Consider the following 54501-nt stretch of genomic DNA (forward strand, 5'->3'; position numbering starts at 1 on the left):
CGTACTGGCCGAACTGGGCCTGCTCCAGGACCTTCCCGAGGAAGCGGCCCGCTGGGAGCTCGTCCGCTGGTGGCTCCGGCTCGTCGTGAACGGCAGCCTGGCGCCCGGCGCCGGCGGCGACCTGGTCACGTACGAGGGCTGGTCCGCGCTCGCCCGGCCGCGGGCTCTCAAACCGCTGGTCGACAGGACCGACGCCCTCAACGACTGGGCCGCGATGCCGCGTTGCGATCGGGAGCTGCGGGCGGCTGCTGTCGTCGAGGAGGCGCGAAGGCTGCTCGCCGCCCCTTGGCCTCCCTCGGCCGGGGACTGATACTGCACCCATGGCGGCGGAGAGAACAGCGCGTTGGGTGGTCGCGGTGGCGGCCTCGGTGACCTTGGCCGGGTGCGTCGAGGAGCCCAGGGCGTGCACCCTCATGGGCGCCGACTCCGAGGTGAGTGTCGTCTGGGACCGCGCGCCGTTCCCCGCCGGGGCCCTGTACCGGCTCTGCGCCGACCAGATCTGTCAGGAGGGGAAGGGGCCGGCGGAGCGCGAGCCCCGGTGGACCTTCCGAGTGCCCCTACCCGAGGCCGACGGAGAGCAGCGCATGACCGTGCGCTTCCAGGTCACCGACCCGGTCGACGGCAGTATCTCCTACGACCGCTCCGCTCAGGTCACGCTGCGCAAGTCCCAGCCCAATGGCGAGCACTGCGATCCCACGGTCTGGCAGGCCGCCGTCCGGGCCGACCCGAAGACCGGCCTGGTCCCCGTCCGCTAGGGATGTCCTGTCGATCAGGCCGGGTCCGTCGGGAGGGTGTAGCGGCGCTTCTCCTTGGACGTCGCGCCCAGGCGGTCGTAGAAGCGGATCGCGCCCTCGTTCCAGGCGGGGGTCTGCCACTGGATCTCCGTCAGGCCCAGCGCCCGCGCCTCCGCGCGGACCGCGTCGACCAGGAGCGGGCCGAGGCCGTGGCCGCGGGCCGTGGAGGTGAGGTAGAGGCAGTCCATGTGGAGGTAGGCGACGCCGTCCCACGTGGAGAGTTCGGGCGCGCAGGTGGCGTAGCCCGCGAGGCTGCCGTCCGGGAGCTCGGCGACCAGGCAGCGGAGGCGGGGCGCGACGGTACGCGGGAGGGCGTGCGGCTCGCCGGTGCTCCCCCGGTCGCCGAACAGCAGGCCCGCCAGGCGGTCCGCCAGGCCCGGGGCCGGTGGTGCGGCCTTCTCGTACTCGGCGTGCTCGGCGACGAGTTCGACGAGCCGCCCCAGGTCCTCCACGCGGGCGTGACGCACCATGGCCCGTCCGCCCCCACTGTCACGATCGCTCATACGGCCATCATGCACGGCCCCACCGACAGCCCCGCGGCCGCGGCTTGACGCCGCAGCCACTCGCGGTACGGGGCGGCGCGCAGGGCCGCTTCGCGATAGGCGGCGGACAGCTCCGCGTACAGGGTGTCGAGGGCCGTCCCTGGGCGCGCGTACAGCAGCAGCCGGACCGCCAGCGGGTCGCCGCGCAGGGGCCGGATCGCCATGTCCTCGCGGGGGACGGAGGTCGGCTGGCAGGGCGCGACGGCCTCGCCGAGGACAATAAGGGACGCGGCCGTGTGGTAGTCGCCGTGGAGCAGCGGCGGGTCGATGCCGGCCGCTCCGAGGACCCGCAGGAGTCCGTCCCATTCGCCGTCCACGGTCGGATCGACCATCCAGTGGTCGCCGGCGAGGTCGGCGAGGTCGACGACGGGGCTCGCGGCGGCGGGGTGGTCGCGGGCCATGGAGACGAACTGCGGCTCACGGGCGACCAGGATCCGGTGCTGGAGGCCCTCGGGCACCCGCAGGGGGCAGCCCTCGACCTCGTGGACGAAGGCCACATCGAGCCGGCCCGCGGCGACCGTGCTCAGCAGTGCGTTGGCGGAGACGTCCACGCGGAGGCCGACGTCCGTGCCGGGCAGTCGCTCGCGGATCCGGCGCAGCCAGCCGGGCAGCGCCCGGCTCGCGGTGGAGCCGACGCGCAGTCCGGGGCCCTCGGTGCGGGCGACCGCGGCCCGTGTCTCGGTGACCAGCGCGGCCATGTCCGCGACGAGGGGGCGGGCCCGGCTGAGCACGGAGCGGCCGAGTGGGGTGGGCAGGCAGCCGGTGCGGCCGCGGGAGAAGAGCTCGGCGCCCAGGGAGTTCTCGATGCGACGCAGCTGGGTGGTCAACGAGGGCTGGCTCATGCCCAGTTGTCGTGCCGCCTTGTGCAGGCTGCCCGCGTCCGCGATGGCGCAGAGCGCCCGCAGATGTCTCACCTCCAGCTCCATGCCCTGAGGGTAGGGCGGCGATCTACGTCGCACCAGATAGCCGGTACATGTCAAATACCTTGGTTTGCAAGGCAGTTGGGCGGTCCGGACCGGGCGATGTGGGCGGGCTATCACCAGTTGACATCATCCCCACGCGCCCCGGCTTCCCCGAGACTCGCTCCAACCCCCTACAGGAGGAGCCCCCCATGCGTCACCCCAAGGTCCTCAACTCCGTACTGACCGCCGCCCTCGGACTCGGCCTCGCCGCCTCGCTCGGTACGGCTCCGGCCGCTGCCGTTCCGTCGGCCGCCCCGGCCTCGGCCCCCGCCGCCGGCGCCGCATACGCCGCGTACGCCGGTTCGTCCGAGGAGGCGAAGGCCAACAAGGCGTTCTTCGAGGCCGTCGTGAAGTCGGTGGCGAAGAAGCGGGCCGCCAACCCGGGCGCCGCCGCCGTCACCGTCGTCTACAGCGCCTCCAACGCACCGAGCTTCCGCACGCAGATCGCCCGCTCCACCCAGATATGGAACAGCTCGGTGGTGAACGTCCGGCTCGTCGAGGGCGGCAACCCCGACTTCCGGTACTACGAGGGCAACGACTCGCGCGGCTCGTACGCGAGCACCGACGGCCACGGCAGCGGGTACATCTTCCTCGACTACCGCCAGAACCAGCAGTACAACTCCACCCGCGTGACCGCCCACGAGACCGGGCACGTCCTCGGCCTGCCGGACCACTACAGCGGTCCGTGCAGCGAGCTGATGTCGGGCGGCGGCCCCGGCACGTCCTGCCAGAACGCCACGCCGAACTCCCAGGAGCGCTCCCGCGTCGACCAGCTGTGGCGGAACGGGCTCGCCACCGCGTTCAAGGCCTCCTGAGCCACCCGTCTCCCCGGGAGGCATCCGTACGAAGAGGACGGCGGCGCCCCGTGTGGGGGCGCCGCCGTCCGGCGTGCGGGTGGGGTTCGGAACCCGGGGCGTCAGGCCGTCTGCAGCAGGCGGCGACCGAAGTCGGCACCGGGCGGCAGCTGGCGCCGGACCCGGTCGAGCGCCCCGTCGAAGTCACCTCCGGCGACGCACGATTCGAAGGCGGCGCCACCGTAGTGGAGCGTCAGACTGAGGTCCGAGCGCTCACCGAGCGTCAGCAGACAGCTCAGCGTGGCCTGCTGGGTCACGCCGTCCAGGACGACGGGGAGCGGCAGGTCCCACTCCAGGACGCACCCGCCGAGGGCCTGCCCGCCGCTCTCGGCGGCGCTGAGCGCGGCGAAGGTCGCGCCCGTGTACTCGACCCCCCTGATCCGGGTGGCGACGTGCCGCCCGGTGGCCGTGATGACGATCGCTTCCGCGCCGCTGCGGTCCCGGTACCAGCCGGTCCAGACTTCTGTCGACTCCGATGACATGCGCGGACTGTAGCGGTATGACCGGCTCCGCCGCGCGGCCGGTCACCCGGTGGCCGGACTTCTCCCGATCTCGCCGTTCTTGCCGGTCACCTGCGTGCCAGTGGCTTCCGCACCGGGGGCCGGACCCCCGTCGGCGCGCGCCTCCGCGCCCTCGTACTGCGAGCAGTCCGGGTTGCGGCACGGCTGCACCTCCCACTCCGGCACCCAGGCCCCGAGAACCTTGTGCCGGGTGGCCAGCTTGTCGCGCGGTCGACCGCAGGCCGGGCACTTGGGCTCGGCCAGGGGATCCCGCGTCGTGCGAGGCACCTCGTCACCCATGTTTCCAGGGTAGGACGCCTCGCACGGACCCGCTTCCCCGCCGTCACCGCTTCCTGGTGTACGTACGGACGAACGCGCCGTTGCCGAAGACGCGCAGGTCCTTCAGCTCGAAGTCGCGGGGCTCGAAGCCGGCGCCGAACATGGGCATGCCGGAGCCGTAGACCTGCGGATACGTCTTGATGACCAGCTCGTCGATCTCGTCGATGAGCTCGCCGGCGACGGCCGAGCCGCCGCAGAGCCAGATGTCCAGCGGGCTGTCCTCGGACTTGAGCTCGCGGACGCGACCGACGAGGTCGTCGGCGATCAGCTCGACGTTGGCGTCGGGCGACTCGGCCAGCGAGCGGCTGGCGACGATCTCCCGCAGGTGGCCGTACGGGCTCGTGACGGCGATGTCCAGGGCAAGCTGGTACGAGCCCCTGCCCTGGACGACGGTGTCGAACCGCTTGTTCTCGGCGTCGATCCCGAGCGCCTCCCGACCCTGGGCCGAGATGGTCTCGGGGTACTCGCCGGTCAGGAACTCCAGGAACTCCGCGTCCACGAACGCGTACATGGAGGTGGCATCGCCCTTGGGGTCACCGATGAAGCCGTCGATGGTGCAGGCGATGAAGTACGTGAGCTTGCGCAAACCGGTCCTCTTCCACTTCGGAGCGCGGCTGCGATCGCAACCACGACAGCTATAGTGCTTCACCTGTAGTGGTTACGCAAGGCCTATTTTCGAGAGGCTTCACCAGAGATCCGAAGGAGCACGACATGGCGAGAAACCCGGAGCGCCGCACGGCCCTCCTCGACGCGGCGATCGAGGTGCTGGCCGAGGAGGGCGCCCGCGGGCTGACCTTCCGCGCCGTCGACGCCCGGGCGGGGGTTCCCACGGGCACCTCGTCCAACTACTTCAGCGACCGGGACCAGGTGCTCTCCGAGGTCGCCGACCGGATCTTCGTCCGGCTGACCCCCGAGCCCGGCGCCATCGACGAGGCCCTGCTCCCGGAGCCCAGCCGCGCCCTCGTCGTCGAGCTGATGCGCTGGGTCGCCCGGCGCATGGCCGCCGAGCGCACCTGCTACCTGGGCCTCTTCGAACTGCGGCTGGAGGCCGCGCGCCGCCCCGAGCTCCAGGCCCGCTTCACCCAGGTCCTCCGGGAGGACCTCGACCTGAACATCCGACTGCACGTCGGCTCGGGGATGCCCGGGGACGCGGACACGGTCCGGGTTCTCTACTTCGCCCTCACCGGGCTGCTGCTCGACCACTTCACCGTGCCCGGCCTCCACGGCGAGCGGGACCTGGACGACCTGGTCGAGACCGTGGTCAACCGGATCGTCCCGGCGGAGTGACCACGGGGAGTGACCGGGCCCCCGGAAAGCCTCGGCGGACGCCTCAGCGCGTACGCCGGGTGACGAACTCCGCGAGGGCGAGCAGATCCCCCGCCGCCGCCAGGTCCGGGACGGCCTCGGCCAGGTACTCGACGGCGCGGCCCATGCGCTCGGCCGCCTGGGCCTGCGCCCAGTCCCGGCCGCCGGCCCGCTCGACCGCGTCCGCCGCCGCCCGTACGGCCGCCGCGTCGAGGGCCGGACGGGAGTAGAGCTCGGCCAGTTCGTCGCCTGCCGGGGTCCCCGAGGCGAGCGCCGCCACCACGGGCAGCGACTTCTTGTGGGCGACGAGGTCGGCACCGGCCGGCTTGCCCGTGCGGTCCGGGTCGCCCCAGATCCCGATGAGGTCGTCGATCAGCTGGAACGCGAGTCCGGCCTCCCGGCCGAAGGCGTCCATCGCCGCGACCTGCTCCTCGCCCGCGCCCGCGTAGAGCGCGCCGATGGCGCAGGAGGCGCCGAGCAGGGCCCCGGTCTTGGCGGTGGCCATCGCCAGGCACTCGTCGAGCGAGACGTCACGGGGTCCGCGCTGCTCGAAGGCGCAGTCGGCCTGCTGGCCCGCGCAGAGTTCGATGACGCAGGCGGCGAGGCGCGCGGCAGCGGCGGGCGAGGCGGGATGCGGGTCCTCGGCGAGCAGGCGCAGAGCGAGGGCGTTCATCGCGTCACCGGCGATGAGGGCGTCCGGGATGCCGAAGACGGTCCAGGCGGTGGGCCGGTGCCGCCGGGTCGGGTCCTCGTCCACGATGTCGTCGTGGAGCAGCGTGAAGTTGTGCGCGAGTTCGACGGCCGCCGCCGCCCTCACGGCCTGGGCGGACTCGGCGCCGAGGGCGCGGGCCGCGGCGAGGACCAGCGCGGGCCGGATCGCCTTGCCCGCCTGTCCGGCGGCCGGGGTTCCGTCGGCGTGCTCCCAGCCGAAGTGGTACATCGCCACCCGGCGTATGGAGCCCGGCAGGGACTCGACGGTGGATCGGAGCTGGGGATGGACGGCCGCCCGTGTCTGGTCCAGGAGCATCACGGCCCCCTGACCGTCGGCGACGGCTTCCGCGCTGGTCGTGGTCACGGTCACTTCCTTCATGTCCTTCGCGGCGCGAGCGCTGGGGAAGGCCCGGGGGCGGGAGGTTCGGTCCCCGCCCCCGGGCGTCACCGGCTCAGCGCCAGCGGCTGACCTCGACGTTCTCCAGGACGCCGAGCGCGTCCGGGACGAGGATGGCGGCCGAGTAGTAGGCCGTGACGAGGTAGGAGATGATCGCCTGCTCGTCGATGCCCATGAAGCGGACCGAGAGGCTGGGCTCGATCTCGTCGGGGAGGCCGGTCTGGTGCAGACCGATCACACCCTGGTCGGCCTCGCCCGTACGCATGCAGATGATCGAGGTGGTCCGGGCGTCCGAGACCGGGATCTTGTTGCACGGGAAGATCGGCACACCGCGCCAGGTCGGGATGCGGTTGCCGTTGACCTCGATCGTCTCGGGCACGAGGCCGCGCTTGTTCAGCTCGCGGCCGAAGGCGGCGATGGCGCGCGGGTGGGCCAGGAAGAGCTTCGAGCCCCGGCGGCGGGAGAGCAGTTCGTCCATGTCGTCGGGGCTGGGGGCGCCGTCGTGGGGCTGGAGCCGCTGGCCGTAGTCGCAGTTGGCGAGAAGGCCGAACTGCTTGTTGTTGATGAGCTCGTGCTCCTGGCGCTCGCGGAGCGCCTCGACCGTCAGCCGCAACTGCTGCTCGGTCTGGTTCATCGGCTGGTTGTAGAGGTCTGCGACGCGGCTGTGGACCTTCAGCACGGTCTGGGCGACGCTCAGCTCGTACTCGCGGGGCGCGAGGTCGTAGTCGACGTACGTGTGCGGGATGACCGCCTCGCCGATGTGGCCGGCGGAGAGGTCGATCGCGGCCTCGCCGTAGGTGTTGGTGCGCTGGTCGGGCAGCGCGGCGACGGCCTCCAGGTGGGCGGCGAGCGAGGGCGCCCGGTCCGCGAGGTTCAGCACGTCGGCCCGGGTGAGCTCCAGGACCGTGCAGGCGGTGGCGGCGCGGGCCGTCCAGCCCCAGACGGCGTCGGCGCTGACCAGCGCGGACTCGCCGAGGTAGGCGCCGTCGGCGAGGACGCCGAGGACGGCCTCGTCCCCGTAGGGTCCCTCACCGACCTGCTCGATGCGGCCGTGCGCGAGGAGGTGCACGCGGTCGTTGGCCGAGTCGACGGCCGCGATGATCTCGCCCGCCGCGTACTCCCGCTGCGTACAGCGGGACGCGAGCTCGGCCAGGGCGCCCTCGTCCTCGTAACCACGCAGTGCGGGGAGTTCGCCGAGCTCGGCGGGGATGACCTGGACGTTCTGCCCCGTCTGGACGAAGGTGACGCGGCCGTCGCCCACGGAGTAGCTGAGCCTGCGGTTCACCCGGTACGTACCGCCCTGCACCTGCACCCACGGCATCATCCGCAGCAGCCACCGGGAGGTGATCTCCTGCATCTGCGGCGCGGACTTGGTGGTCGTGGCGAGGTTCCGCGCGGCGGCGGTACCGAGACTCTGCTGCGGTGCCTGGTCCGTACGGACCTCGTCGCCAACCGAACCAACGGACATGGAACTCCCTCTCGTATGCGTGAGTTGCGAGGGAAAGCCTTTCAGCACGGAACGTGTCCGCGCCATTACACATTCGAGTGGGACTGTTCGACGATCTTCGGGGCATGTCACGCGTTTTCCCCCGAACAGCAGCGCAGCGCGGGCCGCCGGCCGCCGTGTCCGGATCGGCTCGCACACCACCCGAACGGATGGCCGCGGAGCGGCGGACTCCGGTACTCCGGAACTTCACCCCGTCCCCCGAAGGGAGTCGGTCATGGCCTCACCCCTGTCCGCGAGCAGGTTCCTCGACGCGCTGCGCGACGAGGGCCTCGTGGTCGTCCAGGTCGGCGACTGGTCCACCCACAACCGCAACCACAAGGGCCCCTGGGGCCCGGTGCACGGCGTGATGATCCATCACACCGTGACCAAGGGCACCGCGAGCACCGTCCGGCTCTGCCGGGACGGCCACGCGTCACTGCCCGGGCCGCTCTGTCACGGCGTGATCGCCAAGGACGGAACGGTCCACCTCGTCGGCTACGGCCGCACCAACCACGCGGGCCTCGGCGACGACGAGGTGCTCAGGGCGGTCGTCGCCGAGAAGCGCCTGCCACCGGATGACGAGGCCACGACGGACGGCAACCGGCACTTCTACGGCTTCGAGTGCGAGAACCTCGGCGACGGCGTGGACCCGTGGCCGAAGGTCCAGCTGGAGGCCATCGCGAAGGCAGCGGCCGCCGTGTGCCGGGCGCACGGCTGGACCCAGCGCTCGGTCATCGGGCACCGGGAGTGGCAGCCGGGGAAGGTGGACCCGCGCGGCTTCACGATGGCCTCGATGCGCGAGCGGGTCGCGGACCTGCTCCGCTGACCGGTCGGGCGACCGTTCGTCCGTACCGGCCGGCCTGGACAATGGCCGGGTGAACGCGTTCGACCTCTCCCCCCTGCGGCCCCGGCTCCCCTCCCCCTTGGAGCCGGTGGAGGACGAGCGCTTCGCCCGGCGCGGTCTCACGCTGATGCTCAAGCGCGACGACCTGATCCACCCCGACCTGCCGGGCAACAAGTGGCGCAAGCTCGCGCTCAACCTGGAGGCGGCGAACGGCCGTCCCGTGCTCACCTTCGGCGGCGCGTACTCGAACCACCTGCGCGCCACGGCCGCCGCCGGCCGGCTCCTCGGCTTCCCCACGATCGGTGTGGTCCGCGGCGACGAGCTGGCCGGACGGCCGCTCAACCCGTCCCTCGCGCGGTGCGCGGCGGACGGGATGCGGCTGGAGTTCGTCGACCGGGCCACGTACCGCGCGAAGGGTGAACCCGCCACGCTCGCCGCGCTCCTGGAGCGGGCCCCGGCGGAGACGTACGTGGTCCCCGAGGGCGGCAGCAACGCGCTCGCCGTGCGCGGGTGCGTGGAGCTCGGCCGCGAGCTCGCGGGGGCCGCGGACGTGGTGGCCGTCGCCTGCGGCACGGGCGGCACCCTCGCGGGCCTCGCGGCCGGGCTGGCCCCCGGGCCGGGGGCGCCTCCCGCCGAAGGTGGGGGACGGGCGCTGGGGATCCCGGTCCTCAAGGGCGGCTTCCTGGGTACGGAGGTCCGCGCCCTCCAGGAGGCGGCGTTCGGCGGGGCGCGCGGCGAGTGGGCCCTCGACGAGCGCTTCCACTGCGGCGGTTACGCCCGAACGGGACCGGTCCTGGAGGCGTTCGCACAGGACTTCGAGGCGCGGCACGGACTCGCCATCGAGCGGCTGTATGTCGCCAAAATGCTCCACGGTCTCGTGACCCTCGCGGAGGAGGGCGCGTTCCCGGCGGGTACCCGGCTCGCGGCGGTGGTGACGGGCGCCCCTGAGCCGACGGACAGGCCCTAGGGGGTGTCGTCACATTCCCGTCGTCGCCCGAAGGGCGGCCCCGCGGCGTCTGGTGCGTGCTCTCGGCGTGCCGGGTGGAAGCCCACGTACTGGACGTACGTGGGCTTTCTCCCGGTGCGGCGAGAGTGCGTGCCAGACGCCGCGGGGCAGACGGGAATGTGACGACACCCCCTAGTCCGCCGCCTCATCGCGGTACGCGGCGGCCTCCTCCAGGTCGAGGCGGCGGAGCAGCGTACGCATCATCTCGTCGTCGATCCGGCGCGCGTCGCGCAGCTGCACGAAGACCTCGCGCTCGGCCTCGATCATCTCGCGCGAGAGCCGCCGGTACGTGTCGTCCGCCGTCTCTCCGGTGGCCTCGTTGACCGCCCCGAGCCGCTCCCACACGGAGTTCCGGCGCCGTTCCAGGACGGTGCGCAGCCGGTCGGCGAGGGGCTGGGGCAGGGCGTTGCGCTCGTCGGCGAGGAGTGCGTCGAGGCGTTCCTCGGCGGCCCGGGAGGCTTCGCTCTGGGCCTGCGCCTCGGCGAGGGTCTCGGCGTACCGGTCGCGGCCGGGGAGCTTCAGGAACCGGATGAGCGGGGGAAGGGTGAGGCCCTGCACCACGAGCGTGCCGATGACGGTGGTGAAGGTGAGGAAGAGGACCAGGTTGCGGGCGGGGAACTCCACGCCGTCCGTGACGACGGGGATGGAGAAGGCGATGGCGAGGGAGACGACCCCGCGCATGCCGGCCCAGCCGACGACGAGCGGGGCTCTCCAGTCCACTCCCGGCTCGCGCTCGCGCACACGCGTGGAGAGCCATCGGGGCAGGAAGGTCGCCGGGTAGACCCAGACGAACCGCACGACGACGACGGCCACGAAGACCCCGACCGCGTACCAGATCGCCTCTCCGATGCCGTACTGGCCGAGGCCCTCGACGACGTACGGCAGCTGGAGGCCGATCAGGGCGAAGACGGCGGACTCCAGGACGAAGGCGACCATCTTCCAGACGGCCTCCTCCTGGAGCCGGGTCGCGAAGTCGACCTGCCAGGCGCGGTGGCCGAGGAAGAGACCGACCACGACGACGGCGAGGACACCGGAGGCGTGGACCTCCTCGGCCGCCGCGTAGGCGACGAAGGGGATGAGGAGGGAGAGGGTGTTCTGGAGGAGGGAGTCGCCGAGGCTCCGGCGCAGCCAGTGGATGGGGACCATGAGGAGCAGGCCGACGCCGATCCCGCCGATGGCCGCGAGCCCGAACTCCCACATCCCGCCGGCCCAGCTGACGCCCTCGCCGACGGCCGCCGCGAGGGCGACCTTGTAGGCGGTGATGGCGGTGGCGTCGTTCACCAGTGACTCGCCCTGGAGGATCGTGGTGATCCGGTGGGGCAGGCCGAGCTTGCGGGCGATGGCCGTGGCGGCGACCGCGTCCGGCGGGGCGATCACCGCGCCGAGCACGAGCGCGGCCGTGAGCGGCAGGTCGGGGACGAGGACGTACGCGAGCCAGCCCACGGCCACGGTGGCGAAGAGGACGTAGCCGACGGAGAGCAGGGCGACGGGGCGGATGTTGGCCCGCAGGTCGAGGTAGGAGGATTCGACGGCCGCGGTGTAGAGGAGCGGGGGCAGGATCAGGGGCAGCACGATGTGCGGGTCGAGCGTGTAGTCCGGGATCCCCGGTACGTACGAGGCGGCGAGGCCGACGGCGACCAGGAGCAGCGGGGCAGGCACCGGGGTCCTGCGCGCGAAACCCGCGATCGCGGCGCTCGCCGCCACCAGCGCCACCAGCTGCAGTGCGTCCATGCCCGTGTGCCCGTCCCTGTCCTGTGCCGCAACGTAACCTGGCCATCATGAGCGAGTGCCCGCACGTTGCCGAAATGCCGCGCCCCGAACCGGCGCCGCTGGCCGACACCTGCCCGGAGTGCCTGGCGGACGGGACGCACCCGGTGCAGCTGAGGATCTGTCTGAGCTGCGGGCACGTCGGCTGCTGCGATTCGTCGGCGGGGCGGCACGCGACGGGGCACTTCTCCTCCACGGGGCACCCTGTGATGCGGACGTTCGAGCCGGGCGAGGCCTGGCGCTGGTGCTTCGTGGACGGTTCGATCGTCTGACGGCCGGTCGCCGCGACGGCGTCCGAGCGTCCGGCGGCCCGGTCGCCCGCGGGAGGTTCGACCGCCTCGCGGTTGGGTACGTCATCCCTCCGCCCGTCGCTCGATTTCGCCCCCCGCACACCTCTACCCACCGTCCGCACCCATGGGCCTACCATGGGTGACGAGCGTGATCGGGGGGCCGGGGGGCTCACGGCGACACGGCGGGACGGATCGCGATAGCGTCACGGCGGACTGCGCAGCCCCCTGCGCACCGCCCGGTCCGGGGCCTCTCCCCCCGGACCCCGAATGAGCTTGTGCCACCTTGGAGGTGAGGGTGTCCCAGATCACAGGCGAGCCCGGGACCCAGGACTTCGTGGAAGTCCGGCTGCCCGCTGCGGGTGCCTATCTGTCCGTGCTGCGGACGGCCACGGCCGGCCTCGCGGCGCGCTTGGACTTCACCCTCGACGAGATCGAGGACTTGCGGATCGCCGTCGACGAGGCCTGCGCGATCCTGCTCCAGCAGGCCGTGCCGGGGTCCGTCCTCAGCTGTGTCTTCCGGCTGGTCGACGACTCGCTGGACGTGACGGTCTCCGCTCCGACGACCGACGGTCGGGCGCCGGAGCGGGACACCTTCGCCTGGACGGTGCTGTCGGCACTGGCCGGGAAGGTGGAGTCGTCGGTGGCCGATGACCGTACGGTCTCGATCAGCCTGTACAAACAGCGCGGCGCGGGGCCAGGCCCGGCGTGAGGAGCGGGGACGCGACGGCCGGCATCCCTGAGCAGCAGGCGCGGCCGCATGAGGTCGCTACGGAGCAGGCGGACCAGATGAGCGAGCACGAGCAGCACCACCAGGTTCCCGAGACACCCGGCCTCCCGAGGGTCGCCGGGGTCTCCGACGGCTCCGAGGCCTCCGGAGCCCCTTCGGGCATGCCGAGCACCGAAGACGACATGAAGACGGCCGAGACGACGGCGGCCGACACGAAGGTGGCCGAGACGACGGCTGCCGATACGAAGGTGGCCGAGACGACGGCGGCCGACGTGAAGGCGGCCGAGGCCGAGCGGGCCGATGGAGCCGCGGAGGCTCCCGAGGCCGGCGAGGCCCCGGAGGAGACTCCCGCCGTCCCCGCCCCGACCGACCGGAGCGGCGCCCGCGCCCTCTTCGTCGAGCTGCGCGGGCTGCCGGAGGGCTCCCCGGAGAAGGCGGAGCTGCGCAACCGCCTGGTCCGGATGCACCTCCCGCTGGTGGAGCACCTGGCCCGGCGCTTCCGCAACCGCGGCGAGCCGCTGGACGACCTGACACAGGTGGCGACGATCGGCCTGATCAAGTCGGTGGACCGGTTCGACCCGGAGCGCGGGGTCGAGTTCTCGACGTACGCGACCCCGACGGTCGTCGGCGAGATCAAGCGCCACTTCCGCGACAAGGGGTGGGCGGTCCGCGTGCCGCGCCGTCTGCAGGAGCTGCGGCTCTCGCTGACCACGGCGACGGCGGAGCTCTCCCAGCAGCACGGCCGCTCTCCGACCGTGCACGAGCTCGCCGAGCGGCTCGGGATCTCGGAGGAGGAGGTCCTGGAGGGGCTGGAGTCGGCGAACGCCTACTCGACACTCTCCCTGGACGTCCCGGACACGGACGACGAGTCGCCGGCCGTGGCGGACACGCTGGGCGCGGAGGACGAGGCCCTGGAGGGGGTCGAGTACCGCGAGTCGCTCAAGCCACTCCTGGAGGACCTGCCGCCCCGGGAGAAGCGGATCCTGCTGCTGCGCTTCTTCGGGAACATGACCCAGTCGCAGATCGCGCAGGAGGTCGGCATCTCTCAGATGCACGTCTCCCGGCTGCTGGCCCGGACCCTGGCGCAGCTGCGGGAGAAGCTCCTCGTGGAGGAGTAGGAGGACCGTTACGGAGTGTCCTGACCGGGGCGCCGGATGCCGAGCGCCTCGGTCGTGGCCGGGTTCACCAGGAGGACGAGCCCGCTGACGGCGAGGACGCCGAGGACGATGCCGGCCGGGATCATCGCGCTGTTCGCCTGGAGCATCTGCCAGGCGACCGGCAGGGCCAGGATCTGGGTGATGACGGCCGGGCCCCGGCTCCAGGAGCGGCGCAGCCACAGGCCGCGGGCGGCGGCGAGCGGGATCAGACCGAGTGCGACGAGCGTCACCGCGCCGGTCACGGCTCCGGTGAGGTCGCCGGTCCCGTCCGTCAGGGCCTTCACCAGCATGTACACGCCGCCGGCGAGGAGCCCGAGGGCCTCGATGCCGGTCACGGCCGCCGCTGCGGCGAGACGGTTGGGGCGGGAGGTCTGCTCCGTACTGCTGCTGCTCATACAGGGCAGGGTAACCGGGCCGCCCGGAAGCCGGCCGGGGTCCCCGTCCGGAGCCCCCGCGGGGTGTCCGACGGGTGGGCCTGGACTGGGCCCGGTACCGCCGGGTAGGTACCCTGGCGCTCATGCGCGCACTTCTCGTGGTCAATCCGGCAGCCACCACCACCAGTGCCCGCACCCGCGATGTGCTCATCCACGCCCTGGCGAGCGAGATGAAGCTGGAGGCGGTCACCACCGAGTACCGCGGGCACGCGCGCGACCTGGGACGGCGGGCCGCCGACTCGGGCAACATCGACCTCGTCGTGGCCCTCGGCGGGGACGGCACGGTCAACGAGGTCGTCAACGGACTGCTGCACGGCGGGCCCGACCCGGACCGGCTTCCGGGCCTCGCGGTCGTCCCCGGCGGCTCGACCAATGTCTTCGCCCGGGCCCTCGGACTGCCGAACGACGCCGTGGAGGCGACCGGCGCCCTGCTCGACGCTTTGCGTGAACGGCGAGCACGCACAGTGAGCCTCGGGCTGGCGGCCGGGACGCCGGGCACCGAGGACGAGGCGGTGCCCTCGCGCTGGTTCACCTTCTGCGCCGGCCTCGGATTCGACGCGAGTGTCATCGGCCGGGTCGAACAGCAGAGGGAACGCGGAAAGCGGTCCACGCACGCCCTCTATCTCCGCCAGGTGTTCCGCCAGTTCCTGGACGAGCCGCACCGGCGGCACGGCACGATCACCCTGGAGCGCCCCGGCGCCGAGCCGGTCGAGGACCTCGTCCTCTCCATAATCTGCAACACCTCCCCCTGGACCTACCTGGGCAATCGCCCGGTGTACGCGTCCCCGGAGGCGTCCTTCGAGACCGCTCTCGACGTGCTCGGACTGAGCCGTCTCTCCACCCCGGCCGTGGCCCGTTACGCCACTCAGCTGCTCACCTCGACCCCCGAGCGGGGCCCGCGGGGCAAGCACGCTGTGACTCTGCACGACCTGACCGACTTCACCTTGCATTCGAAGGTCCCCCTCCCCCTGCAGATGGACGGAGACCACCTGGGACTGCGTACGAGCGTGACGTTCACAGGCGTACGCCGTGCACTGCGTGTGATTGTGTGAGTGGAAGGGCCCAAAGTCCTTTCACTCGAACGTTTAGGCGCGCATCCACCCCTTAGAAGTACGGCTGTGACCTAGCCGACACCGAGGAATCAAAAAAAACTTTCCGGAAGGGGTTGTATCCGTTGCTGGGGTTTGGGAGTCTCTTCTTGGCGATCGGGACGGCCCGCAAGACCGGCCTCCACTGAGAGTCAGAACCCCTCCCCAAGCACACGGACCACACCAGTTCACCTGGCAGTCGGCCCTTCCCTTGCGGGGGGATTCGTGAAAGCGTTCACATTCACAAGCAACTCGCACGTAACACTGAGAGAGGTAGCAGCCATGGACTGGCGTCACAACGCCGTTTGTCGTGAGGAAGACCCGGAGCTTTTCTTCCCCATCGGCAACACCGGTCCTGCGCTGCTGCAGATCGAGGAAGCCAAGGCCGTCTGCCGCCGCTGCCCCGTCATGGAGCAGTGCCTGCAGTGGGCGCTCGAGTCCGGCCAGGACTCCGGCGTCTGGGGTGGCCTCAGCGAGGACGAGCGCCGCGCGATGAAGCGCCGTGCCGCTCGCAACCGGGCGCGTAACGCCAGCGCCTGACGCCCCACCGAAGCCTGAGGCCAGCGGCGCATACATCGCGTATGCAATCACCGCCCTCGAGTCGCAGCGCGCAGCAGTAACCCACAGCATTCGAGCCCCGGACCGTTCTTCTCGGTCCGGGGCTCGCTGCTGTATGTCAGGAGAGCCCCTCGCCCGGAATCACTTCTGCGGCTGTACGGGGATGTCGAGGATCACCTTCGTGCCGCGCTCGGCACCGGGGACCATGTCGAACGTTCCGCCCAACTCCCCCTCCACCAGCGTCCGTACGATCTGGAGACCGAGGTTGCCGGCCCGCTGCGGATCGAAGCCCTCGGGCAGTCCGCGGCCGTCGTCCTGGACCGTGATCAGGAGGCGGGCGTCGACGCGGGGCTCGCCGCGCACGGCGGTGACCTCGACCGTGCCCTGCTCACCCTGCGCGAAGGCGTGTTCCAGGGCGTTCTGGAGGATCTCCGTGAGGACCATGGAGAGCGGGGTCGCGACCTCGGCGTCGAGAATGCCGAAGCGGCCGTTGCGTCGGCAGGTGACCTTGCCCGGGGAGATCTCGGCGACCATCGCGATGACCCGGTCGGCGATCTCGTCGAACTCGACGCGCTCGTCCAGGTTCTGGGACAGCGTCTCATGGACGATCGCGATCGAACCGACGCGCCGCACGGCCTCGTTGAGCGCCTCGCGGCCCTGGTCGGAGTCCATCCGCCGGGCCTGGAGGCGCAACAGGGCGGCCACCGTCTGGAGGTTGTTCTTCACCCGGTGGTGGATCTCCCGGATGGTGGCGTCCTTGGTGATCAACTCGCGCTCGCGGCGGCGCAGTTCGGTGACGTCACGGAGGAGGACGAGCGAACCGATCCGGGTGCCCTTGGGCTTGAGCGGGATCGCCCGCAGCTGGATCACTCCGCCGTTGCCCTCGACCTCGAACTCGCGCGGCGCGTAGCCGGAGGCCAGCTTGACCAGGGCCTCGTCCACCGGGCCGCGGGAGGGGGCGAACTCCGCGGTGATCTGGCCGAGGTGCTGGCCGACGAGGTCGGCGGCGAGCCCGAGCCGGTGGTACGCGGAGAGGGCGTTGGGCGAGGCGTACTGGACGATGCCGTCCGCGTCCAGGCGGACGAGGCCGTCGCCGGCCCGGGGCGAGGAGTCCATGTCGACCTGCTCGCCGGGGAAGGGAAACGATCCGGCGGCGATCATCTGGGCGAGGTCGGAGGCTGACTGGAGGTAGGTGAGCTCCAGCCGGGAGGGCGTGCGGACGGTGAGCAGGTTGGTGTTGCGGGCGATGACGCCGAGGACCCGGCCCTCGCGGCGTACCGGGATGGACTCGACCCGCACCGGGACCTCCTCCCGCCACTCGGGGTCACCCTCGCGGACGATCCGGCCCTCGTCGAGGGCGGCGTCGAGCAGGGGGCGGCGGCCGCGCGGCACCAGGTGGCCGACCATGTCGTCCTGGTAGGAGGTGGGGCCGGTGTTGGGCCGCATCTGCGCGACGGAGACGTATCGCGTGCCGTCGAGGGTCGGAACCCACAGGACGAGGTCGGCGAAGGAGAGGTCGGAGAGCAGCTGCCACTCCGACACCAGCAGGTGGAGCCACTCGAGGTCGGAGTCGCTCAGGGCGGTGTGCTGGCGCACGAGGTCGTTCATGGAGGGCACGGTGCGAGGGTACCTGCGGAATTGCAGGGGCGGTGAACCTGGATCTCCGGGCGTCCGTGTTGGAGGATGGGCCGGGAACAGCCGCGTTCCTGTGGATGGACAGACAAGAATGGTCTAGTCCACAATGAATGCAACAAGCCTCCATCCTCCCCGCACAGGAGGGTGGAACGAGGTACCCGACGCTCTCTGCCCTGACTGCGTCGAGACCTCCCACACGGCCGAGGGACCGCACACCCCCGGCCGAGCAACTCCGGGCTGCGGTGCCGGACGGGTTGAGGGTCCCGTCAGGCGCCGCGGCCCGCGGGTGTTTCCGGGGCCTTTTCCCGGGCCTGCGCGTGGGCTCGCTCCGGAGCCTCCGCCGCGTCCTGCCCCGGGGTCGCCGCCGGCCAGGAGCTCATCGCCCACTCCGCCACCGCCGCGAGATCCTCGCGCGTCGCCCCGTCGCGGGCCTGCTGGGACATGCCCTGGAGCACGGCGCCGCTGAAGCGGGCGAGTGCGCGGGCGTCGGTGCCGGGCGGGAGCTCCCCCGCCTCGATGCCCCGGCGGATCCGGTCCTCGAAGGAGGTGAGGTTGGCCTCCCGGCGCGCCCGCAGGGCCTCCTCGACCTCGGGGGTCGAGCAGTTGACCGCGGCGGAGATCATCAGGCAGCCGCGCGGATGACCCGGCTCCGTGTAGAGCTCCGCCGACTCGCGCAGGAGGCGTCCGATGGCGGCGCGGGCCGTCGGCTCCTCGGTGAAGGCGCGGTTGCCGTACGACCCGTACGAGCCGGCGTACGTCTCGACGACCTCCTCGAAGAGCGTCCGCTTGTCGCCGAAGGCCGAGTAGAGGCTGGGCGCGCTGATGCCCATGACGCGGGTGAGGTCGGCGACGGAGGTCGTCTCGTAGCCGTGCTCCCAGAAGGCCATCGTGGCCTGCTCCAGGGCCGTGAGCCGGTCGAAGGAGCGGGGGCGGCCGCGCTGTCTCGTCACCATGGAGTGAATTCTATAGCGCGCGCTAGCAAAACTGGGGTACGGTCTTTTCGTAACGACCACTACACAAACAGGGGGCGTCGCCATGGGCGTGCTCGCAGGCAAGACGGCACTGGTCACGGGCGGCAGCCGGGGCATCGGACGCGGGGTCGCGGAGCGGCTCGGCCGCGAGGGCGCGCGGGTCGCGGTGCACTACGGGAGCAACGAGACGGCGGCGAAGGAGACGGTCGCGGCGATCGAGTCCGCGGGCGGCGAGGCCTTCGCGATCGGCCAGGAGCTGGGGGTTCCGGGGGACGCGGCCGCCCTGTGGGAGGCGTTCGACGCGGCCGTCGGCGGCGACGGCGGGCTGGACATCCTGGTGAACAACGCGGGGATCACGGCGACGACGCCGTTCGCGACGCTCGGCGAGGAGGAGTACGACCGGATCTTCGGGATCAACGCCAAAGCGCCGTTCTTCCTCGCTCAGCTGGGCGCCGAGCGGATCCGGGACGGCGGCCGGATCATCAACGTCTCGACCGGCCTGACGAAGACGGCGGTCATGCCGGACCTGATCGCGTACTCGATGTCGAAGGCCGCGCTCGACGTGTTCACCCGGGACCTGTCGAAGGTCCTCGGGCCGCGCGGGATCACGGTCAACTCGGTGGCGCCGGGGGTCGTGGACACGGACATCAACGCCGACTGGCTGCGGGGCGACGAGCAGGCCTGGGCGGGGGCGGCCGGGCTGTCGGCGCTCGGCAGGGTCGGCACCCCGGCGGACATAGCCGACGTGGTGGCCTTCCTGGCCTCCGAGGACGGGCGCTGGGTGACGGGCCACTGGATGGACGCCACGGGCGGCTCGCTGACCTGAGCCGGCCCAGGAGGGCGCCAGTGGGGTTCAAGTGGCTGGAGGGACGGGGGCGGCAGACGATGGTGGCGGCGCCGTCCGCACGTCGGAACGGCATGAGGAGACGGCCTTCCCTCTGCTAGATTTGGCTTTGATTGGTCTATACCACATGACCCCTCCCCAGCCCCTCCACCAGATCGGCAGGCACAGCGTGGAAGTTGTCATCGTCAAGGACGCCAAGGCGGGCGGCGAGCTCATCGCGGACGGCATCGCCGGCCTCCTGCGCCGCAAGCCCGACGCGCTGCTCGGCGTGGCCACGGGTTCGACTCCGATCCCCATCTACGACGCCCTGACCGCCCAGGTCGCGGCCGGCTCCGTGGACGCCTCCCGGGCCCGGATCGCCCAGCTCGACGAGTACGTGGGACTGCCGGCCGGGCACCCCGAGTCGTACCGCTCCACCGTGCTCCGCCAGGTCGTCGAGCCGCTCGGGCTCTCCCAGGAGGCCTTCATGGGCCCCGACGGCTCCGCCGAGGACGTCCAGGCGGCGTGCGAGGCGTACGACAAGGCGCTGGCCGAGGCCGGCGGCGTGGACCTGCAGATCCTGGGCATCGGCACCGACGGGCACATCGGCTTCAACGAGCCGTGCTCCTCGCTCGCCTCGCGCACGCGGATCAAGACGCTCACCGAGCAGACCCGCGTGGACAACGCCCGCTTCTTCGACGACGACATCGAGCAGGTGCCGCACCACGTCATCACCCAGGGCATCGGCACCATCCTGGAGGCCCGTCACCTGGTGCTGCTCGCCACCGGCGAGGGCAAGGCCGAGGCCGTGGCGCAGACCGTCGAGGGCCCGGTCGCCGCGCTCGTGCCGGCCTCCGCGCTCCAGCTGCACCCGCACGCCACGATCGTCGTGGACGAGGCCGCGGCCTCCAAGCTGAAGCTCGCGGACTACTTCCGCCACACCTTCGCGAACAAGCCCGCCTGGCAGGGCATCTAGAAGCAGGCATCCAGAAGGGTCCCGATACTCCCAGGGGCACGACGAAGGCCCGGCACCTGGATCAGGTGCCGGGCCCCTTCGCGTACAGACGCGTGCGGGTGGCGCTCAGGCGCCGGTGCCGACCACGGCCTCGGCGGCCGCGCGGCCGCAGACGCGGGCCGCGCCGTGCGTGGCGATGTGCAGGGCCCCGCGGGGCTCCGCCTCGTTGAGGCCCATCTCGACGACGACGGTGTCGGGACGGGCCGCGAGAAGGCCGTCCAGGGCCTCGGTCATCCACGGGTGGCGGTGGGCGTCACGGACGACCGCGACGATCCGGCGCTCCCCCGCGGCACCGAGGATCGCGTCCACGGAGGCCTCGGCGTACGAGCCGGTCTCCGTGCCGGGCAGCAGGCGCTCCAGCTCCGCCGCGATGCCCCAGGGCGTCTCGTCACCGACCGCGAAGTTCGCGACCGGGGTGAAGGAGGCCACGTAGGGAGCGCTGCTCACCGGGGTGTACGGCTGCTCCCCGCGGGTCACCTTCAGGGCCCGACGGGCGGCGACGAGTCCGATGTCGGCGCCGGGCGCGGTCCCCTCCTGCACTGCCGCGCCCGACACCGACTCAGCCCCCCTGGCCCGGTGCGACTGGGTCCAGGCCGCCAGGGCGCGCACGCGCGCCGCGGCGTCGGCCAGCCGTTCCTCGGGCAGTTCACCGGTCCGTACCGCGTCGACCAGCGCGTCGCGCAGTCGCAGTACGGTGTCCTCGTCGCACAGCCCGCCGCCGACACAGATGGCGTCGGCGCCCGCGGCGATCGCGAGGACGGATCCGCGCTCGATGCCGTACGTCGCCGCGACGGCCTGCATCTCCATGCCGTCGGTGACGATCAGCCCCTCGAAGCCCAGCTCCTGACGCAGCAGACCGGTGAGGATCTGCGGGCTCAGGGTGGCCGGACGGTGCGGGTCGAGCGCGGAGAGAAGAATATGCGCGCTCATGACCGCTTTGGTACCCGCGGCGATGGCGGCGCGGAAAGGTACCAGCTCACGGGCGTGCAGTGTGGCGAGGTCCACATCGATCCGGGGCAGCGCGTCGTGCGAGTCGACGTTGGTGTCGCCGTGTCCCGGGAAGTGCTTCGTGCAGGCCGCGACCCCGACGCCCTGGAGGCCGTCGACGTACGCCACGGTGTGCCGGGCGACCAGGTCCGGGTCCGGCCCGAAGGACCGGACGCCGATGACCGGGTTCTCGGCGTTGGAGTTGACGTCCGCCGAGGGCGCCCAGTTGAGGTCGACACCGCACTGGGCGAGGCGGCGGCCGAGCTCGCGGGCGACGGCCCGGGTGAGCTCGACGTCGTCGACGCTGCCCAGGGCGTAGCTGCCGGGGAAGGACGAGCCCTGCTTGACCTCCAGGCGGGTGACGTCCCCGCCCTCCTCGTCGATGGCGACGAGCACGTCGTCCCGCTCGGCGCGCAGCTGCGCGGTGAGCGCGGCGAGCTGTTCGGGGCTGACGATGTTGCGGCCGAAGAGGCCGACCGAGGACAGGCCCTCGCCGATGTGGCGGCGCAGCCAGTCGGGGGCGGTGGTGCCGACGAAGCCGGGCTGGAGCACCGTGAGCGCGTCACGGGTCAGCGTGTCCGAGGCGTGTACGAGAGTGGTCATGGGGAGCCGTTATCCCTTCACCGCGCCGGCGGTCATGCCGCCGACGGCCTTGCGCTGGAGGAAGAGGAACACGATGAGCACGGGGAGGGCGAAGAGCGTGGAGGCGGCCATGGTGGCGCCCCAGTCGCTGCCGAACGCGGTCTGGAACTCGGTGAGCCAGCGCGTCAGGGTCTGGGATTCCCGGTCCTTGTTCAGCATGAGGACCATGGCGAACTCGTTCCAGGCGGTGATGAAGCCGAAGAGCGAGGTCGACATGAGGCCGGGGGCGAGCAGCGGGAAGATCACCTTGCGGAAGGCCTGGCCGCGGGTGCAGCCGTCGATCTGGGCGGCCTCCTCCAGCTCCACCGGGACGGCGGCGATGAAGCCGCGCAGGGTCCAGATGGTGAAGGGGAGGACCATCACGAAGTAGATCAGCGTGAGCATCGGGATGCTGTTCAGCATGTCGTTCTCACGGGAGATCATGTACATCGCGATGACCATGACCTCCCAGGGCGCCATCTGGGCCAGCATCACGACGAGGACGATGCCCTTGCGGCCCTTGAACTTCATGCGGGCGATCGCGAAGCTCGCGGCCAGGGCCACGAGGAGGGCGAGGAGCACGGCGCCGAGGGTGACGAAGAGGCTGTTCTGGACGTACGTCCAGAACAGGTCGACGCCCGTCGCGGTCGTGTAGTTGTCGAACGTCGGCGTGAAGACGAAGACGGGGTCCTTCGTCATGATCTCGTGCTGCGGCTTCAGCGAGGACGAGAACATCCAGTAGACGGGGAAGACGAACACCACGGCGAGGACGAGGGCGGTGAGGTTCTTGGCGATGACGCCGGCCGTCAGCGGCTTCCTGGTGCGCAGCTTCTGCGGAGTCTCAGTGGTGGTGCTCACAGCTCCTCCTCCTGCTTCAGGATCAGGCGGAAGTAGAAGGACATGACCGCGATGAGCATCACGATCGTCAGGACGGAGATGGCGGCGGCGACGCCGTAGTGGAACTGACCGACGCCCTCGATGTAGGCGAAGACGGGGAGCGTCTCGGAGCCTCGGTCGGGACCGCCCTGGTTCATGGCGTAGACCTGGGCGAACGCCTTGAAGATCCAGATGATCTCCAGGAACGTCGTGATCATGAAGAAGGACTTGAGGTTCGGGAAGACCACGGACCAGAAGGTGCGCCAGCCGCTCGCGCCGTCCATCTTGGCGGCCTCGTACAGCTCGGTCCCGACCGTGGTCAGGGCGGCGTACATGTTGAGGGCGACGAAGGGGACGGAGCCCCAGACCAGCAGGATCAGGATGATGACGAGGGTGGAGAAGCCCGTCTCGAACCAGTTGTGCTGCTCGTAGCCCGAGAAGCCGAGCGTGCGCATCAGCCAGTTGACGACACCGAACTGCTCGTCGAAGAGCCAGCGGAAGACGGTGACGGAGGCGATGATCGGCATGGCCCAGGCGAGCATCAGGGACAGCGAGAGGACCAGGCGCATCTTCTTGCCGAGGCGGTTCAGCAGCAGGCCGACGCCCGTGCCGATGGCCATGATCAGGGCGACGTTGACGGCGGTGAAGACGATGCTTCGGACGACGACCGTCCAGAACTGCGAGTCGCTCAGCAGGTCCGTGTAGTTGTCGAAGCCGATCCAGACCGTCTCGCGGGTGATGAATTCCTTCCGGTTGAGCTGCTGGAAGGAGAGCATCACATTGCGGATCAGCGGGTAGAGCAGGAGCACCGCCATGGACAGCAGGGCGGGCGCGACGAGCAGATAGGGCAGCAGCCCGCTCGGCAGCGAGCGTCTGCCGCGCGAGGGCTGAAGGACTTCGTTCGAGCCGGAAGGGGATGGCGGAGTCTGAGACTTCCCTGCCGCCCTCCCGGGCGCGTCCTGAGGAGCGGCGCTGGCCGTCCCCTGGGAGTCCACGGTCATGGTCTTATTCCTCGCGGTTCTGGGGCTCCCGCGCCCACCGGGGCGCGGCCCGGGGGAGCGGGCCGCTGATCACTGCATGCGATGCATCACTGCAAAGCGTCACTGCAAGCGCCGGTGGTGCGGCCGGTGCGACACCGGCCGCACCACCTGGCTACGGATTACTGCTGGTTGATGCGCTCGTTGATGACCTTGTCGGCCGCCTCGCCGGCCGCCTTGGCGTCCTCGCCCTTCAGGACCTTCGTCATGAAGTCCTTGATCGGGTTCGGGGCGGTCTCGACGTTCGCCCAGCCCGGGGTCACCGGGGTGACCTTGCCGGAGACGGAGGAGGCGGCCATGGCCTCGGCGAAGGAGCCGGCGGCCGGCTTGAACTGCGCGCCGTCCTGGTTCGGGAGCAGCCCGCCCTCGGTGGCCTTCGCGTAGGTGGTCATGTGCTCCTTGCCGGCGGCGAGGGCCAGCCACTCCTTCGCGAGCTCCTTGTTCTGGGAGCGCTCGGCGATGGCGAGGTTCGAGCCGCCGAGGAAGACGGAGCCGGGCTTGTCAGCGGTCTTGCCCGGGATCGGGAAGTAGCCGAAGTCGGCGGTCTTGCCGGCCTTCTTCATGGCGTCGATCGCGCCGCCGGCCTCCCAGCCGAGTCCGATCCAGGACGCCACGCCGCCCTTGGGGACGACGTCGGTGGACTGCTGCGGGGTCGCCTCGTCCTTGTCCTTCGGAGCGGTGGAGTAGGACGCCAGCTCCTTGTAGAAGTTCACGGCGGCGACGGCCTCGGGGGAGGACAGGTTGCCCTTCCACTTGTCGCCGTCCTTGACCGCGAGGTCGCTGCCCTCGTCCCAGACGAGGCCGGCGAGGACGTACCAGGACTGACCCGGCAGGTAGATCGCCTGCGACTTCGGGTCGGCGGCCTTGAGCTTCTTCAGGCCCGCGATCCACTCGGCGCGGGTCTTCGGCGGGGTGACGCCGGCCTTCTTGTAGGCGGCCTTGTCGTAGATGACGACGCGGCTCGCGGCGTACCACGGGGCGGAGTAGAGCTTGCCGTCCAGCTCGTTGGAGGCGACCATGCCCTTGTTCCAGGCGTCGTAGCCGAGCTTGGCCTTGTCGTCGGACAGGTCGGCGAGGCCGCCGGTGACCGCGTAACCGGCGGTCTGGGTGTTGCCGAGCTCCAGGACGTCCGGCGGGGTGTCCTCGGAGAGGGCGGTGGTGACCTTCTCCTGGATGCCGTTCCAGACCTGCTTCTCGACCTTGACCTTGACGCCCGGGTGCTTGGCCTCGAACGCCTTGTTCACCTCGGCCATCCACGCGTCCGGAGCGGACCCGTCCATGACCCAGACGGTCAGGCTCTTGTCGCCGCCGGCAGACGGCTTGGCGCCGTCCTTGCCCGTGTCGCTGTCCGAACCACATGCAGCGATAGAGACCATCATGCCCGCGACGCCGATCGCCGCGATGAGCTTGCGCTTCACGCCACCCTCCTCAGGGATGCCTGCAACCCCTGCCCACCGCGCGAAGACATACGTCAGGTAGTGCTCGTGGGGCTGGGACCTGGTCTTTAATGGTTTAGACCAGTACCCGGAGCTTGGCCTAGACCTTTAGGGGTGTCAAGGGTGTATAAGAAGGGCAGTCGCGTCCGTTATCGGACCGACACCTGAGGTAGGGCGACGACCCGTGACCGGTCCGTGCCACCATGTGAGCCGCTACAGACGGAGGAGCCGGTGACGGCAGCAGCACAGGAGTCGGGAAGGCAGGCCATGGCCAGGGACGCGGGCAGCACGGAACCGGAGGGCGGGGTCGCCACCCGCACCGCTCGCGTGCCCAAGTACTACCGACTGAAGCGGCACCTGCTCGACATGACGGAGACCCTGCCGCCCGGCACACCGGTCCCGCCGGAGCGGACACTCGCCGCCGAGTTCGACACCTCGCGCACCACCGTGCGCCAGGCGCTCCAGGAGCTGGTCGTCGAGGGCCGGCTCGAGCGCATCCAGGGCAAGGGCACCTTCGTGGCCAAGCCCAAGGTCTCGCAGGCCCTGCAGCTCACCTCGTACACGGAGGACATGCGCGCCCAGGGCCTGGAGCCCACCTCGCAGCTCCTCGACATCGGGTACGTCACCGCCGACGACACGCTCGCCGGACTGCTCGACATCTCGGCCGGCGGCCGGGTCCTGCGCATCGAGCGACTGCGCCTGGCGAGCGGCGAGCCGATGGCGATCGAGACCACCCACCTTTCGGCCAAGCGCTTCCCCGCGCTGCGCCGTTCGCTGGTGAAGTACACCTCGCTGTACACGGCGCTGGCCGAGGTCTACGACGTCCGTCTCGCCGAGGCCGAGGAGACCATCGAGACCTCCCTCGCCACCCCGCGCGAGGCCGGTCTGCTCGGTACGGACGTGGGCCTGCCGATGCTGATGCTCTCCCGCCACTCCCTGGACGCCCAGGGCGAGCCGGTCGAGTGGGTGCGGTCCGTCTACCGCGGCGACCGCTACAAGTTCGTGGCCCGCCTCAAGCGGCCCACCGACTGACCGGATCCGCACGTCCGACGAGGGGGTCGCCGAAGTCCCGGCGGCCGCCCTCGTTTTCGCGTTCCCGGGGGATTCACATCCGTTATGCGGACAGGGGTTCCGTGGAGCGTGACCGTCCCCTAGATTTCCCCAGCATTACCGAGGTGATCAGCGAGGGGACGGAAATCGCCATGTCAGAGGCGGCAGAAGCACCGGAAACGGCACAAGGGAAACAACAACCCACCATCACCCCGCTGCGGGTGGTGATCGCGCTCTGTCTGTTCGCGCCGTTCGTGGCGATGCTCTGGGTGAGCTCGTACGCGAAGGCCGAACCGCTCTTCGCGGGCATCCCGTTCTTCTACTGGTACCAGATGCTCTGGGTACTGATCTCCACCGCTCTCACCATGGTCGCGTACAAGCTGTGGCACCTGGACCAGCGTGCCCGCAAGGGAGGTGACGCGCGATGAAGGACGGCGTGAACGGCGTGGCGCTCGCCGTGTTCATCTTCTTCTTCCTGGCCGTCACGGTCATGGGCTTCCTGGCCTCGCGCTGGCGCAAGGCCGAGAACGAGAACAGCCTCGACGAATGGGGCCTGGGCGGCCGGTCGTTCGGCACCTGGGTGACCTGGTTCCTGCTCGGCGGCGACCTCTACACGGCCTACACCTTCGTCGCGGTCCCCGCGGCCATCTACGCGGCGGGCGCGGCCGGCTTCTTCGCCGTCCCGTACACGATCCTGGTGTACCCGCTGATCTTCACCTTCCTGCCGCGCCTCTGGTCGGTCTCGCACAAGCACGGATACGTCACCACCTCCGACTTCGTGCGCGGCCGCTTCGGCTCCAAGGGCCTCTCGCTGGCCGTCGCGGTCACCGGCATCCTCGCGACCATGCCGTACATCGCGCTCCAGCTCGTCGGCATCCAGGCCGTCCTGGACGTCATGGGCGTCGGCGGCGGCGAGAACACCCACTGGTTCATCAAGGACCTGCCGCTGCTCATCGCCTTCGGCGTCCTCGCGGCGTACACCTACTCCTCGGGGCTGCGCGCGCCCGCGCTCATCGCCTTCGTCAAGGACACCCTGATCTACATCGTCATCGCCGTGGCGATCATCTACATCCCGATCAAGCTCGGCGGCTTCGACGAGATCTTCGCCAAGGCCGGCGAGGCCTACTCGCAGATCAACCCGGCGACCGACAAGCCGCGCGGCACGCTCGTCCCCGGCGAGGCCGGGCAGTGGACGTACGCGACGCTGGCGCTCGGCTCGGCGCTCGCGCTCTTCATGTACCCGCACTCCATCACGGCGACGCTGTCGTCCCGGAGCCGTGAGGTCATCCGCCGCAACACCACGATCCTGCCGCTGTACTCGCTGATGCTGGGCCTGCTCGCGCTGCTCGGCTTCATGGCGATCGCCGCCGGGATCCAGGTCAAGAACGGCCAGCTCGCCATCCCGCAGCTGTTCGAGACCATGTTCCCGGACTGGTTCGCGGGCGTCGCCTTCGCCGCGATCGGCATCGGCGCGCTCGTCCCGGCCGCGATCATGTCGATCGCCGCGGCCAACCTCTTCACGAGGAACATCTACAAGGACTTCATCAAGAAGGACGCGACCCCGGCGCAGGAGACCAAGGTCTCCAAGATCGTCTCCCTCCTGGTCAAGGTCGGCGCGCTGGCCTTCGTCCTCACCATGGACAAGACGGTCGCGATCAACTTCCAGCTGCTCGGTGGCATCTGGATCCTCCAGACCTTCCCGGCGCTGGTCGGCGGCCTCTTCACCCGCTGGTTCCACCGCTGGGCGCTGCTCGGCGGCTGGGCCGTGGGCATGGTCTACGGCACCGCCGCCGCGTACGGCGTGGCCAGCCCGACGCAGAAACACTTCGGCGGCTCCTCCGCCGAGATCCCGGGCATCGGCGAGATCGGCTACATCGGCCTCACCGCCTTCGTCCTCAACGTCGTCGTCACGGTCGTCCTGACCTTCGTCCTCAAGGCCCTGAAGGCCCCCGACGGCATCGACGAGACGTCCCCGTCGGACTACACGGCCGACGCGGGCGACGCGCCGGTCCGCAAGGCGAAGCCGGACACGGACCCGACGCAGGACGCGAAGGTCGGCGCCGGACTGCACTGACCTCGCGATACGACGCAGGGGCCCGGGATCTCCGCCAGGAAATCCCGGGCCCCTTCGCGTGCCCCCGGGGCAGACTTGCGTCATGGACTTCACGATCAGGGCGGTACGGCCCGAGGAGTACGAGGAGCTCGGGGAACTCACCGGGCAGACCTACCTGGACGACGGACTGCTGCTGTACGGGGCGGACGACTTCTATCTGGACGTGCTGAAGGACACGGCGCGCCGGGCGCGCGAGGCCGAGGTGCTCGTGGCCGTCGACGCGGACGAGCGGATCATCGGCGGGGTCACCTTCGCCCCCGGCTCGACCCCGTGGGCGGACATCGCCGTCACCGGCGAGGCCGAGTTCCGGATGCTCGTGGTCTCCCGCGGGGCCCGCGGCAGGGGGGTCGGCGAGGCCCTCGTACGGGCCTGTGCGGACCGCGCGCGGGCCGTGCCGGAGTGCGCGCGGCTCGTGCTCTCCACGGACGCGAAGATGGTCTCGGCGCACCGGATCTACGAGCGCATGGGCTTCGTCCGCACCCCGGAGCGGGACTGGGAGCCCGTTCCGGGCCACCGGCTGCGGACCTACTCCATGGAGTTCTGAGACCCGGAGACGAGCCAAGGCGACACAACATGTGGGGGGTTCCGCGAGTGGAGCCCCCCACATGTATGCTCATCCTCGCTGTCGACGCAGGGAAATCCGGCGCGAATCCGGAACTGTCCCGCAACGGTGTGCTTCGTACCCATGTGTTCGCACCCAGGTGCACGTACGAGGCGAGTCCGAGGACCTGCCGACAGCCCGCCCGGTCCTTCCGTTCCGGGTGTCACTGACGTCCGGGCCTCGCGGAGTGGGCCGGTGGACGCGGCGCATCCGGCGTACGGATGCCCGCCTGCCCGCCTTCCCCCCGCCGCGGCCCAGAGCCGAGCGAGGGAGAGCCCCACGTGACCATCGCGCCCGCCGATCCGGCCACGGCGATCGAGAGCGACGGACCCGGCACCGTGCTGCTGCGGACCCTGACCGATCTCACCGCCGACCTGCCCGACACGGACCCCGGCAAGGTCGCCGCCGCCGCCCTCCGCGGCCGCAGCGCCACGTCGGACGAGGCGGAACTGCGCGAGCTGGCCACCGAGGCGGCCGCCGGCCTGATCTCCGAGGACCCGGCCTACTCCCGGCTCGCCGCCCGGCTCCTGACGATCACCATCGCCGACGAGGCCGCCTCCCAGGGCTCCGTCTGCTTCTCGGCCTCCGTCGCCGTCGGCCACCGCGAGGGCCTCATCGCCGACCGCACCGCCGACTTCGTCACGCTCCACGCCGAGCGGCTGGACGCCACCATCGACGGCGCCGGCGACGACCGCTTCGGCTACTTCGGTCTGCGCACCCTCTACTCGCGCTACCTGCTGCGCCACCCGATCACCCGCAAGGTCATCGAGACCCCGCAGCACTTCATGCTCCGCGTCGCCTGCGGCCTCGCCGAGGACGAGAGCGTCCGCGCGCTCGACGAGGTCGCCGCGCTGTACGGCCTGATGAGCCGTCTGGACTACCTTCCCTCCTCCCCCACGCTCTTCAACTCGGGTACGCGTCACCCGCAGATGTCCTCCTGCTACCTCCTGGACTCCCCGCAGGACGAGCTGGACTCCATCTACGACCGCTACCACCAGGTCGCCCGCCTCTCGAAGCACGCCGGCGGCATCGGCCTCTCGTACTCCCGCATCCGCGCCCGCGGTTCCCTCATCCGCGGCACGAACGGCCACTCCAACGGCATCGTCCCGTTCCTCAAGACCCTCGACGCCTCCGTCGCCGCCGTGAACCAGGGCGGCCGTCGCAAGGGCGCCGCGGCCGTCTACCTGGAGACGTGGCACGCGGACATCGAGGAGTTCCTGGAGCTCCGCGACAACACGGGCGAGGACCAGCGCCGTACGCACAACCTGAACCTGGCGCACTGGATCCCGGACGAGTTCATGCGCCGGGTCAACGCCGACGCCGAGTGGTCGCTCTTCTCCCCGGCCGACGTGCCCGAGCTCGTCGACCTGTACGGCGAGGAGTTCGACGCCGCCTACCGCGCCGCCGAGGCCAAGGGCCTGGCCCGCAAGTCGATGCCGGCCCGCGACCTGTACGGCCGGATGATGCGGACCCTGGCCCAGACCGGCAACGGCTGGATGACCTTCAAGGACGCCTCGAACCGGACGGCCAACCAGACCGCCGAGCCCGGCACGGTCGTCCACTCCTCGAACCTGTGCACCGAGATCATCGAGGTCACGAACGACGGCGAGACCGCCGTCTGCAACCTCGGCTCGGTCAACCTCGGTTCGTTCGTGGCCGGCGGGGACATCGACTGGGAGCGGCTCGACGAGACCGTCCGCACGGCCGTCACCTTCCTCGACCGGGTCGTCGACATCAACTTCTACCCGACCGAGCAGGCCGGGCGTTCCAACGCCCGCTGGCGGCCGGTCGGCCTGGGCGCCATGGGCCTCCAGGACGTCTTCTTCCAGCTGAAGCTGCCGTTCGACTCGGCGGAGGCGCGCGCCCTGTCGACGAAGATCTCCGAGCGGATCATGCTGGCGGCGTACGAGGCCTCCGCCGACCTCGCCGAGCGCAGCGGCCCGCTCCCGGCCTGGGAGCAGACCCGCACGGCCCGCGGTGTCCTGCACCCCGACCACTACGACGTCGAGCTCAACTGGCCCGAGCGCTGGGCGGCCCTGCGCGAGCGGATCGCCGCGGTCGGCATGCGCAACAGCCTGCTCCTGGCCATCGCGCCGACGGCGACGATCGCCTCGATCGCCGGCGTCTACGAGTGCATCGAGCCGCAGGTCTCCAACCTCTTCAAGCGCGAGACGCTGTCGGGCGAGTTCCTCCAGGTCAACTCGTACCTCGTCGACGAGCTGAAGCGGCTCGGCGTGTGGGACGCCCAGACCCGGGACGCGCTGCGCGACGCCAGCGGCTCGGTCGCGGGCTTCAGCTGGATCCCGGCCGAGGTGCGCGAGCTGTACCGGACGGCCTGGGAGATCCCGCAGCGCGGGCTGATCGACATGGCCGCCGCGCGCACGCCGTTCCTCGACCAGTCGCAGTCCCTGAACCTGTTCATGGAGACGCCGACGATCGGCAAGCTGTCGTCGATGTACGCGTACGCCTGGAAGCAGGGGCTGAAGACGACGTACTACCTGCGCTCGCGCCCGGCGACCCGCATCGCCCGCGCCGCCCAGGCGTCGGCGCCCGCCGCCGTCCCGATCCCCGTCCAGCAGGCGGCCTCCGACGCGGACGCCCTCGCCTGCTCCCTTGAGAACCCCGAGTCCTGCGAGGCCTGCCAGTAATGAGCACCATCGAGAACAAGAACCTCCTGGACCCGGGCTTCGAACTGACCCTGCGTCCGATGCGCTACCCGGACTTCTACGAGCGCTACCGCGACGCGATCAAGAACACGTGGACGGTGGAGGAGGTCGACCTCCACTCGGACGTCGCCGACCTCGCCAAGCTCACCCCCGGTGAGCAGCACATGATCGGCCGCCTGGTCGCGTTCTTCGCGACCGGCGACTCGATCGTGTCGAACAACCTCGTGCTGACGCTGTACAAGCACATCAACTCCCCCGAGGCGCGCCTGTACCTCTCGCGCCAGCTGTTCGAGGAGGCCGTGCACGTCCAGTTCTATCTGACGCTGCTCGACACCTACCTGCCCGACCCGGACGACCGCGCCGCCGCGTTCGACGCGGTCGAGGAGATCCCCTCCATCCGCGAGAAGGCGCAGTTCTGCTTCCGCTGGATGGACTCGGTGGAGAAGATCGAGAAGCTGGAGACGGCCGCCGACCGCCGCCGCTTCCTGCTGAACCTGATCTGCTTCGCGGCGTGCATCGAGGGCCTGTTCTTCTACGGCGCCTTCGCGTACGTGTACTGGTTCCGGTCCCGCGGTCTGCTGCACGGCCTGGCCACCGGCACCAACTGGGTCTTCCGCGACGAGACGATGCACATGAACTTCGCCTTCGAGGTCGTGGACACCGTCCGCAAGGAGGAACCGGAGCTCTTCGACGACGCCCTCCAGCAGCAGGTCACCGACATGCTGCGCGAGGCCGTCGAGGCGGAGCTGCAGTTCGGCCGCGACCTGTGCGGCGACGGCCTGCCCGGCATGAACACCGAGTCCATGCGCGAGTACCTCCAGTGCGTCGCCGACCAGCGCCTGGTCCGCCTCGGCTTCCCCCCGGTCTACGGCTCCGAGAACCCCTTCGCGTTCATGGAGCTCCAGGGCGTCCAGGAACTGACCAACTTCTTCGAGCGCCGCCCGTCCGCCTACCAGGTGGCCGTCGAGGGCTCGGTGGACCTGGACGAGGACTTCTAGCCGGTACGCGCAAGGGCCCCGCACTCGTCGAGTGCGGGGCCCTTCGCCGTACGTGCGGACGCTCAGGCGTTCGGGACGGTCTCGTAGCGCGGGGTGCCCTCTTCCATCTGGCGCAGGGCGTCCTTGCGGTCGCGCTTGGAGAGGCGGTCGATGTACAGGTAGCCGTACAGGTGGTCCGTCTCGTGCTGGAGGCAGCGGGCGAAGTAGCCGGTGCCGCGCACCTTGATCGGGTTGCCCTGGGCGTCCTGGCCGCTGACCACCGCGTAGTCGGGGCGGCCCAGCTCGGCGTAGGCGGTCGGCACGGACAGGCAGCCCTCGTTGGACTCGTCCAGGTGGCGCTGGTCGGCCGGGAGCTCCTCCAGGACCGGGTTGACGACGACGCCGGTGTGCCGGACGCCCTCGTCGTCCGGGCAGTCGTAGACGAAGACCTTGAGGTCGACACCGATCTGGTTCGCGGCCAGGCCCACGCCCTCGGCGGCCTTCTGGCTGGCGAACATGTCGTCGATCAGCGCCGCGAGCTTCTCGTCGAACTCGGTGACGTCCTTGCACTCCTTGTGGAGGACCGGGTTGCCGACGACGGTGATCGGGCGGGCCGTACCGCGCTCGCGGTAGGCGAGCTCGCGCGCCTCGCAGTCCTCGGTGTCCACGACGAAGCCGTCGTTTCCGTCGTTGATCTGCTCGTCAGTGTCCTGCTGCGTCATGACCGGCGCGTGCCTTCCTCGGAACCCGTGTAAAACGATCCCGTACAGCCTACGGGCAGCGTCAGCAGACCTCTTCCAGATCCCGCCACTCACGGCTGTCGGGACTGTCGGCCACCCACCCGTCGAGGAGCCCGCGCACCAGGCCCACCGGGGCCGCGATGCCGCACTCCCGCTCAGGGACCCACAGCTCGCCGGGCGAGCGGTGGCCGAGCGGCCCGGGGTGCCCCGGCTCGCTGTGGTCGTGCGGATCGGAGTGCTCGCCCTCGCCCTCGGCGCTCGGCATCGTCGACTCCGAGCAGGCGCGGCAGAGCAGCCGCACGGAGGACGACCAGTCCTCGGCGGCGAAGCCGGCCTCGGCGGCGAGCTGCTCCAGGGCGTCCCGGTCGGCCTCGGTGGCGGCCTCCAGGAGGACCACCCAGGTGGGCACCGGCGACGGCGCCCACAGCTCGATCTCGTCGAAGACCGGGTAGGACGGTCCCGCGGTGGTGGTGCGCTCGCCGTTCGGCACGCCGTCGTGGAGGACGACCTCGCCCCAGCGGCGCCCCGAGGACGGCAGCGGGATGGAGAGGATCTCCATCCGGGCCGGGTCCAGCCTGCGGCCCCAGACGACCTCGGCCTCGCCCTCGGGCGACAGCCGGACGGCGGCGCTGCCCAGTTCCATGCCGGCGGGCTCGCCGGTGCCCGCGGCGGCGCCGGGCACCTTCAGGCCGTACGCCTGCCAGGCGCGGCGGGCCAGCGGCCAGTCCTGGAGCGCGGTCGCCGCGATGCCGACGTTCCACCAGTCGGGGGCGCCGGTCTCCTTGTCGAGCAGCGCGACCGCGCGCAGCCCGGCGGCCCGGGCCTGCTCCCAGTCGTGCCGGAACTTGTGCAGCAGCGCCAGGTTGAACCAGGACTCCGAGAGCCAGGGCTCCAGATCCGCCGCACGCGTCAGCAGCGCGCCCGCGTCCTCGTACCGGCCGTCGCCGATCAGCGTGAACGCGCGGTCGGTGGCCTGCCGCCACGAGGCGGAGGGCCGATGCCGTACCTTCCCGAAGATCCTCACGATTCCCGCCTGCCGGTCGCTTTCACCCTCTTGTTCGCATCCAACCATGCCCGGTCGGACGCGCGCTCATTACCCATGGGTTACCCAGCGACGGCCGACGTCACCCCAGGCGCTCCACCCCGCGCCAGGACCCTGGCCAGGGACTCCACGACGTCCGGGTGATAGTCCCGCGCGGTGCCCAGCCGGAGCCGCTCCAGGGCTTCGAGGGCGGCGCCCGCGCCGTCGCCCGCGAGGTCGTCGTAGGCGTTCACGGCCCGGACGATCCGGGCGGGCAGCGGCTGCTCGCGGTACGGGTCGGCCTGCCGCTCGACGACCAGGGCGACGGCCGCGGGGACCCCGGTCCTGCGGACGACCTCGCCGCCGAGGAGGGCGATGCGGCGCTGCTCCTCGGCCGGAAGGAGGGCGGTGGCGCCGCCCTCGACCGGGTCGACGAGGGAGAGCTGTCCGATGTCGTGCATGAGGGCCGCGTACTCCAGGACGGTCAGCTCGGTCCCGGAGAGCCCCAGCTCGCGCCCCACGGCCGCGCTGAGGGCGGCGACCCGGTGGGCGTGGCCGTGCGGGGTGCAGCCGGCGATCTCGGTGGCCCGGGCCAGCGAGGCGATGGCCTGCCGGTTGACGGTCCGCACGGCCGCGTACCGCCGGAAGGAGACCTGGGTGAGCAGGAGCGGTACGGCGAGCACGGGCAGTGCCCACAGGCCGGCGGCGGCCACGGCGAGCGCCATGACCGCGCCCGTGGCGCAGACGGCCGAGCCGATGCCGAGGAGGGCGCGCAACTCGTCGCGGAGGACGGGGCCGAACGGGAATCCGGTGCGGGCGCGGAGCAGGACGGCGGCGAGCACGGCGTCGCAGAGGGCGGTCAGGACGAGCAGGAGCAGCAGGAAGAAGGCGTACGGCGGTCCCTGGCCGAGGTGCTCCACGACGGCGCCGGAGTTGTAGAGGGGCTGGAAGCAGAGGGCGGCGAAGGCGGCGGTGAGGACGCGGCGGGCGAGGTGGTCGGCGTCCGGGCCGCCTCCCCTGGCCAGGTGGGGGACGATCCCGGCGAGTCCGCCGGCGACGACGACGGCGACGGTCTGCAGGACGCCGTGGGTGGTGGCGGTGCCGGCGTCGGTTCCGAGCAGGGCGTACGCGAGGGCTCCCGCGGCGGCGAGCGGTGCGGGCTCCCGCTCGCCGGGGGCGGCGCCCCAGCGGGCGAGCTCGCCGAGGGCGATGAGCGTGCCGAAGGCGAGGGCGTTGCCGGGCTGGTCGACGCCGTACCAGAGGGTGGCACCGAATCCGGCGACGCTCAGCAGCAGGGCCGCGCCGTTCACGGTCCCGACGGTGAGGGCGCCGGGCCTCATGCGCGCTCCTTCGGCCGGGTGGTCAGGGGGGTGTCCGGCGCGCGCGGCGGGGACACGTCCTCAGCGACCGGGGAGTCGGCCGTCGGGGAATCACCCGCCGGGGGAGCCGGCGTCGGGGATTCGCCCGGAGAGGAGGCGCCCGGTGAGGAGTCGCCCGGTGAGGAGTCGCCCGCCGGGGGCTCGGTCGGCCGGGGCGTCGGCAGCGGCGGGAGGGTCTGGGGGGTCTCGTCGGCGGTGACGCCGGTCTGCCAGCCGTGCCGGTCGAGGGCCCGGACCAGGGCGGCGACCATCCGGGGGTCGAAGTGGCTGCCCGCGCACCGCTCCAGCTCGGCGACGGCGGTCGGGACCGGGCGGGCCCGGCTGTAGGACCGGGTGGAGGTCATGGCGTCGAAGGCGTCGGCGACGGCGACCACCCGGGCGAATTCGGGGATCTGCTCGCCGTGGAGCCCGTACGGGTATCCGCTGCCGTCCATGCGCTCGTGGTGGTGCAGGATCGCGCCCCGGGCCTCGCCGAGGAAGCCGATGCCGCGGACCATCTCGTGTCCGTACTCCGGGTGCAGCTCGATGACCCGGCGCTCCTCCGGGGTCAGCGGCCCGTCCTTGCGGAGCACGCGCGTGGGCACGCCCAGCTTCCCGACGTCGTGGAGGATCCCGGCGAACCGCACGACGTCGAGCCGGTCCTCCGTCATGCCGAGCTCACGGGCGATCAGGACGGAGGCGTGGCCGACCCGTTCGCTGTGGCCGCGGGTGTACCGGTCCTTGATGTCGACGGCCTGGACGAGGGCGCGGATGGTGGCCTGGTGGGCGGCGCGCTCGCGGTGGTACTGGTCGAAGACCCAGCAGGAGATGTACATCGGCAGCAGGACGAAGAGGGCGGCGGCCGGTCCGTACGAGCTGCGCCAGAGCACGGCCATCATCAGCCCGGCCAGGCCGTGCACGGCGTGCGGGGCGAGGGCCCGCCCCAGGAGTCCGCGCCAGGCGGCGCCGGCCGGGAGCCCGTCGGCGGTGGCCCGGATGCCGCCGTCGAGGGCGGTCAGGACCAGGCAGAAGGTGAGCGCGGCGGCGCCCGCGGGCAGCAGCGCGTACGGGAAGTCGGGGGCGTCCGGGCCGCTTCCGAGAGCGGTGGAGCCGCCCAGGGCGCCGGCGGCGAGGGCGGCGGCCCAGACGGCGAGGGCCGTGGCGGCGGCCCGCCAGGCGCGGCGCGGTCCGGCGGGCGGTTCCTCGACGCGGGCGAGGAGGCTGCCGGGCAGGGCGGTGAGCGCGGCGGCGGCGGGCGGCAGGAGCAGCGCGGCGGCGAGCAGGACGGGGAAGAAGGAGCCGGTGCCCATGGGGACGGAGCCGCCGAGGGCGCGGCCGAGGAGGGGGCAGCGGGCGGGCAGCTCGCAGAGCGCGTACAGGCCTGCGAGGAGCGCGACGGTGCCCCAGGGGGTGGCCGCTCCGGGGCGCACCGCGGGCAGGGCGCAGGCCACGGCGGCGAGCAGGGCGCAGCCGATGTACACGGCGGCTGCCCGCGGAATGACCCTCTCGCCCATCACACCTGTCACGCTAGCGAGTTGGGCGGTCCGAGAGGTCGTGCTGCGGCCGATTCGCACCATCGGGTGATACAAGCTGATATATGCGCGGGGCCGCCGCGATCACTTCACGGCGGCCTCGGTGGCTGGTCGGCCCGTCTACTCCTGCGGTGCGGGAGTGGCCGTGGGTGTGGGTGTGTGCGGAACCGGGGCGACCGCGGTGATGTCCTGCTCGGGCACCAGGTGACCCGAGCGGATCAGGTCGATCCGGCCCATGACCTTGGACCGCAGGTCGGTGGGGACGTCGTCACTGCCGCAGCAGCGCTTGACGAGCTTCTTCACCGCCTGCTCCAGGCCGTACTTCTCCAGGCACGGGGAGCACTCCTCGAAGTGCACCTCGAACTTGGTGCAGTCACTGTCGGGCATCTCTTTGTCGAGGAACTCGTAGAGATGATCCAGGACCTCTGAGCAATCCGTCTCGTGCGGCTCTCCGCAGCTCATGAGCCCGAGCCTTTCAGATCGTTCGACGACTCTCCGGCGCCCGCGGGTACCAGCCCGCGGTCACGGGCGTAGTCCTCGAGCATGCCGCGCAGCTGGCGGCGGCCCCGGTGCAGTCGGGACATCACCGTACCGATGGGTGTCCCCATGATGTCCGCGATCTCCTTGTAGGCAAAGCCCTCGACATCCGCCAGATAGACGGCGATGCGGAACTCCTCGGGGATCGCCTGCAGCGCTTCCTTCACGTCGGAGTCGGGCAGGTGGTCGAGCGCCTGCGACTCGGCGGAGCGCAGACCGGTCGACATGTGCGACTCGGCGCGGGCGAGCTGCCAGTCCTCGATCTCCTCGGCGGCGCTGCGCTGAGGCTCACGCTGCTTCTTGCGGTACGAGTTGATGAAGGTGTTCGTGAGGATCCGGTACAGCCACGCCTTGAGGTTCGTGCCCTCGCGGAACTGGTGGAAGGAGCCGTACGCCTTGGCGTAGGTCTCCTGCACCAGGTCCTCCGCGTCCGCGGGGTTGCGCGTCATGCGCAGCGCGGCGGAGTACATCTGGTCGAGGAATCCGAGAGCGTCCCGCTCGAAGCGCGCGTTGCGCTCGGCGGTCGTCTCCTCGGGGCCGTCGTCGGTCCCTGTTTCGGTCCCAGTGACCGGACCCACCTCCTCCAGCGTGGCGGCGAGCCCGAAGGCGGACCCACTCGTTTCGGAGGATAGACGAGGAACCGCTCCGCCCGCCGCCGGAATAGGGGCGACCTTGGGAGCGGGCAGCACTGTCCAGTCGAGGTCAGCGGCCTGCGCGCGCTCGGGGCAGATGGTCGAACCCATGCGACGGACTCCCTCTTCCTTGCTCTCACACCGACGCTCTCCACAACAGAGGTGTCCGGCCGGACATTCCCGTTACGGGCACGGATGTCAGCGCAGTGTGACGAGCCACTCGGTGACGCCGTCCACGAGCGTGCGGAGGGCCTCGTCCTGGGTGAGCGGCGCGCGCTTGGGGACGGCGAAGCCGTGGTCGCCGTAAGGCACCTCGACGAGGGTGTGCGTGCCCGCCGGGAACTCCTCGGGGTGCCCGAAGGGGTCGTTGCCGCCCTGCACCACAAGGGTGGGCAGGCCGGTGCCGAGGAGCTCGTCGGCGCGGGAGCGCTCCGGCTTGCCCGGCGGGTGGAGGGGGAAGCTCAGCGCGAGGACGGCGAGGGCGCCCAGCTCCCGGCCGGTCCGGCAGGCGACCCGGGCGCCGGCGCTGCGGCCACCCGCGATCACGGGCAGTCCGGGCCTCGCGAGGGCCGGCCAGAGGCCGCGCCAGCCGGTGTCGAGGGTCTTCGGGGCGGGCGCGACCTTCTTGCCGGCGACCCGCCAGGGCTGCTCGACGAGGGCCGTGGTCACACCGTGGGCGGGCAGCGCGCGGGCCAGGGCCTGGAGGTCGCGGGCCTCGATCCCGCCGCCGGCCCCGTGGCCGAGGGCGAGGACGGCCCACGGATCCGTACCGGCGAACCAGGTGACGCGGGCCTCGCCGACGTCCGTGGAGACGGTCCCGGACCCGGACTCCGTGGAGACGGTCCCGGACGTGGCGGAAGCGGTCCCGGACTCGGTGGAAGGCGTCCCGGACTCGGCGGAAGGGGTCTCGTACTCTGTCACGTCCCCATCCTGCCGCCCGCGGCCGCCGGTCCGGAGGACCCCGCGGCCGGAGAGGCTCGGACGTCAGAAGAGGGTGCCCTCCTCGGGGCCCTCCAGCTCCGTCAGGAGCTCGGGGCCGTTGTTGCGGACGTTGCTGACCGCCGTGGAGACCGGGTAGGCCCGCATCAGCCCCTCCGGCGGCGCGGTGAGCAGCCCGCGCAGCTCCTCCTCGCCGGTGCGCGCCGGGTCGAGCCAGGCGTCCCACCGGTCCTCCGTCAGCATCAGCGGCATCCGGGGGTGGATGTCGGCGAGCGAGTGGGGACCGTCGGCGGGCGCCACGCCCAGCGGGCCCGTCTCCGCCTCGGTGGTGACGACCGAGCAGGTCACCCACCACGCGGAGGGGTGGTCGTCGGACAGGGTGCGGTCGCGCCAGAACTCGTAGAGCCCGGCCATCGCGAAGACCGAGCCGTCCGCCGGGGTCACGAAGTACGGCTGCTTCCGCGGCCGCTTCCGCTTCCCCTCGACCTCCAGGTCCCGCTCCCCCGCGCCGGTCACCCATTCGTAGTAGCCGTCGGCGGGGAGGATGCAGCGGCGGGCCGCGAACGCGCGTTTGAAGGAGGGCTTCTCGTGCAGGGTCTCCGCGCGCGCGTTGATCATCCGGGCGGCGCCCTCGGGCGTCTTCGCCCAGGACGGGACGAGGCCCCACTTCAGCGCGCGCAGCTGGCGAACCGGCCGCCGCGATTCGGCGTCTTTCAGAGGACGCTCCAGAACGGCCCAGACCTCTTTGGTGGGGGCCACGTTCCAGTCGGGGGCCAGAGTCTCCTCCGGCTCCCACTTCTCGATCCCGAAGGTCTCGACGAGATCCTCGGGCCGCCGACTCGCTGCATACCGTCCGCACATACGTGCCACACTGCCACGATCCCCGAGCTCCCGAGGAGCGGCCCGAACGATGGACCTCTTCAGCCCCAAGGCCGCCCCGGCCGAGTGGCTGGTGATCGCCACCGCGGTCGCCGCCCTCGCCGTCACCGTGCCCCGCCGCGTCTGGCTCGTCGCCCGGAACGCGATCACCATCGCCCACGAGGGCGGTCACGGGCTCGTCGCCCTCGCGACCGGTCGCCGCCTCGAAGCGATCCGGCTGCACTCGGACACCAGCGGGCTGACCGTGACCCGGGGCCGACCGACCGGCATAGGCGTGGTCCTCACCCTGGCCGCCGGATACACCGCCGCCCCGCTGCTCGGCCTCGGCGGCGCCGCCCTGCTCGGTGCGGGCCTGGTGACCCTGCTGCTCTGGATCGCGACCGCCCTGCTGCTCGCGATGCTGGTGATGGTCCGCAACGCGTACGGAGTCCTCACCGTCCTCCTGACGGGCACGGCCTTCGTCCTGGTCTCCTGGCTGACCGGCCCCGAGGTCCAGTCGCTCTTCGCCTACGCGGTGGTGTGGTTCCTGCTCCTGGGCGGGGTCCGGCCGACCTTCGAGCTCCAGTCGAAGCGGCGCCACGGCGGCGCCCCCGACTCGGACGCGGACCAGCTCTCGCGCCTCACCCACGTGCACCCGGGGGTGTGGCTGTTCTTCTTCCACGCCGTCTCGATCTGCTCCCTGATCGGCGGCGGGCGCTGGCTCCTGGGCTTCTGACGCACCCGTACAGTGATTCCATGACCGCAGCAGCTTCCGTGCGCCCCGACCCGTCCTCCGACCTCTGGCCCGCCCCGTATGCCCGCGGCGCCGTCGACGCGACCGTCACCGTGCCCGGATCGAAGTCGGTCACCAACCGCGGCCTGGTCCTCGCCGCGCTGGCCGCCGAGCCCGGCTGGCTTCGCCGCCCGCTGCGCTCCCGCGACACGCTCCTGATGGCCGAGGCGCTGCGTACCCTCGGCGTGAAGATCGAGGAGGGCGTGGGCCCCGACGGCACCGGCGAGGCCTGGCGGATCATCCCGGCCCCGCTGCGCGGCCCGGCCACGGTCGACGTCGGCAACGCGGGCACGGTCATGCGTTTCCTGCCCCCCGTCGCGGCCCTCGCCGACGGTGCCGTCCGCTTCGACGGCGACCCCCGCTCCCACGAGCGTCCGCTGCACGGTGTGATCGACGCGCTGCGCGCGCTCGGCGCCCGGATCGACGACGACGGCCGGGGCGCGCTGCCCATGACCGTGCACGGCGCCGGGGGCCTGGACGGCGGCACGGTCGAGATCGACGCCTCCTCCTCGTCCCAGTTCGTCAGCGCCCTGCTGCTCTCCGCGCCCCGCTTCAACCAGGGCGTCGAGGTGCGGCACGTGGGCGCGAAGCTGCCCTCGCTGCCGCACATCCGGATGACCGTCGACATGCTGCGCGCGGTCGGCGCCCAGGTCGACGAGCCGGAGCACGGCGGCGAGCCGAACGTGTGGCGGGTGACGCCCTCCGCGCTGCGCGGCCGGGACCTGGTCGTCGAGCCGGACCTGTCGAACGCGCAGCCGTTCCTGGCGGCGGCGCTGGTGACCGGCGGCCGGGTGACGGTGCCGGACTGGCCGGAGCGGACCACCCAGCCGGGCGACGAGCTGCGCCGGATCTTCACCGAGATGGGCGGCTCCTGCGAGCTGACCGAGGCCGGTCTGACCTTCACCGGTACGGGCCGGATCCACGGCATCGACGTGGACCTCGGCGAGGTCGGGGAGCTGACCCCCGGCATCGCGGCGGTCGCGGCGCTCGCCGACTCCCCCTCGACGCTGCGCGGGGTCGCGCATCTGCGGCTGCACGAGACGGACCGGCTCGCGGCCCTCACCAAGGAGATCAACGAGCTGGGCGGCGACGTGACGGAGACCGAGGACGGTCTGCACATCAACCCGCGTCCCCTGCACGGCGGCGTCTTCCACACGTACCACGACCACCGCATGGCGACGGCGGGCGCGATCATCGGCCTCGCGGTCGAGGGCGTGGAGATCGAGGACGTGGCGACGACGGCGAAGACCTTGCCGGACTTCCCGGGGATGTGGACCGAAATGCTCGGGGTCTGAGTCATGCGGCGTTACGGCAAGCACACCGACGAGGACGACATCCGCCAGCGGCCCAACCGCAAGGGCACCCGTCCCCGTACGTCCATCCGCCCGAAGCACGAGGACGCCGTCGAGGGCATGGTCCTCACCGTCGACCGCGGCCGGCTGACATGTCTGGTCGAGGACCGGATCGTGACGGCGATGAAGGCGCGCGAACTGGGCCGCAAGGCCGCCGTGGTCGGCGACCGGGTACAGATCGTCGGCGACCTCACCGGCGAGAAGGACACGCTGGCCCGGATCGTCCGGATCGGCGAGCGCAGCTCGGTGCTCCGGCGCACCGCGGACGACGACGACCCGTACGAGCGGGTGGTCGTCGCCAACGCGGACCAGCTGGCGATCGTCACCGCGCTCGCCGACCCGGAGCCGCGCCCCCGGCTGATCGACCGCTGTCTGGTCGCCGCCTACGACGGCGGGCTCACCCCACTGCTCGTGCTGACCAAGTCGGACCTGGCGTCGCCGGACGCGCTCCTGGAGATGTACGGGGCGCTCGGCGTGCCGTACGTGGTCACCACCCGCGACGAGTTCGTGGACGGCGTCGCCGCCGACCGGGTCCACGAGCACCTCCAGGGCCGCACGACCGCCTTCGTCGGGCACTCGGGCGTCGGCAAGACGACGCTGGTCAACGCCCTGGTACCGCCCGACCGGCGGCGGACCACGGGTGTGGTCAACGCGGTCACGGGCCGCGGCCGGCACACTACGACCTCGGCGCTCGCCCTGCCGCTCGACGACAAGCAGGGCGGCTGGGTCATCGACACGCCCGGCGTGCGCTCCTTCGGACTGCACCACGTCGACCCGTCCCGAGTGATCCTCGCCTTCCCCGACCTCGTGCCGGGGACGGAGAACTGCCCGCGCGCCTGCAGCCACGACGAGCCGGACTGCGCGCTCGACGCCTTCGTGGCGGAGGGTCACGCGGACCCCGCGCGGCTCTACTCGCTGCGGCGGCTGCTCGCGACGCGCGAACGACGCGAGGGCGACTGACCCGTCGGCGTTTGCGGTCGACCGCTACCGGTAAGTGCATAATCGCACCAAGTGCGACGAAAGCGGTCACCGAAGGCGTGGGAGGCACGGACGATGGCGTGGCTGCTGGTGGTGGTGGCCGGTCTCCTGGAGACCGGTTTCGCGGTCTGCCTGAAGCTCTCGCACGGGTTCACCCGGCTCTGGCCGACGATCGCCTTCGCGGCCTTCGCCCTGGGCAGTTTCGGACTGCTCACCCTCGCGCTGCGCAAGCTGGACGTCGGTCCGGCCTACGCGGTGTGGACGGGGATCGGCGCGGCCGGGACGGCGATCTACGGAATGATCTTCCTCGGGGACGTCGTCTCCACACTCAAGATCGTCTCGATCAGCCTGGTCATCGCGGGCGTCATCGGACTCCAGCTCTCCGGCACCTCGCACTGAGCGGCCACCGGCGGCGGCGCGACGACGTGGCTGAGGGCGATCCGGACGGCGAGCTCACAGCCGGCCGCCCATTGCTCACCGGCGCAGGCCGCGGTCGCGGCGACCAGCTCGCCGGGCGCGGGCGGCCCCTCGTCGGCGCGCCGCTGGGCGGGTACGGGGGCGGGGCGGGCGCCCGGCCGGGCGGGCCGGGGCACGGGCAGTCGTTCGTTCCAGGCGCCGGTGAGCAGGGCCCGCAGTATCGGGCGGGCGGCCGCCCGGGTGACGGTCCACTCGGCCACGGCGAGGAGGTTCCGCTCGGGCGGGGCCGGTGCGGCGAGCAGCCGCCGTACTCCGTGGAGGTAGGCGTCGGCCTCGCACCGGACGAGCGCGCGGGCGAGGCCCTCCTTGCTGCCGAACTCGTTGTAGAGGGTCTGCCGGGAGACCCGGGCGTCGACCGCGAGGTCGGCCATCCGTACGGCGGACCAGGACCGGTGCGTGAGCGCGGCGAGCGCGGCGTCGAGCAGGGCCTCGCGGGCGTGCGCCATCGCCACCTCCTGGAGGGAACGGTTCTGCGCTCAGCGTCGACACGTGCCCGCGCCGTGTCAAGGGACTTCGAGGGGTTTCGCGGGACTTCGGGTGGCTTCGGGGAGCTCCGGTGGACGGTTCTCCGCGCGGGGATCACGCGGGGATAGAGTGCCGACCATGGCCGATTACCACGATGATCTGCGTCTCGCCCACGTCCTCGCGGATGCCGCCGACGCGGCCACCATGGACCGATTCCAGGCGCTCGACCTCAAGGTCGAGACGAAGCCGGACATGACCCCGGTGAGCGAGGCCGACAAGGCCGCGGAGGAGTTGATCCGCGGCCAGCTCCAGCGCGCCAGGCCGCGTGACGCGATCCTGGGCGAGGAGTACGGCGTGGAGGGCTCGGGACCGCGCCGCTGGGTGATCGACCCGATCGACGGCACCAAGAACTACGTGCGCGGGGTGCCCGTCTGGGCGACCCTGATCGCACTGATGGAGGCCGGCGAGACCGGCTTCCAGCCGGTGGTGGGCGTCGTGTCCGCCCCGGCGCTCGGCCGCCGCTGGTGGGCGGCGAAGGGCCTGGGCGCGTACACGGGCCGCAGCCTGGCCTCGGCGACCCGGCTCGGGGTCTCGCAGGTGTCCTCGCTGGAGGACGCCTCCTTCGCGTACTCCTCGCTGAGCGGCTGGGAGGAGCAGGGTCGGCTCGACGGCTTCCTCGACCTCACGCGTGCGTGCTGGCGGACCCGCGCGTACGGCGACTTCTGGCCGTACATGATGGTCGCCGAGGGCTCCGTGGACATCTGCGCCGAGCCGGAGCTGTCGCTGTGGGACATGGCGGCGGTGGCGATCGTCGTGCAGGAGGCGGGTGGCACGTACACCGGCCTCGACGGCCGGCACGGCCCGCACAGCGGCAACGCGGCCGCGTCCAACGGCCTGCTCCACGGCGAACTGCTGAGCTACCTGAATCAGGAGAGCCAGGAGGCGTAGTGCAGGGCGGGCCGGACCCGACGGGAATCGTCAGACAGGCCCTATAGCCGCCGTCACTCCCCGAGGGCGCCTCGCGCGCCCCCTTGTCGGGTCCCTCCCCCGGTGTCACTCTGAGAGTCCCCCCACTTGTGAACTTGTGAATCGGTTCTCGTTGAAGGCGGGAACCGTTCACGAAGGAGGTGGCTCCGTCCATGCTCGTCCGTGACGCCATGAGCACCGTGGTCCTCACCATCGGCCCCGCACACACCCTCCGACAGGCGGCCCGGCTGATGTCGGCGCGCCGCGTCGGCGCGGCCGTCGTCCTCGATTCCGACGCCGGCGGCCTCGGAATCCTCACCGAGCGCGACATCCTCAACTCCCTCGCCCGGGACCAGGACCCCGACATCGAGACCGCGGGCTCCCACACCACCCACGACGTCGTCTTCGCCGCGCCCACCTGGACGCTGGCGGAGGCGGCCGAGGCGATGACGCACGGCGGCTTCCGCCACCTCGTCGTCCTCGACGACCGGGGACCCGTAGGCATCGTCTCCGTGCGCGACATCATCCGCTGCTGGATCCCGGTGCACAGCGTCGCCGGCCGATGAACGAGACCGGGCCGGACTCCGTACGGAGTCCGGCCCGGGCCCTACCTACGACAAGCGCCCTCAGCCACGCAGGGCCTGGACCGCGGCGTCGAGCCGCTTGCCGAAGTCACCGTCCGCCTGGCGGAAGTTGTCGATCGCCCGCTCGGCGATGTCGTCCCGCGAGACCTTGGCGATGAAGCCCGCCAGGTTCTCGACGAGACGGCCCTTCTCGTCCTCCGACATCAGGCGGTAGAGGTTGCCCGCCTGGACGAAGTCGCTGTCCTCGGAGTGGACCGGGGCAGCGTGGTTGCCGGTGCCGCCGGTGACGGGGAGCGGCTGCCAGAGCGGCCGGTCCGTCTGGTGCGGGCCGCCGAAGCTGTTCGGCTCGTAGTTCTTCGAGCCCTTGTGGCGGCCGTCGTAGAGGTAGCCGTCACGGGAGTTGGTCCGCGCCTCGGTGGCGTGCGGGCGGTTCACCGGCAGGTGGTCGGCGTTGATGCCGACGCGGTAGCGGTGGGCGTCGCCGTAGGCGAAGAGGCGGCCCTGGAGCATCTTGTCCGGGGACGGGCCGATGCCGGGCACGAAGTGCGCCGGGCTGAAGATCGACTGCTCGACCTCGGCGAAGACGTTCTCCGGGTTGCGGTTGAGCTCCAGCTTGCCGATCTCGATCGGCGGGTAGTCCTCGTGCGGCCACACCTTGGTGAGGTCGAACGGGTTGAAGCGGTACTCGGCCGCCTCGGCCGCGGGCATGATCTGGACCTGCACGGTCCAGGTCGGGAAGTCGCCGCGCTCGATGGACTCGCGCAGGTCGCGCTGGTGCGAGTCCGGGTCCTCGCCCGCGAGGCGGTTGGCCTCGGCCTGGGTGAGGTTCTTGATGCCCTGGTCGGTCTTGAAGTGGTACTTGACCCAGAAGACCTCGCCGGCCTCGTTGTTCCACTGGAACGTGTGCGAGCCGTAGCCGTTCATGTGGCGGTACGAGGCGGGGATGCCGCGGTCACCGAAGAGCCAGGTGACCTGGTGGGTCGACTCCGGGGAGAGCCCCCAGAAGTCCCAGACGTTGTCCGCCTCCTGGGAGCCCGAGTACGGGTCGCGCTTCTGGGTGTGGATGAAGTCGGGGAACTTGATGGCGTCCTTGATGAAGAACACCGGGGTGTTGTTGCCGACGAGGTCGTAGTTGCCCTCTTCGGTGTAGAACTTCAGCGCCCAGCCGCGGGGGTCGCGGACCGCGTCGGCCGCGCCGAGGTTGCCCGCGACGGTGGAGAAGCGCAGGAACGTCTCGGTCTCCTTGCCGACCTCGGAGAGGAACGCGGCACGCGTCCACTGCGAGACGTCACGGGTGAGCGTGAAGGTGCCGTAGGCACCCGCACCGCGCGCGTGGACCACGCGCTCCGGGATGCGCTCCCGGTTGAAGTGGGCGAGCTTCTCCAGGAGGAGCTGGTCCTGCACGAGGACCGGACCGCCGACGCCCGCCGTCTCGCTGTTCTGGTTGTCGGCGACCGGCGCGCCGGCCTCCGTGGTGAGCGGTCCCTGCGTCACGTGCGCCTCCTGCGTCATGTCCTGCGAGTCCTGTCCCTCGGCCGAGGCCTGTTCTGAGCCTTGGCCAATGCCGGGTTCGATCCTACGATAGACATTGTCTAAGTCAAGTGGACTTCCAAAGTCACACCCGTTCGGGATCCGGTTCCCCCGACTGTTAGGCTGAACCCCATGAGTGACCTGTTGGAACGACTGCGCGGCCGCGGCTGGCGGATGACCGCGCAGCGGCGCGTCGTGGCCGAGGTGCTTGACGGAGACCACGTCCACCTGACCGCCGACGAGGTCCACGCCCGTGCCGTGACGAGGCTTCCCGAGATCTCGCGCGCGACCGTGTACAACACGCTGGGCGAGATGGTCACCCTCGGCGAGGTCATCGAGGTCGCCACGGACGGCCGAGCCAAGCGGTACGACCCCAACGCCCACCGCCCGCACCAGCACCTGGTCTGCGGTCGCTGCGGCGCCATCCGCGACGTCCACCCGGCGGGCGACCCGCTGGCGGACCTGCCGGACACGGAGCGCTTCGGCTTCACGATCTCGAACGTCGAGGTCACGTACCGAGGCATCTGCCCGAACTGCGCCACGACGGCCTGACGCCGCCATCACCATCGAGACCTGAGGGCCCCCGCTTCCGGCGGGGGCCCTTCTCGCGCCCTCGGAGGCTTCTCGCACCCTCCGAAGCTCCGGGAACACGACGAAGGCCCGGGAACACGACGAAGGCCCGGGAACACGACGAAGGCCCGGATCCGATCGAAATCGGATCCGGGCCTTCGTTGCTACTGAGTAGCGGGGACAGGATTTGAACCTGCGACCTCTGGGTTATGAGCCCAGCGAGCTACCGAGCTGCTCCACCCCGCGTCGGTGAACCCAACCTTACGGGTCCCCCGTCACCAGCGCAAATTCATTACGGCGAGGCCCTACGCGGTGAGCTCCTGGTGCAGCGCCTCGCTCAGCCGGGCGGCGCGCTCGGCGACCTCCGCCGGGCCCAGCTCCACCGCGCGGGCGCACCAGTGCCGCCCCTCGGTGAGCTCGCCCCGGCGCGCCGCGAGCAGCGCGAGCCGGAGCGCGGCGCGACCGTGGCCGGCCCGGGCGGCGCGGGTCCACCAGAGGGCGGCCTCGCGCTCGCTGCCCTCACGGGCGAGGAGCAGCCCGAGGTTGAAGGCACCGTTACGGCTGCCCGCCTCTGCCGCCTCGCGGTACCAGCGGTCGGCCTCGGCGAGGTCGCCGCGGCCCGCCGCGAGCATCCCGACCCGCACCTGGGCGCGCCGGTGGCCCTGCTGGGCCGCCCGCTCGTACCACTCCTCGCACTCGGTCTTCTCCTCGCGGGGCGCGCCGAGCACGGCGGGGCCGGGCTCGGGGCGGCGCGCGTCGAGGACCGTGGCCAGCCGGAAGGCGGCCTCGGCGCTGCCGCCGCCTGCCGCACACCGCAGGTGCCGCTCGGCGGTCCGCTCGTCGCCGTCGCGCAGGGCGGCGATGCCGACCTGGAGGGCGGCCTCGGTGTGCCCCGCGGCGGCGGCCCGCTCGTACCAGACGAGGGCCGTACGGTCGTCGTCGCGGCCCGCGTGGAGGATGCCCAGGTTGAAGGCGGCGTCCACGCTGCCGGCCTCGGCGGCCTTGGAGAACCACGGCTCGGCGCCGTTCGCGTCGCCGGCCTGGAGGAGCAGCACGGCGAGCGCGTTGGCGGCCTCGCGGTGGCCCGCGTAGGCGGCGCGGCGGTACCACTGCTCGGCCTGCGGGATCCGGTCCTGGGCGGCGCAGAGCAGCCCGAGGTTGTACGCCCCGTTCACGTCGCCCGCGTCCATGGCGGCGCGGTACCAGCGCTCGGCGGTCTGCTGCTCGCCCCGGGCCGCGTGCAGCGCCCCGAGGGCGTTGGCGGCGTTGCCGTCGCCGTCCTGGGCGGCGCGCAGCCACCACACGGCGGCGCTCTCCTGGTCGCCCGCGTCGCGCAGGAGGAAGCCGAGGGCGCAGGCGGCCTTGGCCTCGCCCTCCTTGGCGGAGCTGAGGTACCAGCGGCCGGCCTCCTTGAGGTCGCCGCGCTTCTCCAGGATCGCGCCGAGGTGCAGGGCGGCGCGCCGGTGCCCGCGGGCGGCGGCCTGCCGGAACCACTGCTCGGCCTCGGTGAGCTCGGTCTTCGGCGGGGCGGGGTCCGCGACACCGCCGGGTGCCGCGCCGGCCGGAGGGGCCGCGCCCGCACCGGCGGGCACGCGCAGCCGGGAGCCGGTGTCGTGCGGTCCCCGACCGCCCTCGTGCGGGCCGCGGGCCGGTTCGGTGGCGCGGCGCTCCAGGGCCAGGGCGAGGCGGTAGGCGGCCTCGCGGTGGCCCTGCTCGGCGGCGGCACGCAGCCAGCGCTCGGCGCCGACGTCGCTGCGGTGCTCCAGGAGGTCGGCGAGGGCGTAGGCGCCGAGGGCATGGCCCTGCTCGGCGGCCTGGCGCAGCCAGTACTCGGCGGCCGGCTCGTCGCCGCGCTCGCGGTGGTGGCGGCCGAGGGCGTGGGCGGCGGGGGCGGAGCCGGCGACGGCGGCGACGCGCCACCAGCCGGCGGCCTCGTCGGCGTATCCCCGCTGGTGGAGCAGGACGCCCAGGTTGTTCGCGGCGGCCCGGTCCCCCTCGGCGGTGGCGCCGCGCAGGAAGGGCTCGGCGCCGTCGAGGTCACCGCGGCGCAGCAGCAGCGCGCCGAGCGCGCTCATCGAGGCGAGGTCTCCGCGCTCGGCCGCGCGCCGGTGGCGCGCCTCGCTCTCGGTTTCCGTCTCGGTCTCGGTGTCGGCATCGGTCTCGGCGGTGGTGTCGACGGCCGCATCGACGGCCCCCACTGCCTCGATGATCTCGTCCGCGGCGTTTCTGGCGTGCCGCTGCACAAACCGCCCTGTCTCCAACAGAGTTGCCCTGTCCCCCATAAATACCATCGTCGCACCACCCGCAACCCGAGCACACCTGGTATACCGCAGCCAGTGAGGTCACTCAGCGTTTTGTCGACATGCCCACAGAGAGACAAGTCAAACACGCCTCACACCAACTCGCCCCCTCCGTACCGCCCTTCGGTGCCCTCCGTCACGTCGACACACGACGAAGGCCCGGATCCTTATGGATCCGGGCCCTCGTTCTGAGTAGCGGGGACAGGATTTGAACCTGCGACCTCTGGGTTATGAGCCCAGCGAGCTACCGAGCTGCTCCACCCCGCGTCGGTGAAACCACAGTATCACGACGCGGGGGTGGAAAACCTCAGGTCAGCCGCCTGTCCCCGTGCTCTTGAGCTTCGCTCCGGCGTCCGCCGCGCGCTGGAGAGCCTCCTGGAGGTCCTCCTGCGCCTTGCCGTACGCCGTCCAGTCGCCCTTCGCCAGCGCCGCCTCGCCCGCGTCGTACGCCTTCTGGGCGTCGGCGATGGCCGCCTTCAGCGCGGCGTCGTTGGACGTCGGCGGCGGGGGCGTGGTGCCCGGCGGCGGGGTCGTCGGCGGGGTCGGTGCCTCCACCCCGAAGACCGCGTTCAGCGCGTTGGTGAGGTTGTCCTCGAACACGGTGGTGTCCTTGGTCGTGTCACCGTCCGGCTGGTCCGCGTCCACATAGGACACCGCGACCTTCTTCAGGAGCGGGTACAGGGCGTTCCGGCCCTGGGCGTACACCGGCTCCACGTACAGGAACCCGCCGTCGAGCGGCACGGTCAGCAGGTTGCCGTACTGGATGTCGGAGTCGGCGCCCTTCATGTCCCGGACGAACTGGGCGACGTCCGGGAGACCGTTGAGCTTGCTCTGCACCTGGGCCGGGCCCGGCACGTCCTCGGTGACCCGCAGCAGTCTCAGCCGGCCGTACTCCTTGCTGGTGGCGTCGGCGTCGACCGCCATGAAGCCGCCCAGGTTGGGCCGGCCGTTCGGCGTGAACGTCGTCGTCAGCGAGAAGCGCTGCGCCGCGTCCCCGGGCATCTTCATGCTCAGGTAGTACGGCGGGACCGCGTTGCCGTCCTTGTTGGTCGGGTCGTCCGGCACCTGCCAGGCGTCCGAGCCGCTGTAGAACTGCGCGGGGTCGGTCACGTGGTACCGGGTCAGCAGCTCGCGCTGGACCTTGAACATGTCCTGCGGGTAGCGCAGGTGCTCCATCAGGTCGGCGTTGATCGCGGACTTCGCCTTGACCGTGCCCGGGAAGGCCTTCATCCAGGTCTTGAGGACCGGGTCCTGCGTGTCCCACTGGTAGAGGTTCACCGTGCCGTCGTAGGCGTCGACGGTGGCCTTCACCGAGTTACGGATGTAGTTGACCTGGTTCTGCTGGGCGACGACCGCGCGCTGCTGGTTGCCGACGGTCAGGGAGTCGGCCGTGGTGTCGCCGAGCGTGGTCCGCGAGGCGTACGGGTAGCCGTTGGTCGTCGTGTAGGCGTCGACGATCCACTGGATCCGGCCCTTGACGACCGCCGGGTAGGCGTCGCCGTCGATGGTCAGCCAGGGCGCGACGGCCTCGACGCGCTCCTTGGGCGTGCGGTTGTAGAGGATCCGCGAGCCCTCGCCGATGGCCCCCGAGTAGAGGATCTGCGGCTCGCTGAAGGCCACCGCGTAGGCGGCGCGGTTGAACGCGCCGGAGAGGCTGACGCCGCTCTTCTCCTTGTAGCTGGTGGTCTTCTCGCCGTTCTCCTCGTAGTCCAGCTCCTTCTGCGGGCCGCCCACGATCGAGTACTGGTCGGTCTTCTCGCCGTAGTAGATCCGCTGCTGGTACTCGCCGACGTCACCGGTCGTCGGCAGCCCGGACTCGGTGAAGACCGGGGAGCCGTTGGCGTCCGTCTGCGTACCCATGGCCATGATCGCGCCGTAGCCGTGGGTGTAGGTGAAGTGGTCGTTGATCCAGTTCCGCTTCGGGATGCCCTTGATGTTGAGCTCCCGCAGACCGATGACCGTGTCCTTGCCCTGGTAGCGGTCCACGTCCAGGGTCGTCGGGAACTGGTAGTACTTCCGCTTCTGCTCCAGCTGCTGGAACGTCGGCGAGACGATGTTCGGGTCGAGGACGCGGTAGCTGGCCGCCGAGTCGGCGTCCGTGCGGAGCTGGTCCTTGGCCTTGACCGTCGACTTGCCCGAGTAGTTCTCGGGCTTCGTCGAGTCGATCGCGTACGCCTTGCGGGTCGCGTCGATGTTCTTCTGGATGTACGGCGCTTCCTTGGCCTGCTCGTTCGGCTGGACCTGGAACTTCTGCACGATGGCCGGGTACAGGCCGCCGATCAGGACCGCGGAGAGCACCATCAGGCCGAAGCCGATCACCGGCAGCTGCCAGGTGCGGCGCCAGAGCGTCGCGAAGAACAGCACGGCGCAGATCGCGGCGATGCAGAACAGGATGGTCTTCGCCGGCAGGTACGCGTTGGCGTCGACGTACCGCAGGCCCGTCCAGTTGCCGGTGGCCTTGAAGTCGCTGGACTTCACGGCCAGGCCGTACCGGTCGAGCCAGTACGCCACGGCCTTGAGCGAGACGAAGATGCCGAGCAGCACCGAGAGGTGACCGGTGGCGGCGGCGGTAGCGCGGGCGCCCGGGCTGGTGATCCGCAGTCCGCCGTACAGGTAGTGCGTGATCGCGGCGGCGATCAGCGACAGCACGGCGGCGGCGAAGCCGAAGGCGAGGAGGAAGCGGTACCAGGGCAGGTCGAAGGCGTAGAACGCCACGTCGAGACCGAACTGCGGGTCCTTCTGGCCGAACTTCACGCCGTTGACCCACAGGAGCCAGGTGCGCCACTGACCCGAGGCGGAGGCGCCGGCGATCAGCCCCACCAGGACCGTGACCGCGAGCAGCACCCACTTCTTGAAGGGGGCGACCCCCATCCGGTACCGGTCGAGGCTCTGCTGCTCCAGCGACATCGCGCTCAGCGGCGGACGCAGCCGGTACGCCAGCCAGATGTTCAGGCCGACGGCGAGCCCCATGAGGAGACCGAAGACGGCGAAGAGGCCGATCTTGGTCCACAGTGTGGTGGTGAACACGGACGAGTACTCGACCGAGCGGTACCAGAGCCAGTCCGTCCAGAACCCGGCGAACATCACGAACGCCATGGCCAGGACGGCCAGCACCCCGAGTGTCATGAGCAGGGTGCGGGCCCGCCGGGACGGCCGGCCGACTCTCATCCTCGGCCCGGACGGGCTACCGCCGCGGTCCGGCATCTGGAAAGCCAACGTGCGCCCCTCGAAGTTGATGCGTCTGAAAGCAGGCCCCGCGATCGTAGAGCCCAATGGTGCAACTTACTGAGGCTTTACCTAGTTCCCGACTTCGGGGCAAGACGAGGCAGGATGTTGGTCATGTCCAACGCTTCCCCCTCAGGCCCGGCGATGGCCGCGAGCCCCCTCACCCGCGCTGTACTCGAGATCGACGAGTACGCGTCGGGTCTCGGCTGGGACCAGCCGGCCCGTCTCTTCGCCCTCGTCGACACCGCCCGGCTCCGCGCCAAGGAGCCCGCGCTCGCCTCCCAGCTCGGCCTGGGCGACGACGCCACCGCCTTCACCCCCATCGAGCAGGACAAGCTGCCGCGCGGCAAGCCGCTCGACGAGTTCCTCGGCACGATCGCCTGGCCCTCCTCCGTGGCGGGCTGCGCCCTGACCGTGGAGCGGCTGATGCTGCCGCCGTCGGCGGAGTCCCAGGTGCCGCAGGGGCTGAGCGAGAAGCAGCTCGCCAAGTGGGTCGCCGCGCACCCGGACCGCCAGGAGGTCCGGATGACCGTGGCGGTGCTGCGCGGCGGCGCCCGTGAGGCGGCGATCCGGCTGCGCGAGAAGGACTCGACGACCGAGGTCCTGACCGGCCCCGACCTGGTGCCGGGGCTCGCCGAGGCGCTGTCGGCGACCTTCGAGTCGTAGGCCCTGGAGCCGCACCGGTCCACGGCGGCGGTACGAAGAGGGGGCGCCCGGTCTGCCGACCGGGCGCCCCTCGTCCGTGCCGGGCGGGTCAGCCCGTGGTGCAGCGCGGCAGGTTCGCCGTGTCGCCCTTGCGGAGCTTCTCCAGTGACTTGGTGGCGTCGTCGATGGTGTCCACCTTGATCAGGGTCAGGCCGTCGGGGATGTCGGAGGCGGCCGAGGCGCAGTTGTCGGCGGGGGTGAGGAAGTACTCCGCGCCCGCGTTGCGCGCGCCGACGAGCTTCATGTCGATGCCGCCGATCGGGCCGACCCTGCCCTTGTCGTCGATGGTGCCCGTGCCGGCGATGAACTTCCCGTCGGTGAGGCTCTCGGGGGTCAGCTTGTCGACGATGCCGAGGGCGAACATCAGGCC

At 71.3% G+C, this 54501-nt stretch carries 55 protein-coding genes, 2 tRNA genes and 1 riboswitch (2 of these 58 cut by a window edge); of the genes, 27 read left to right on the forward strand and 30 right to left on the reverse strand.

From position 1 onward, the window contains the following. Positions 1–310, forward strand: the final stretch of a protein-coding gene (locus IE124_RS20970) for a hypothetical protein (protein WP_229832645.1). 809 nt of this gene lie to the left of the window's left edge; 310 of the gene's 1119 nt are visible here — the last part of the coding sequence; the start codon falls outside the window, past its left edge; its stop codon occupies positions 308–310. 10 nt (positions 311–320) lie between these two features. Further along, on the forward strand, positions 321–755 hold the full coding sequence (locus tag IE124_RS20975; protein WP_189509414.1) for a hypothetical protein: 435 nt from the start codon (positions 321–323) through the stop codon (positions 753–755). Positions 756–769: 14 nt separating this feature from the next. Here the strand turns inward: IE124_RS20975 and IE124_RS20980 are convergent, their stop codons facing one another. Both IE124_RS20980 and IE124_RS20985 read right to left on the reverse strand, forming a co-directional pair. Next, on the reverse strand, positions 770–1297 hold the full coding sequence (locus IE124_RS20980) for a GNAT family N-acetyltransferase (protein WP_189509415.1): 528 nt from the start codon (positions 1295–1297) through the stop codon (positions 770–772). Beyond that, on the reverse strand, positions 1294–2262 hold the full coding sequence (locus IE124_RS20985; protein WP_189509417.1) for a LysR family transcriptional regulator: 969 nt from the start codon (positions 2260–2262) through the stop codon (positions 1294–1296). The genes IE124_RS20980 and IE124_RS20985 overlap by 4 nt, the downstream gene beginning before the upstream one ends. A 185-nt stretch (positions 2263–2447) precedes the next feature. Between IE124_RS20985 and snpA the strand changes: the two genes are divergently transcribed. After that, positions 2448–3113 (forward strand): snapalysin, encoded by a 666-nt coding sequence (snpA, locus tag IE124_RS20990; RefSeq protein WP_189509419.1) that lies wholly within the window; start codon positions 2448–2450, stop codon positions 3111–3113. Positions 3114–3214: 101 nt separating this feature from the next. Here snpA and IE124_RS20995 read toward each other — a convergent pair whose 3' ends face one another. The 3 genes from IE124_RS20995 to IE124_RS21005 are packed head-to-tail and all read right to left on the reverse strand — an operon-like array spanning position 3215 to position 4577. Continuing rightward, positions 3215–3634, reverse strand: coding sequence for a DUF6304 family protein (locus tag IE124_RS20995; RefSeq protein ID WP_189509421.1), 420 nt, complete (start codon positions 3632–3634; stop codon positions 3215–3217). 42 nt (positions 3635–3676) lie between these two features. Beyond that, the gene (locus IE124_RS21000) at positions 3677–3952 is read right to left on the reverse strand and encodes a hypothetical protein (protein ID WP_189509423.1); all 276 of its coding nucleotides are present in this window, start codon (positions 3950–3952) and stop codon (positions 3677–3679) included. A 43-nt stretch (positions 3953–3995) separates the two neighbouring features. After that, a complete protein-coding gene (locus tag IE124_RS21005) occupies positions 3996–4577 on the reverse strand; it encodes a dihydrofolate reductase family protein (protein ID WP_189509425.1) in 582 nt (193 codons plus the stop codon). Positions 4578–4702: 125 nt separating this feature from the next. Here IE124_RS21005 and IE124_RS21010 point away from each other — a divergent pair, with 125 nt between their 5' ends. Next, positions 4703–5278 carry a TetR/AcrR family transcriptional regulator gene (locus tag IE124_RS21010; protein WP_189509427.1) on the forward strand — a complete coding sequence of 192 codons (576 nt, stop codon included), beginning with the start codon at positions 4703–4705 and terminating at the stop codon, positions 5276–5278. A 43-nt stretch (positions 5279–5321) separates the two neighbouring features. Here IE124_RS21010 and IE124_RS21015 read toward each other — a convergent pair whose 3' ends face one another. Together IE124_RS21015 and IE124_RS21020 are read right to left on the reverse strand one after the other, a co-directional pair. Beyond that, positions 5322–6386: a family 2 encapsulin nanocompartment cargo protein polyprenyl transferase gene (locus IE124_RS21015; RefSeq protein ID WP_189509429.1), complete on the reverse strand. Its 1065-nt coding sequence runs from the start codon at positions 6384–6386 to the stop codon at positions 5322–5324. A 73-nt stretch (positions 6387–6459) separates the two neighbouring features. After that, positions 6460–7872: a family 2B encapsulin nanocompartment shell protein gene (locus IE124_RS21020; RefSeq protein ID WP_189509430.1), complete on the reverse strand. Its 1413-nt coding sequence runs from the start codon at positions 7870–7872 to the stop codon at positions 6460–6462. 253 nt (positions 7873–8125) lie between these two features. Between IE124_RS21020 and IE124_RS21025 the strand changes: the two genes are divergently transcribed. Further along, complete coding sequence (locus tag IE124_RS21025; protein ID WP_189509432.1) at positions 8126–8716, forward strand: N-acetylmuramoyl-L-alanine amidase; 591 nt, start codon at positions 8126–8128, stop codon at positions 8714–8716. A 49-nt stretch (positions 8717–8765) separates the two neighbouring features. Then, complete coding sequence (locus IE124_RS21030) at positions 8766–9701, forward strand: 1-aminocyclopropane-1-carboxylate deaminase/D-cysteine desulfhydrase (protein WP_189509435.1); 936 nt, start codon at positions 8766–8768, stop codon at positions 9699–9701. A gap of 171 nt (positions 9702–9872) precedes the next feature. Here the strand turns inward: IE124_RS21030 and IE124_RS21035 are convergent, their stop codons facing one another. Continuing rightward, a complete protein-coding gene (locus IE124_RS21035; RefSeq protein WP_189509437.1) occupies positions 9873–11471 on the reverse strand; it encodes a Na+/H+ antiporter in 1599 nt (532 codons plus the stop codon). A 47-nt stretch (positions 11472–11518) separates the two neighbouring features. Between IE124_RS21035 and IE124_RS21040 the strand changes: the two genes are divergently transcribed. The 3 genes from IE124_RS21040 to IE124_RS21050 all read left to right on the forward strand — a co-directional run bounded on the left by IE124_RS21040 (position 11519) and on the right by IE124_RS21050 (position 13642). Continuing rightward, on the forward strand, positions 11519–11779 hold the full coding sequence (locus tag IE124_RS21040; protein ID WP_189509438.1) for a UBP-type zinc finger domain-containing protein: 261 nt from the start codon (positions 11519–11521) through the stop codon (positions 11777–11779). A 313-nt stretch (positions 11780–12092) separates the two neighbouring features. Next, entirely contained in the window at positions 12093–12506 is a 414-nt protein-coding gene (locus IE124_RS21045) for an ATP-binding protein (RefSeq protein WP_024761155.1), read from the forward strand. Next, the gene (locus tag IE124_RS21050) at positions 12503–13642 is read left to right on the forward strand and encodes an RNA polymerase sigma factor SigF (protein ID WP_229832646.1); all 1140 of its coding nucleotides are present in this window, start codon (positions 12503–12505) and stop codon (positions 13640–13642) included. The genes IE124_RS21045 and IE124_RS21050 overlap by 4 nt, the downstream gene beginning before the upstream one ends. An 8-nt stretch (positions 13643–13650) precedes the next feature. On the opposite strand, the gene IE124_RS21055 is transcribed toward IE124_RS21050, so the two are convergent. Further along, positions 13651–14076 carry a hypothetical protein gene (locus tag IE124_RS21055; protein ID WP_189509440.1) on the reverse strand — a complete coding sequence of 142 codons (426 nt, stop codon included), beginning with the start codon at positions 14074–14076 and terminating at the stop codon, positions 13651–13653. 122 nt (positions 14077–14198) lie between these two features. Here IE124_RS21055 and IE124_RS21060 point away from each other — a divergent pair, with 122 nt between their 5' ends. Together IE124_RS21060 and IE124_RS21065 are read left to right on the forward strand one after the other, a co-directional pair. Further along, positions 14199–15167 (forward strand): diacylglycerol/lipid kinase family protein, encoded by a 969-nt coding sequence (locus IE124_RS21060; protein ID WP_189509442.1) that lies wholly within the window; start codon positions 14199–14201, stop codon positions 15165–15167. Between the two features lie 318 nt (positions 15168–15485). After that, complete coding sequence (locus tag IE124_RS21065) at positions 15486–15743, forward strand: WhiB family transcriptional regulator (protein WP_003953983.1); 258 nt, start codon at positions 15486–15488, stop codon at positions 15741–15743. Between the two features lie 159 nt (positions 15744–15902). On the opposite strand, the gene IE124_RS21070 is transcribed toward IE124_RS21065, so the two are convergent. Together IE124_RS21070 and IE124_RS21075 are read right to left on the reverse strand one after the other, a co-directional pair. Next, complete coding sequence (locus IE124_RS21070) at positions 15903–17369, reverse strand: sensor histidine kinase (RefSeq protein ID WP_189509443.1); 1467 nt, start codon at positions 17367–17369, stop codon at positions 15903–15905. 293 nt (positions 17370–17662) lie between these two features. After that, positions 17663–18349, reverse strand: coding sequence for a TetR/AcrR family transcriptional regulator (locus IE124_RS21075; protein ID WP_189509444.1), 687 nt, complete (start codon positions 18347–18349; stop codon positions 17663–17665). Positions 18350–18431: 82 nt separating this feature from the next. Here IE124_RS21075 and IE124_RS21080 point away from each other — a divergent pair, with 82 nt between their 5' ends. Beyond that, the gene (locus IE124_RS21080) at positions 18432–19193 is read left to right on the forward strand and encodes an SDR family oxidoreductase (RefSeq protein ID WP_189509445.1); all 762 of its coding nucleotides are present in this window, start codon (positions 18432–18434) and stop codon (positions 19191–19193) included. Between the two features lie 187 nt (positions 19194–19380). Next, positions 19381–20166, forward strand: coding sequence for a glucosamine-6-phosphate deaminase (nagB, locus tag IE124_RS21085; RefSeq protein WP_189509521.1), 786 nt, complete (start codon positions 19381–19383; stop codon positions 20164–20166). Positions 20167–20271: 105 nt separating this feature from the next. Here nagB and IE124_RS21090 read toward each other — a convergent pair whose 3' ends face one another. From IE124_RS21090 to IE124_RS21105, 4 genes are all read right to left on the reverse strand, one after another. Continuing rightward, positions 20272–21795: a glycoside hydrolase family 3 protein gene (locus IE124_RS21090; RefSeq protein ID WP_189509446.1), complete on the reverse strand. Its 1524-nt coding sequence runs from the start codon at positions 21793–21795 to the stop codon at positions 20272–20274. Between the two features lie 9 nt (positions 21796–21804). Continuing rightward, entirely contained in the window at positions 21805–22671 is an 867-nt protein-coding gene (locus IE124_RS21095; RefSeq protein WP_370468792.1) for a carbohydrate ABC transporter permease, read from the reverse strand. Continuing rightward, positions 22668–23690, reverse strand: a complete 1023-nt coding sequence (locus IE124_RS21100) for a carbohydrate ABC transporter permease (protein WP_189509447.1) — start codon at positions 23688–23690, stop codon at positions 22668–22670. Before IE124_RS21100 ends, IE124_RS21095 begins: the two co-directional genes overlap by 4 nt. 158 nt (positions 23691–23848) lie before the next feature. After that, a complete protein-coding gene (locus IE124_RS21105; RefSeq protein WP_189509448.1) occupies positions 23849–25144 on the reverse strand; it encodes an extracellular solute-binding protein in 1296 nt (431 codons plus the stop codon). 285 nt (positions 25145–25429) lie between these two features. Between IE124_RS21105 and IE124_RS21110 the strand changes: the two genes are divergently transcribed. From IE124_RS21110 to IE124_RS21135, 6 genes are all read left to right on the forward strand, one after another. Beyond that, positions 25430–26194: a GntR family transcriptional regulator gene (locus IE124_RS21110; protein WP_189509523.1), complete on the forward strand. Its 765-nt coding sequence runs from the start codon at positions 25430–25432 to the stop codon at positions 26192–26194. A 170-nt stretch (positions 26195–26364) separates the two neighbouring features. Continuing rightward, positions 26365–26640, forward strand: a complete 276-nt coding sequence (locus IE124_RS21115) for a DUF3311 domain-containing protein (RefSeq protein ID WP_189509449.1) — start codon at positions 26365–26367, stop codon at positions 26638–26640. Then, the gene (gene mctP / locus IE124_RS21120; protein WP_189509450.1) at positions 26637–28286 is read left to right on the forward strand and encodes a monocarboxylate uptake permease MctP; all 1650 of its coding nucleotides are present in this window, start codon (positions 26637–26639) and stop codon (positions 28284–28286) included. Before IE124_RS21115 ends, mctP begins: the two co-directional genes overlap by 4 nt. An 82-nt stretch (positions 28287–28368) precedes the next feature. Beyond that, positions 28369–28869, forward strand: coding sequence for a GNAT family N-acetyltransferase (locus IE124_RS21125; RefSeq protein WP_189509451.1), 501 nt, complete (start codon positions 28369–28371; stop codon positions 28867–28869). A gap of 65 nt (positions 28870–28934) precedes the next feature. Beyond that, a riboswitch (cobalamin riboswitch) is annotated at positions 28935–29075 on the forward strand. A gap of 132 nt (positions 29076–29207) precedes the next feature. Then, on the forward strand, positions 29208–31574 hold the full coding sequence (locus tag IE124_RS21130) for a ribonucleoside-diphosphate reductase subunit alpha (protein WP_189509452.1): 2367 nt from the start codon (positions 29208–29210) through the stop codon (positions 31572–31574). Beyond that, positions 31574–32590, forward strand: a complete 1017-nt coding sequence (locus IE124_RS21135) for a ribonucleotide-diphosphate reductase subunit beta (protein ID WP_055641405.1) — start codon at positions 31574–31576, stop codon at positions 32588–32590. Before IE124_RS21130 ends, IE124_RS21135 begins: the two co-directional genes overlap by 1 nt. A 62-nt stretch (positions 32591–32652) precedes the next feature. Here IE124_RS21135 and def read toward each other — a convergent pair whose 3' ends face one another. The 8 genes from def to IE124_RS21175 all read right to left on the reverse strand — a co-directional run bounded on the left by def (position 32653) and on the right by IE124_RS21175 (position 40189). Then, on the reverse strand, positions 32653–33291 hold the full coding sequence (gene def, locus IE124_RS21140) for a peptide deformylase (RefSeq protein ID WP_189509453.1): 639 nt from the start codon (positions 33289–33291) through the stop codon (positions 32653–32655). 61 nt (positions 33292–33352) lie between these two features. Beyond that, the gene (locus IE124_RS21145; protein ID WP_189509454.1) at positions 33353–34333 is read right to left on the reverse strand and encodes a tetratricopeptide repeat protein; all 981 of its coding nucleotides are present in this window, start codon (positions 34331–34333) and stop codon (positions 33353–33355) included. A gap of 80 nt (positions 34334–34413) precedes the next feature. Beyond that, complete coding sequence (locus tag IE124_RS21150; protein WP_189509455.1) at positions 34414–35670, reverse strand: HD-GYP domain-containing protein; 1257 nt, start codon at positions 35668–35670, stop codon at positions 34414–34416. Next, a complete protein-coding gene (locus tag IE124_RS21155) occupies positions 35667–37202 on the reverse strand; it encodes an HD-GYP domain-containing protein (protein ID WP_229832665.1) in 1536 nt (511 codons plus the stop codon). Before IE124_RS21155 ends, IE124_RS21150 begins: the two co-directional genes overlap by 4 nt. Before the next feature lie 138 nt (positions 37203–37340). Next, positions 37341–37682 (reverse strand): mycothiol system anti-sigma-R factor, encoded by a 342-nt coding sequence (gene rsrA / locus IE124_RS21160; protein ID WP_189509456.1) that lies wholly within the window; start codon positions 37680–37682, stop codon positions 37341–37343. Beyond that, entirely contained in the window at positions 37679–38335 is a 657-nt protein-coding gene (locus tag IE124_RS21165) for a sigma-70 family RNA polymerase sigma factor (RefSeq protein ID WP_189509524.1), read from the reverse strand. The genes rsrA and IE124_RS21165 overlap by 4 nt, the downstream gene beginning before the upstream one ends. A 252-nt stretch (positions 38336–38587) precedes the next feature. Further along, on the reverse strand, positions 38588–39310 hold the full coding sequence (locus IE124_RS21170) for an alpha/beta hydrolase family protein (protein ID WP_189509457.1): 723 nt from the start codon (positions 39308–39310) through the stop codon (positions 38588–38590). Positions 39311–39373: 63 nt separating this feature from the next. Then, on the reverse strand, positions 39374–40189 hold the full coding sequence (locus IE124_RS21175) for an SOS response-associated peptidase (RefSeq protein ID WP_189509458.1): 816 nt from the start codon (positions 40187–40189) through the stop codon (positions 39374–39376). Between the two features lie 49 nt (positions 40190–40238). Between IE124_RS21175 and IE124_RS21180 the strand changes: the two genes are divergently transcribed. From IE124_RS21180 to IE124_RS21195, 4 genes are all read left to right on the forward strand, one after another. Further along, positions 40239–40922 (forward strand): M50 family metallopeptidase, encoded by a 684-nt coding sequence (locus tag IE124_RS21180; protein WP_189509459.1) that lies wholly within the window; start codon positions 40239–40241, stop codon positions 40920–40922. A gap of 20 nt (positions 40923–40942) precedes the next feature. Next, positions 40943–42274 (forward strand): 3-phosphoshikimate 1-carboxyvinyltransferase, encoded by a 1332-nt coding sequence (gene aroA / locus IE124_RS21185; protein ID WP_189509460.1) that lies wholly within the window; start codon positions 40943–40945, stop codon positions 42272–42274. A gap of 3 nt (positions 42275–42277) precedes the next feature. Beyond that, entirely contained in the window at positions 42278–43291 is a 1014-nt protein-coding gene (gene rsgA / locus IE124_RS21190; protein ID WP_189509461.1) for a ribosome small subunit-dependent GTPase A, read from the forward strand. A 93-nt stretch (positions 43292–43384) separates the two neighbouring features. After that, positions 43385–43708, forward strand: coding sequence for a DMT family transporter (locus tag IE124_RS21195; protein ID WP_055641416.1), 324 nt, complete (start codon positions 43385–43387; stop codon positions 43706–43708). Here the strand turns inward: IE124_RS21195 and IE124_RS21200 are convergent. Beyond that, positions 43600–44232: a TetR/AcrR family transcriptional regulator gene (locus IE124_RS21200; RefSeq protein ID WP_189509462.1), complete on the reverse strand. Its 633-nt coding sequence runs from the start codon at positions 44230–44232 to the stop codon at positions 43600–43602. The genes IE124_RS21195 and IE124_RS21200 overlap by 109 nt on opposite strands. Before the next feature lie 157 nt (positions 44233–44389). Between IE124_RS21200 and hisN the strand changes: the two genes are divergently transcribed. Continuing rightward, positions 44390–45199 (forward strand): histidinol-phosphatase, encoded by an 810-nt coding sequence (hisN, locus tag IE124_RS21205; RefSeq protein WP_189509463.1) that lies wholly within the window; start codon positions 44390–44392, stop codon positions 45197–45199. A gap of 191 nt (positions 45200–45390) precedes the next feature. After that, the gene (locus IE124_RS21210; RefSeq protein WP_125745566.1) at positions 45391–45783 is read left to right on the forward strand and encodes a CBS domain-containing protein; all 393 of its coding nucleotides are present in this window, start codon (positions 45391–45393) and stop codon (positions 45781–45783) included. 60 nt (positions 45784–45843) lie between these two features. Here the strand turns inward: IE124_RS21210 and IE124_RS21215 are convergent, their stop codons facing one another. Then, positions 45844–47313 carry a catalase gene (locus tag IE124_RS21215; RefSeq protein ID WP_189509464.1) on the reverse strand — a complete coding sequence of 490 codons (1470 nt, stop codon included), beginning with the start codon at positions 47311–47313 and terminating at the stop codon, positions 45844–45846. A 150-nt stretch (positions 47314–47463) separates the two neighbouring features. On the opposite strand from IE124_RS21215, the gene IE124_RS21220 reads away from it, so the two are divergent. Then, on the forward strand, positions 47464–47883 hold the full coding sequence (locus IE124_RS21220) for a Fur family transcriptional regulator (protein ID WP_189509465.1): 420 nt from the start codon (positions 47464–47466) through the stop codon (positions 47881–47883). A 190-nt stretch (positions 47884–48073) separates the two neighbouring features. Here the strand turns inward: IE124_RS21220 and IE124_RS21225 are convergent. From IE124_RS21225 to IE124_RS21240, 4 genes are all read right to left on the reverse strand, one after another. After that, positions 48074–48147, reverse strand: a tRNA-Met gene (locus tag IE124_RS21225). Between the two features lie 59 nt (positions 48148–48206). Beyond that, positions 48207–50192, reverse strand: coding sequence for a tetratricopeptide repeat protein (locus tag IE124_RS21230; protein ID WP_189509466.1), 1986 nt, complete (start codon positions 50190–50192; stop codon positions 48207–48209). Positions 50193–50394: 202 nt separating this feature from the next. Next, a tRNA-Met gene (locus tag IE124_RS21235) sits at positions 50395–50468 on the reverse strand. Positions 50469–50513: 45 nt separating this feature from the next. Further along, positions 50514–53405 carry a UPF0182 family membrane protein gene (locus IE124_RS21240; RefSeq protein ID WP_189509525.1) on the reverse strand — a complete coding sequence of 964 codons (2892 nt, stop codon included), beginning with the start codon at positions 53403–53405 and terminating at the stop codon, positions 50514–50516. A gap of 135 nt (positions 53406–53540) precedes the next feature. Here IE124_RS21240 and IE124_RS21245 point away from each other — a divergent pair, with 135 nt between their 5' ends. Further along, entirely contained in the window at positions 53541–54092 is a 552-nt protein-coding gene (locus IE124_RS21245; protein ID WP_189509467.1) for a PPA1309 family protein, read from the forward strand. An 88-nt stretch (positions 54093–54180) separates the two neighbouring features. Here IE124_RS21245 and IE124_RS21250 read toward each other — a convergent pair whose 3' ends face one another. Further along, positions 54181–54501: the 3' portion of a YlbL family protein gene (locus IE124_RS21250; RefSeq protein ID WP_189509468.1), read on the reverse strand. The gene runs 768 nt beyond the window's last position; 321 of the gene's 1089 nt are visible here — the last part of the coding sequence; its start codon lies off the right edge, out of view; the stop codon is at positions 54181–54183.

The organism is Streptomyces narbonensis, assembly GCF_014649015.1.
Lineage (GTDB): Bacteria > Actinomycetota > Actinomycetes > Streptomycetales > Streptomycetaceae > Streptomyces > Streptomyces narbonensis.

Bases quoted from the DNA above. Each gene is read 5' to 3' on its own strand.
- IE124_RS20975 (WP_189509414.1), top strand. From the start codon at position 321: ATGGCGGCGGAGAGAACAGCGCGTTGGGTGGTCGCGGTGGCGGCCTCG.
- IE124_RS20980 (WP_189509415.1), bottom strand. From the start codon at position 1,297: ATGAGCGATCGTGACAGTGGGGGCGGACGGGCCATGGTGCGTCACGCC.
- IE124_RS20985 (WP_189509417.1), bottom strand. From the start codon at position 2,262: ATGGAGCTGGAGGTGAGACATCTGCGGGCGCTCTGCGCCATCGCGGAC.
- snpA (WP_189509419.1), top strand. From the start codon at position 2,448: ATGCGTCACCCCAAGGTCCTCAACTCCGTACTGACCGCCGCCCTCGGA.
- IE124_RS20995 (WP_189509421.1), bottom strand. From the start codon at position 3,634: ATGTCATCGGAGTCGACAGAAGTCTGGACCGGCTGGTACCGGGACCGC.
- IE124_RS21000 (WP_189509423.1), bottom strand. From the start codon at position 3,952: ATGGGTGACGAGGTGCCTCGCACGACGCGGGATCCCCTGGCCGAGCCC.
- IE124_RS21010 (WP_189509427.1), top strand. From the start codon at position 4,703: ATGGCGAGAAACCCGGAGCGCCGCACGGCCCTCCTCGACGCGGCGATC.
- IE124_RS21015 (WP_189509429.1), bottom strand. From the start codon at position 6,386: ATGAAGGAAGTGACCGTGACCACGACCAGCGCGGAAGCCGTCGCCGAC.
- IE124_RS21020 (WP_189509430.1), bottom strand. From the start codon at position 7,872: ATGTCCGTTGGTTCGGTTGGCGACGAGGTCCGTACGGACCAGGCACCG.
- IE124_RS21025 (WP_189509432.1), top strand. From the start codon at position 8,126: ATGGCCTCACCCCTGTCCGCGAGCAGGTTCCTCGACGCGCTGCGCGAC.
- IE124_RS21035 (WP_189509437.1), bottom strand. From the start codon at position 11,471: ATGGACGCACTGCAGCTGGTGGCGCTGGTGGCGGCGAGCGCCGCGATC.
- IE124_RS21040 (WP_189509438.1), top strand. From the start codon at position 11,519: ATGAGCGAGTGCCCGCACGTTGCCGAAATGCCGCGCCCCGAACCGGCG.
- IE124_RS21055 (WP_189509440.1), bottom strand. From the start codon at position 14,076: ATGAGCAGCAGCAGTACGGAGCAGACCTCCCGCCCCAACCGTCTCGCC.
- IE124_RS21060 (WP_189509442.1), top strand. From the start codon at position 14,199: ATGCGCGCACTTCTCGTGGTCAATCCGGCAGCCACCACCACCAGTGCC.
- IE124_RS21065 (WP_003953983.1), top strand. From the start codon at position 15,486: ATGGACTGGCGTCACAACGCCGTTTGTCGTGAGGAAGACCCGGAGCTT.
- IE124_RS21070 (WP_189509443.1), bottom strand. From the start codon at position 17,369: ATGAACGACCTCGTGCGCCAGCACACCGCCCTGAGCGACTCCGACCTC.
- IE124_RS21075 (WP_189509444.1), bottom strand. From the start codon at position 18,349: ATGGTGACGAGACAGCGCGGCCGCCCCCGCTCCTTCGACCGGCTCACG.
- IE124_RS21080 (WP_189509445.1), top strand. From the start codon at position 18,432: ATGGGCGTGCTCGCAGGCAAGACGGCACTGGTCACGGGCGGCAGCCGG.
- IE124_RS21090 (WP_189509446.1), bottom strand. From the start codon at position 21,795: ATGACCACTCTCGTACACGCCTCGGACACGCTGACCCGTGACGCGCTC.
- IE124_RS21100 (WP_189509447.1), bottom strand. From the start codon at position 23,690: ATGACCGTGGACTCCCAGGGGACGGCCAGCGCCGCTCCTCAGGACGCG.
- IE124_RS21110 (WP_189509523.1), top strand. From the start codon at position 25,430: ATGGCCAGGGACGCGGGCAGCACGGAACCGGAGGGCGGGGTCGCCACC.
- IE124_RS21115 (WP_189509449.1), top strand. From the start codon at position 26,365: ATGTCAGAGGCGGCAGAAGCACCGGAAACGGCACAAGGGAAACAACAA.
- mctP (WP_189509450.1), top strand. From the start codon at position 26,637: ATGAAGGACGGCGTGAACGGCGTGGCGCTCGCCGTGTTCATCTTCTTC.
- IE124_RS21125 (WP_189509451.1), top strand. From the start codon at position 28,369: ATGGACTTCACGATCAGGGCGGTACGGCCCGAGGAGTACGAGGAGCTC.
- IE124_RS21135 (WP_055641405.1), top strand. From the start codon at position 31,574: ATGAGCACCATCGAGAACAAGAACCTCCTGGACCCGGGCTTCGAACTG.
- def (WP_189509453.1), bottom strand. From the start codon at position 33,291: ATGACGCAGCAGGACACTGACGAGCAGATCAACGACGGAAACGACGGC.
- IE124_RS21150 (WP_189509455.1), bottom strand. From the start codon at position 35,670: ATGAGGCCCGGCGCCCTCACCGTCGGGACCGTGAACGGCGCGGCCCTG.
- IE124_RS21155 (WP_229832665.1), bottom strand. From the start codon at position 37,202: ATGGGCGAGAGGGTCATTCCGCGGGCAGCCGCCGTGTACATCGGCTGC.
- rsrA (WP_189509456.1), bottom strand. From the start codon at position 37,682: ATGAGCTGCGGAGAGCCGCACGAGACGGATTGCTCAGAGGTCCTGGAT.
- IE124_RS21175 (WP_189509458.1), bottom strand. From the start codon at position 40,189: ATGTGCGGACGGTATGCAGCGAGTCGGCGGCCCGAGGATCTCGTCGAG.
- IE124_RS21180 (WP_189509459.1), top strand. From the start codon at position 40,239: ATGGACCTCTTCAGCCCCAAGGCCGCCCCGGCCGAGTGGCTGGTGATC.
- aroA (WP_189509460.1), top strand. From the start codon at position 40,943: ATGACCGCAGCAGCTTCCGTGCGCCCCGACCCGTCCTCCGACCTCTGG.
- rsgA (WP_189509461.1), top strand. From the start codon at position 42,278: ATGCGGCGTTACGGCAAGCACACCGACGAGGACGACATCCGCCAGCGG.
- IE124_RS21195 (WP_055641416.1), top strand. From the start codon at position 43,385: ATGGCGTGGCTGCTGGTGGTGGTGGCCGGTCTCCTGGAGACCGGTTTC.
- IE124_RS21200 (WP_189509462.1), bottom strand. From the start codon at position 44,232: ATGGCGCACGCCCGCGAGGCCCTGCTCGACGCCGCGCTCGCCGCGCTC.
- hisN (WP_189509463.1), top strand. From the start codon at position 44,390: ATGGCCGATTACCACGATGATCTGCGTCTCGCCCACGTCCTCGCGGAT.
- IE124_RS21210 (WP_125745566.1), top strand. From the start codon at position 45,391: ATGCTCGTCCGTGACGCCATGAGCACCGTGGTCCTCACCATCGGCCCC.
- IE124_RS21215 (WP_189509464.1), bottom strand. From the start codon at position 47,313: ATGACGCAGGAGGCGCACGTGACGCAGGGACCGCTCACCACGGAGGCC.
- IE124_RS21220 (WP_189509465.1), top strand. From the start codon at position 47,464: ATGAGTGACCTGTTGGAACGACTGCGCGGCCGCGGCTGGCGGATGACC.
- IE124_RS21230 (WP_189509466.1), bottom strand. From the start codon at position 50,192: ATGGTATTTATGGGGGACAGGGCAACTCTGTTGGAGACAGGGCGGTTT.
- IE124_RS21240 (WP_189509525.1), bottom strand. From the start codon at position 53,405: ATGCCGGACCGCGGCGGTAGCCCGTCCGGGCCGAGGATGAGAGTCGGC.
- IE124_RS21245 (WP_189509467.1), top strand. From the start codon at position 53,541: ATGTCCAACGCTTCCCCCTCAGGCCCGGCGATGGCCGCGAGCCCCCTC.